This window comes from Pseudomonas sp. NCIMB 10586 (genome assembly GCF_023127895.1).
Classification (GTDB): domain Bacteria; phylum Pseudomonadota; class Gammaproteobacteria; order Pseudomonadales; family Pseudomonadaceae; genus Aquipseudomonas; species Aquipseudomonas synxantha_A.
In genome coordinates, this window is record NZ_SPKQ01000047.1 from 133,148 (window position 1) to 190,818 (window position 57,671).

Annotated in this window: 48 protein-coding genes, 1 pseudogene and 1 riboswitch; of the genes and pseudogenes, 16 read left to right on the forward strand and 33 right to left on the reverse strand. The window is 60.9% G+C overall.

Annotation, left to right across the window (positions count from 1 at the left end; translation table 11 throughout):
- The first annotated feature begins 106 nt into the window (after nt 1-106).
- Complete coding sequence (locus E4P01_RS22805; protein ID WP_032878194.1) at nt 107-1,132, forward strand: iron ABC transporter substrate-binding protein; 1,026 nt, start codon at nt 107-109, stop codon at nt 1,130-1,132.
- Nucleotides 1,132-2,685 (forward strand): iron ABC transporter permease, encoded by a 1,554-nt coding sequence (locus E4P01_RS22810; protein ID WP_216090659.1) that lies wholly within the window; start codon nt 1,132-1,134, stop codon nt 2,683-2,685. Before E4P01_RS22805 ends, E4P01_RS22810 begins: the two co-directional genes overlap by 1 nt.
- Before the next feature lie 112 nt (nt 2,686-2,797).
- Here E4P01_RS22810 and E4P01_RS22815 read toward each other — a convergent pair whose 3' ends face one another.
- The 12 genes from E4P01_RS22815 to E4P01_RS22870 form a co-directional block, all read right to left on the reverse strand.
- Entirely contained in the window at nt 2,798-4,732 is a 1,935-nt protein-coding gene (locus E4P01_RS22815; protein WP_216090658.1) for a methyl-accepting chemotaxis protein, read from the reverse strand.
- A 139-nt stretch (nt 4,733-4,871) separates the two neighbouring features.
- Nucleotides 4,872-6,161: an adenylosuccinate synthase gene (locus E4P01_RS22820; protein WP_005784238.1), complete on the reverse strand. Its 1,290-nt coding sequence runs from the start codon at nt 6,159-6,161 to the stop codon at nt 4,872-4,874.
- 54 nt (nt 6,162-6,215) lie between these two features.
- Nucleotides 6,216-7,403 carry an ATP phosphoribosyltransferase regulatory subunit gene (locus E4P01_RS22825; RefSeq protein ID WP_032878199.1) on the reverse strand — a complete coding sequence of 396 codons (1,188 nt, stop codon included), beginning with the start codon at nt 7,401-7,403 and terminating at the stop codon, nt 6,216-6,218.
- A 293-nt stretch (nt 7,404-7,696) separates the two neighbouring features.
- A complete protein-coding gene (gene hflC / locus E4P01_RS22830) occupies nt 7,697-8,563 on the reverse strand; it encodes a protease modulator HflC (RefSeq protein ID WP_003188064.1) in 867 nt (288 codons plus the stop codon).
- Nucleotides 8,563-9,738, reverse strand: coding sequence for an FtsH protease activity modulator HflK (gene hflK / locus E4P01_RS22835; protein ID WP_005784234.1), 1,176 nt, complete (start codon nt 9,736-9,738; stop codon nt 8,563-8,565). The genes hflC and hflK overlap by 1 nt, the downstream gene beginning before the upstream one ends.
- A gap of 96 nt (nt 9,739-9,834) precedes the next feature.
- The gene (gene hflX, locus E4P01_RS22840; RefSeq protein WP_032878202.1) at nt 9,835-11,136 is read right to left on the reverse strand and encodes a ribosome rescue GTPase HflX; all 1,302 of its coding nucleotides are present in this window, start codon (nt 11,134-11,136) and stop codon (nt 9,835-9,837) included.
- Between the two features lie 12 nt (nt 11,137-11,148).
- Entirely contained in the window at nt 11,149-11,409 is a 261-nt protein-coding gene (gene hfq, locus E4P01_RS22845; protein ID WP_003188059.1) for an RNA chaperone Hfq, read from the reverse strand.
- A 94-nt stretch (nt 11,410-11,503) separates the two neighbouring features.
- Nucleotides 11,504-12,475 (reverse strand): tRNA (adenosine(37)-N6)-dimethylallyltransferase MiaA, encoded by a 972-nt coding sequence (miaA, locus tag E4P01_RS22850; RefSeq protein ID WP_078820143.1) that lies wholly within the window; start codon nt 12,473-12,475, stop codon nt 11,504-11,506.
- Entirely contained in the window at nt 12,475-14,376 is a 1,902-nt protein-coding gene (mutL, locus tag E4P01_RS22855) for a DNA mismatch repair endonuclease MutL (protein WP_164699556.1), read from the reverse strand. The genes miaA and mutL overlap by 1 nt, the downstream gene beginning before the upstream one ends.
- 14 nt (nt 14,377-14,390) lie before the next feature.
- Complete coding sequence (locus E4P01_RS22860) at nt 14,391-15,812, reverse strand: N-acetylmuramoyl-L-alanine amidase (protein WP_032878208.1); 1,422 nt, start codon at nt 15,810-15,812, stop codon at nt 14,391-14,393.
- 17 nt (nt 15,813-15,829) lie between these two features.
- On the reverse strand, nt 15,830-16,300 hold the full coding sequence (gene tsaE / locus E4P01_RS22865; protein WP_032878210.1) for a tRNA (adenosine(37)-N6)-threonylcarbamoyltransferase complex ATPase subunit type 1 TsaE: 471 nt from the start codon (nt 16,298-16,300) through the stop codon (nt 15,830-15,832).
- Nucleotides 16,288-17,148: an NAD(P)H-hydrate dehydratase gene (locus tag E4P01_RS22870; RefSeq protein WP_032878212.1), complete on the reverse strand. Its 861-nt coding sequence runs from the start codon at nt 17,146-17,148 to the stop codon at nt 16,288-16,290. The genes tsaE and E4P01_RS22870 overlap by 13 nt, the downstream gene beginning before the upstream one ends.
- 63 nt (nt 17,149-17,211) lie before the next feature.
- On the opposite strand from E4P01_RS22870, the gene queG reads away from it, so the two are divergent.
- Nucleotides 17,212-18,276, forward strand: coding sequence for a tRNA epoxyqueuosine(34) reductase QueG (gene queG / locus E4P01_RS22875; RefSeq protein WP_005784221.1), 1,065 nt, complete (start codon nt 17,212-17,214; stop codon nt 18,274-18,276).
- On the opposite strand, the gene E4P01_RS22880 is transcribed toward queG, so the two are convergent.
- Together E4P01_RS22880 and orn are read right to left on the reverse strand one after the other, a co-directional pair.
- Entirely contained in the window at nt 18,273-18,890 is a 618-nt protein-coding gene (locus E4P01_RS22880) for a trimeric intracellular cation channel family protein (protein WP_172833454.1), read from the reverse strand. The genes queG and E4P01_RS22880 overlap by 4 nt on opposite strands.
- A 207-nt stretch (nt 18,891-19,097) precedes the next feature.
- Complete coding sequence (gene orn / locus E4P01_RS22885) at nt 19,098-19,640, reverse strand: oligoribonuclease (protein WP_005784217.1); 543 nt, start codon at nt 19,638-19,640, stop codon at nt 19,098-19,100.
- A gap of 108 nt (nt 19,641-19,748) precedes the next feature.
- Between orn and rsgA the strand changes: the two genes are divergently transcribed.
- On the forward strand, nt 19,749-20,780 hold the full coding sequence (rsgA, locus tag E4P01_RS22890) for a small ribosomal subunit biogenesis GTPase RsgA (RefSeq protein ID WP_005784215.1): 1,032 nt from the start codon (nt 19,749-19,751) through the stop codon (nt 20,778-20,780).
- A 240-nt stretch (nt 20,781-21,020) separates the two neighbouring features.
- On the forward strand, nt 21,021-21,230 hold the full coding sequence (locus E4P01_RS22895; RefSeq protein ID WP_078820139.1) for a hypothetical protein: 210 nt from the start codon (nt 21,021-21,023) through the stop codon (nt 21,228-21,230).
- A 61-nt stretch (nt 21,231-21,291) separates the two neighbouring features.
- Here the strand turns inward: E4P01_RS22895 and motB are convergent, their stop codons facing one another.
- Both motB and motA read right to left on the reverse strand, forming a co-directional pair.
- Nucleotides 21,292-22,311, reverse strand: a complete 1,020-nt coding sequence (gene motB, locus E4P01_RS22900) for a flagellar motor protein MotB (protein WP_032878216.1) — start codon at nt 22,309-22,311, stop codon at nt 21,292-21,294.
- 3 nt (nt 22,312-22,314) lie between these two features.
- On the reverse strand, nt 22,315-23,166 hold the full coding sequence (motA, locus tag E4P01_RS22905; protein ID WP_005784209.1) for a flagellar motor stator protein MotA: 852 nt from the start codon (nt 23,164-23,166) through the stop codon (nt 22,315-22,317).
- A 166-nt stretch (nt 23,167-23,332) separates the two neighbouring features.
- On the opposite strand from motA, the gene E4P01_RS22910 reads away from it, so the two are divergent.
- Genes E4P01_RS22910 through asd form a run of 3 tightly spaced genes read left to right on the forward strand, consistent with a single transcriptional unit; the run spans nt 23,333 to nt 26,617 of the window.
- Entirely contained in the window at nt 23,333-24,868 is a 1,536-nt protein-coding gene (locus tag E4P01_RS22910; RefSeq protein ID WP_216090657.1) for an HDOD domain-containing protein, read from the forward strand.
- Between the two features lie 57 nt (nt 24,869-24,925).
- Complete coding sequence (gene rhdA / locus E4P01_RS22915; protein ID WP_032878220.1) at nt 24,926-25,741, forward strand: thiosulfate sulfurtransferase; 816 nt, start codon at nt 24,926-24,928, stop codon at nt 25,739-25,741.
- Between the two features lie 15 nt (nt 25,742-25,756).
- The gene (gene asd, locus E4P01_RS22920) at nt 25,757-26,617 is read left to right on the forward strand and encodes an archaetidylserine decarboxylase (protein WP_216090656.1); all 861 of its coding nucleotides are present in this window, start codon (nt 25,757-25,759) and stop codon (nt 26,615-26,617) included.
- Nucleotides 26,618-26,758: 141 nt separating this feature from the next.
- Here the strand turns inward: asd and serB are convergent, their stop codons facing one another.
- Nucleotides 26,759-27,973, reverse strand: a complete 1,215-nt coding sequence (serB, locus tag E4P01_RS22925) for a phosphoserine phosphatase SerB (RefSeq protein ID WP_216090655.1) — start codon at nt 27,971-27,973, stop codon at nt 26,759-26,761.
- A 133-nt stretch (nt 27,974-28,106) separates the two neighbouring features.
- On the opposite strand from serB, the gene E4P01_RS22930 reads away from it, so the two are divergent.
- Nucleotides 28,107-29,642, forward strand: a complete 1,536-nt coding sequence (locus tag E4P01_RS22930) for a HAMP domain-containing protein (protein ID WP_032878227.1) — start codon at nt 28,107-28,109, stop codon at nt 29,640-29,642.
- Nucleotides 29,643-29,758: 116 nt separating this feature from the next.
- Here E4P01_RS22930 and E4P01_RS22935 read toward each other — a convergent pair whose 3' ends face one another.
- From E4P01_RS22935 to E4P01_RS22970, 8 genes are all read right to left on the reverse strand, one after another.
- On the reverse strand, nt 29,759-30,472 hold the full coding sequence (locus E4P01_RS22935; protein ID WP_005784196.1) for an ABC-type transport auxiliary lipoprotein family protein: 714 nt from the start codon (nt 30,470-30,472) through the stop codon (nt 29,759-29,761).
- Nucleotides 30,473-30,913: 441 nt separating this feature from the next.
- On the reverse strand, nt 30,914-33,178 hold the full coding sequence (gene parC / locus E4P01_RS22940; protein WP_032878231.1) for a DNA topoisomerase IV subunit A: 2,265 nt from the start codon (nt 33,176-33,178) through the stop codon (nt 30,914-30,916).
- A 73-nt stretch (nt 33,179-33,251) separates the two neighbouring features.
- On the reverse strand, nt 33,252-34,247 hold the full coding sequence (locus E4P01_RS22945; protein ID WP_216090654.1) for an esterase-like activity of phytase family protein: 996 nt from the start codon (nt 34,245-34,247) through the stop codon (nt 33,252-33,254).
- Nucleotides 34,247-36,151, reverse strand: coding sequence for a DNA topoisomerase IV subunit B (gene parE, locus E4P01_RS22950; protein ID WP_005784190.1), 1,905 nt, complete (start codon nt 36,149-36,151; stop codon nt 34,247-34,249). The genes E4P01_RS22945 and parE overlap by 1 nt, the downstream gene beginning before the upstream one ends.
- A 46-nt stretch (nt 36,152-36,197) precedes the next feature.
- Nucleotides 36,198-36,806 (reverse strand): YqiA/YcfP family alpha/beta fold hydrolase, encoded by a 609-nt coding sequence (locus E4P01_RS22955; protein WP_078820136.1) that lies wholly within the window; start codon nt 36,804-36,806, stop codon nt 36,198-36,200.
- Between the two features lie 141 nt (nt 36,807-36,947).
- A complete protein-coding gene (gene cpdA / locus E4P01_RS22960; RefSeq protein ID WP_078820182.1) occupies nt 36,948-37,760 on the reverse strand; it encodes a 3',5'-cyclic-AMP phosphodiesterase in 813 nt (270 codons plus the stop codon).
- 95 nt (nt 37,761-37,855) lie between these two features.
- Complete coding sequence (locus E4P01_RS22965; RefSeq protein ID WP_003209507.1) at nt 37,856-38,305, reverse strand: DUF1249 domain-containing protein; 450 nt, start codon at nt 38,303-38,305, stop codon at nt 37,856-37,858.
- On the reverse strand, nt 38,296-38,913 hold the full coding sequence (locus tag E4P01_RS22970; RefSeq protein ID WP_032878236.1) for an NUDIX domain-containing protein: 618 nt from the start codon (nt 38,911-38,913) through the stop codon (nt 38,296-38,298). The genes E4P01_RS22965 and E4P01_RS22970 overlap by 10 nt, the downstream gene beginning before the upstream one ends.
- A gap of 205 nt (nt 38,914-39,118) precedes the next feature.
- Here E4P01_RS22970 and E4P01_RS22975 point away from each other — a divergent pair, with 205 nt between their 5' ends.
- On the forward strand, nt 39,119-39,865 hold the full coding sequence (locus tag E4P01_RS22975; protein ID WP_032878238.1) for an RsiV family protein: 747 nt from the start codon (nt 39,119-39,121) through the stop codon (nt 39,863-39,865).
- On the opposite strand, the pseudogene E4P01_RS22980 reads toward E4P01_RS22975, so the two are convergent.
- Together E4P01_RS22980 and thiC are read right to left on the reverse strand one after the other, a co-directional pair.
- Nucleotides 39,834-40,175, reverse strand: a pseudogene (locus E4P01_RS22980) (putative hydroxymethylpyrimidine transporter CytX); the annotation flags it as partial. The gene E4P01_RS22975 and the pseudogene E4P01_RS22980 overlap by 32 nt on opposite strands.
- Before the next feature lie 226 nt (nt 40,176-40,401).
- On the reverse strand, nt 40,402-42,306 hold the full coding sequence (thiC, locus tag E4P01_RS22985; RefSeq protein ID WP_032878242.1) for a phosphomethylpyrimidine synthase ThiC: 1,905 nt from the start codon (nt 42,304-42,306) through the stop codon (nt 40,402-40,404).
- Between the two features lie 149 nt (nt 42,307-42,455).
- Nucleotides 42,456-42,561, reverse strand: a riboswitch (TPP riboswitch).
- Nucleotides 42,562-42,757: 196 nt separating this feature from the next.
- Here thiC and E4P01_RS22990 point away from each other — a divergent pair.
- Entirely contained in the window at nt 42,758-44,197 is a 1,440-nt protein-coding gene (locus E4P01_RS22990; RefSeq protein WP_005784173.1) for a TolC family outer membrane protein, read from the forward strand.
- 123 nt (nt 44,198-44,320) lie between these two features.
- Here E4P01_RS22990 and waaA read toward each other — a convergent pair whose 3' ends face one another.
- Both waaA and E4P01_RS23000 read right to left on the reverse strand, forming a co-directional pair.
- Nucleotides 44,321-45,598: a lipid IV(A) 3-deoxy-D-manno-octulosonic acid transferase gene (gene waaA / locus E4P01_RS22995; protein ID WP_216090653.1), complete on the reverse strand. Its 1,278-nt coding sequence runs from the start codon at nt 45,596-45,598 to the stop codon at nt 44,321-44,323.
- A gap of 23 nt (nt 45,599-45,621) precedes the next feature.
- Nucleotides 45,622-46,512, reverse strand: a complete 891-nt coding sequence (locus tag E4P01_RS23000) for a LysR family transcriptional regulator (protein WP_216090652.1) — start codon at nt 46,510-46,512, stop codon at nt 45,622-45,624.
- A gap of 103 nt (nt 46,513-46,615) precedes the next feature.
- Here E4P01_RS23000 and E4P01_RS23005 point away from each other — a divergent pair, with 103 nt between their 5' ends.
- Genes E4P01_RS23005 through E4P01_RS23020 form a run of 4 tightly spaced genes read left to right on the forward strand, consistent with a single transcriptional unit; the run spans nt 46,616 to nt 49,992 of the window.
- Nucleotides 46,616-46,951, forward strand: a complete 336-nt coding sequence (locus tag E4P01_RS23005) for a multidrug efflux SMR transporter (protein ID WP_005784167.1) — start codon at nt 46,616-46,618, stop codon at nt 46,949-46,951.
- 55 nt (nt 46,952-47,006) lie between these two features.
- A complete protein-coding gene (locus E4P01_RS23010; RefSeq protein ID WP_078820133.1) occupies nt 47,007-48,182 on the forward strand; it encodes an FAD-dependent oxidoreductase in 1,176 nt (391 codons plus the stop codon).
- Nucleotides 48,179-48,991 (forward strand): aldo/keto reductase, encoded by an 813-nt coding sequence (locus E4P01_RS23015; RefSeq protein WP_032878250.1) that lies wholly within the window; start codon nt 48,179-48,181, stop codon nt 48,989-48,991. Before E4P01_RS23010 ends, E4P01_RS23015 begins: the two co-directional genes overlap by 4 nt.
- 41 nt (nt 48,992-49,032) lie before the next feature.
- A complete protein-coding gene (locus E4P01_RS23020) occupies nt 49,033-49,992 on the forward strand; it encodes a metal ABC transporter ATPase (protein WP_216090651.1) in 960 nt (319 codons plus the stop codon).
- A 189-nt stretch (nt 49,993-50,181) separates the two neighbouring features.
- Here E4P01_RS23020 and hldE read toward each other — a convergent pair whose 3' ends face one another.
- Nucleotides 50,182-51,606, reverse strand: a complete 1,425-nt coding sequence (hldE, locus tag E4P01_RS23025) for a bifunctional D-glycero-beta-D-manno-heptose-7-phosphate kinase/D-glycero-beta-D-manno-heptose 1-phosphate adenylyltransferase HldE (RefSeq protein WP_032878253.1) — start codon at nt 51,604-51,606, stop codon at nt 50,182-50,184.
- A gap of 189 nt (nt 51,607-51,795) precedes the next feature.
- On the reverse strand, nt 51,796-53,601 hold the full coding sequence (gene msbA, locus E4P01_RS23030) for a lipid A export permease/ATP-binding protein MsbA (RefSeq protein WP_216090650.1): 1,806 nt from the start codon (nt 53,599-53,601) through the stop codon (nt 51,796-51,798).
- Between the two features lie 157 nt (nt 53,602-53,758).
- On the opposite strand from msbA, the gene E4P01_RS23035 reads away from it, so the two are divergent.
- Nucleotides 53,759-55,600 carry a bifunctional O-antigen ligase/aminoglycoside phosphotransferase family protein gene (locus E4P01_RS23035; protein WP_148852940.1) on the forward strand — a complete coding sequence of 614 codons (1,842 nt, stop codon included), beginning with the start codon at nt 53,759-53,761 and terminating at the stop codon, nt 55,598-55,600.
- A gap of 19 nt (nt 55,601-55,619) precedes the next feature.
- Here E4P01_RS23035 and E4P01_RS23040 read toward each other — a convergent pair whose 3' ends face one another.
- A complete protein-coding gene (locus E4P01_RS23040) occupies nt 55,620-56,501 on the reverse strand; it encodes a glycosyltransferase (protein WP_078820131.1) in 882 nt (293 codons plus the stop codon).
- Nucleotides 56,498-57,646: a glycosyltransferase family 4 protein gene (locus tag E4P01_RS23045; protein WP_032878257.1), complete on the reverse strand. Its 1,149-nt coding sequence runs from the start codon at nt 57,644-57,646 to the stop codon at nt 56,498-56,500. Before E4P01_RS23045 ends, E4P01_RS23040 begins: the two co-directional genes overlap by 4 nt.
- Nucleotides 57,647-57,671: the final 25 nt, after the last annotated feature.

Genomic DNA, 57,671 nt, shown 5'->3' on the forward strand with positions numbered 1-57,671 from the left:
TGACGCTCGAAAAACTCCCCAGCGATTTCCCCCCCTCGTCCGCACTTGAGAAGTTTTATCGTTTATCCTTGCAATGATTTGTTGCATATAGCGAGGAACACTTCGGATGATGATCCGCGATAACCGTCTCAAAACATCCCTTCTGCGCGGCCTGAGCCTCACCCTGCTCAGCCTGACCCTGCTCTCGCCCGCCGCCTATTCTGCCGACAAGATCGCCCTGACCTTGTACAACGGCCAACACAAGGAAGTCGGCGATGAACTCGCCAAAGCCTTTGAAGCCAAGACCGGCATTCACGTCAACGTGCGCAAAGGCAGCAGCAATCAGTTGGCCAGCCAGGTCGTCGAAGAAGGTGACCGCTCCCCCGCCGACGTGATCTATACCGAAGAATCGCCGCCGCTGAACAAACTCGGCGAGCAAGGCTTGCTGGCGAAGATCGATGCCAGCACCCTCGACGTGCTGCCCAAGGATTACGTCGGTCGTAATGGTGATTGGATGGGCGTGACTGCACGCACCCGCGTCGTGGCGTTCAATCCAAAACTGATTGCTGAAAAGGACCTGCCCAAATCCGTCCTGGATTTCGCCGGCCCCGAGTGGCAAGGCAAGGTTGGCTTCGTGCCCACCAGCGGTGCCTTCCAGGAACAAGCCGTGGCGATCATCAAACTGCACGGTCGCGAAGCCGCCGAAGAGTGGCTGACCGGCCTGCGCGCCTTCGGCAAGGTGTACAGCAACAATATGGTCGCCCTCAAGGCCGTTGAAAATGGCGAAGTGGCCACCGTGCTGGTGAACAACTATTACTGGTTTGCCCTGAAAAAGGAAAAAACCAACCTGGACTCCCAACTGCACTACTTCACCGATGGCGATGCTGGCGGCCTGATCACCGTATCCTCCGCTGCCGCACTGAAATCCAGCAAACACCCCAAAGAAGCTCAGCAACTGCTGGCATTCATGGCCAGTGAAGAAGGCCAGCGCGTGATCACCAACACCTCGGCCGAGTACCCGCTGCGCAAGGGCATGCAATCCAACCGTGGCCTCAAGCCCTTCAGCGAGCTGCAGCCGCCGAAAGTCACCCCAGCCGACCTTGGCAACGCCGAGGAAGCGCTGGAGCTGGAACGTGATGTTGGCTTGAACTGATGACCGCCTCGCTAACGGCCGGGGCATTCAGCCCACGGCGCAAACGGCCGTCGATCTGGCTGTTGCTGCCGGTACTGCTGCTAGTGGGCCTGAGCCTGCTGCCGCTGGCGTATGTCGGGCTCAAGGCCTGGCAAGCGGGCTGGGCAGAGGCGGTGCATCTGCTGTGGCGGCCTTATGTGTTTGGCCTGCTGCGCAACACCCTCGCGCTGATGGTCGGCGTGACCGTGACCTGTGGTGTGATCGGCCTGTCCCTGGCTTGGCTACTGGAACGCAGCAACCTGCCGGGACGAAGGATCTGGGGCGTAATCCTGTGCCTGCCGTTTGCGGTACCTGCGTTTGTCAGCAGCTTTACCTGGGTGTCCCTGAGCGCGAGCTTCGAAGGGCTCGGTGGCGCGATTCTGGTGATGAGTCTGTCCAAGTACCCGCTGGTATTTCTACCGGTGGCAGCAACCTTGCGCAACCTTGACCCGTCCCTGGAAGAGTCCGCGCGCACCCTGGGACTGAATCGCTGGGGCGTGTTCTTTCGCGTCACCTTACCGCTGCTATGGCCGTCGCTATTGGCCGGGGCACTCCTGATAGCCCTGCACATGCTGGTGGAGTTCGGGGCCTTGTCGATCATCGGCCTGCAAACCTTTACCACCGCGATCTACCAGCAATTCGAACTGGAATTCAGCAACGACAATGCCGCGATGCTCTCGGCGGTGTTGCTGGTGATGTGCCTGACCTTGCTGTGGCTGGAGTTGCGCGTGCGTGGCAAAGGCCGACACGTGCGCATTGGCCAGGGCGCGGCGCGACATGCCGAGCAGGTCCGGCTGGGCAAGTGGGCACCATTGGGGCAGGTGTATTGCCTGGCGCTGGCGATCATTGGCAGCGGCATTCCACTGGGGATGCTCGGTTATTGGTTGGCCGTCGGATCTTCCGCCGCGTTTCCACTGGCTGAAATTGGCGAGGCGTTGCTCTCCTCACTTGCCTTGTCGCTGGGAGGCGCGGCGTTGTGCCTGGTACTGGCGGTGCCCGTAGGTTTGCTGGTGGTGCGCTACAAAGGCCAGTTGGCACTGTGGGCCGAACGCCTGCCTTACCTGCTACACGCCCTGCCCGGCCTGGTGATTGCACTGACACTGGTGTATTTCGCGCTGCATTACGTGCCCGCGCTGTACCAGACCTCGGCGTTGTTGCTGATCGCTTATGCGTTGCTGTTTTTGCCATTGGCCCAGGCGCCGATTCGTACGGCCTTGAACAAAGCGGCACCACAACTGGAGGAGGCGGCGCGCACGTTGGGCGCTTCGTCGTTCAGTGCGTTTTGCCGAGTGACGTTGCCGATTATCTTCCCGGCGTTAGGGGCGGCATTTGCGCTGGTGTTTCTGGATGCGATGAAGGAATTGACGGCGACTTTGCTTCTGAGCCCGACCGGGTTGAATACCTTGGCGACGGCCGTGTGGGCGCATACTTCGAATGTGGAGTTTGCGGCGGCGGCACCGTATGCAGCGTTGTTGATATTGGTGTCGGGGTTGCCGGTGTATCTACTTACGACTCGGATGTATCTGAGTCGCTGAGACCGCTATCGGGGGCAAGTCGAATCGTCGCACCGCCCCTCCCACATTTGAATGTGTTCGCAAATCAAGTGTGGGAGGGGGCTTGCTCCCGATGAGGCCGGTATGGACACCACTAAGCCCGGAACTGCCCCAGGCTCGCCTTCAACTGCGCCGCCAACCCATCCAGCACCTTGCCACTGGCCGTCGTCTCCACCACAGCCTGCGCCGCACGCTCGGCCTGGGCATGGATCACTTCCACCCGCCCACGCACCGCATGGGCGCCCTGAGCCTGGTGCTCAGCCGCACGCGTCGCCAGACCAATCGCGGCGTGCACCTGCTCCACCGACGCTTGTACTGTCTGCTGCAAACGCACACTGTCGCGCAACACCAGCAAGCCCTCATTGGCCTGGCGGCCAGCCTTGCCGATTGTTTCCACCGCCTCACGCGCGCCCTGTTGCAACGCCACGATATGCGCCTGGATGTCGCCTGTGGAGCTTTGGGTCTTGCTGGCCAGCGCACGCACTTCGTCCGCCACCACCGCAAAGCCACGTCCAGTCTCGCCCGCCCGCGCCGCTTCGATAGCCGCATTCAGGGCAAGCAAATTGGTTTGCTCGGCGATACCGTGGATCACGGTGAGCACGACTTCGATCTGCTCGCTTTGCTGCGCCAGCCGCTCAATTACCTGGGAGCCAGCCTGCACCTGCCCCGCCAACGCCTCGATCAAGCTGCCGACCTCAGCCGAGGTGCGCGAGTTCTCATCCGTGGCCTGGCGAATATCCACCACCTGCTGCAAGGCCGCTTGCATGGCGTGACTTTCGGCCTGGGCCTCGTCAGCCATTTGCGAAAGTGCGCGCAAGCTCTCTGCAACCTCGTCGCGCTGCAAACCCGCTGCCGCGTCGGCGCCCGCATTACGCAATGTCATGGCGCCGATTTCCACACCGGTACGCTGGGCCACATCGCCCGCCTCACGCACGATGGGCTGCAACTTATCCACAAAGCGATTGACCGCCGAAGCCATATCACCGATTTCGTCCTTGCTGTTGATCTGCACACGCTTGGTGAGGTCGCCCTCGCCTGCCGCCAGGTCGTCCATGGCGGCAATAAGCAGCTTGAGACGATTGACCACGCGCCGGCCCAACACAACAGCGAGCAACAGCAATACGCCAAGCCCCACCAATGCCAGGCCCATGCCGATACGCCAACGCAGGGCGCCCGCCGCTTCTTGCACGGCGCTGGAGGTGTTTGCAGTCATTTGGGTGGCAGTTGCCTGTGCCGACTGCAGCCTGGCGCCCATGGCGCTGGCACTATCAGCCGCCGCCCCCTGGAGGCTATCGCCCACCAGTTGATCACCGCTGGCGATCAGCGCGGCAAAGCGCTTATCCAATGCTTGCAGGTCGGCCTCAACCGCGACGGTCGACACGCCCATGCGCACCTTGCCGATTTCCACACCATTTGGGCTGATGGAGGCTTCGACGTAGTACACCGACGGGTCTGTCTTGGCCGCGTTCAGCACTTTATCGAGGGCACGCTCACCCGCGCCCTTTGCCAGCAACGCCTGGTTGATCGGGTTATCACGGTTCAGATAACGCGTCAGGTGCTCACCCGCGGCGTCGTCATACACGACGAACAACACGTTGGGATTGCGTTGGGCACGCCGGGCAAATTCCGAGAGTGTTGGCACATCGCTGTCCCACATGGCGCGGGGCGCGACCGAGGCCAGCAACTGCGCCATGTCATTGGCGGAGTCCTTCAGGTCTTTTTCCAGGGTCGCACGCAGTTGCTTCTGCTCTTCCTGCAGACGCGTGGAAAGCCCGGCTGTCAGGCGCTGGCGCGTGCTGGAGGACAAGCTGTCGAGGCTGGACATGACCTCCTTGCCGGCCTGGGCCAATTCGCCAGACAGTTTCTGACTATCGATGCCCAGACGATTACCCAAATCAGCTTCCAGCGCGGTCACGGTGCTCCGCGTCAGCGCGACGGCAACCAGCACTTGCACCAAAAGGGCGATACCAAGGGTAACGAACACCGGCCGCAACAGACGGCTTTGTAACAACGAGAGAACGGCAGACACTGGAAACCCCTCCACCACGGGTGCCACTAATTTGATAGCACCTCGAAAGGGGGAAACACAGCAAGGGTCGTGCCGTTTGCCAGGCAGAAACGACAAAGGGCTCCCGAAGGAGCCCTTTGCTTTTTACATCAACACTTTATTAAGCGAACGGGTGACGCAGAACGATGGTCTCGTTGCGGTCCGGGCCGGTCGAAATAATGTCGATCGGTGCACCGATCAGCTCTTCCACACGCTTGATGTAAGCGCGGGCGTTGGCTGGCAGTTCTTCCAGGGTCTTGGCGCCCACGGTCGATTCGGTCCAACCTGGCACTTCTTCGTACACAGGCTGCAGGCCCACGTAGCTGTCAGCGTCGGTCGGGGCAACGTCGTTGCCTTGCGCGTCTTTGTAGCCGACGCAGATGTTGATGGCTTCCAGGCCGTCGAGTACGTCCAGCTTGGTCAGGCAAATGCCCGAAATGCTGTTCACATCGATAGCGCGACGCAGGATAACGGCGTCGAACCAACCGCAACGACGAGCACGGCCAGTGGTGGCGCCGAATTCGTGACCTTGCTTGGCCAGGTGCGCGCCAACGTCGTCGAACAGCTCAGTCGGGAACGGACCCGAGCCTACACGGGTGGTGTAAGCCTTGGTGATGCCCAGGATGTAGTCCAGGAACATCGGACCAACGCCTGAACCTGTGGCAACGCCGCCAGCAGTGGTGTTGGAGCTGGTCACGTACGGGTAGGTGCCGTGGTCGATGTCCAGCAACGAGCCCTGGGCGCCTTCGAACATGATGTCTTTGCCGGCGCGACGCAGGTCGTGCAGCTCGGCGGTCACGTCCAGCATCAGCGGCTTGAGCAGCTCTGCGTATTCCTTGCACTCGGCCAGGGTCTTGTCGAACTCGATGGCAGGCTCTTTGTAGTAACCCACCAGCATGAAGTTGTGGTAATCCACCAGTTCACGCAGCTTGTCTTCAAAGCGCGGCATGTTGAGCAGGTCGCCCACACGCAGGCCACGACGCGCAACCTTGTCTTCATAGGCCGGACCGATGCCGCGACCGGTAGTGCCGATCTTCAGCTCGCCACGGGCCTTTTCACGGGCCTGGTCCAGTGCAACGTGGAAGGACAGGATCAGCGGGCAGGACGGGCTGATGCGCAGGCGCTCGCGCACCGGTACGCCTTTCTCTTCCAGCTTGGTGATCTCGCGCAGCAAGGCGTCAGGTGCAACTACCACGCCGTTGCCGATCAGGCACTGCACGCCTTCGCGCAGTACGCCCGACGGAATCAGGTGCAAGACGGTTTTTTCGCCATCGATGACCAGGGTGTGGCCAGCGTTGTGGCCACCCTGGTAGCGCACTACGGCGGCAGCATGTTCGGTCAGCAGATCAACGATCTTGCCTTTGCCCTCATCACCCCATTGGGTGCCCAGGACTACGACATTCTTACCCATAACACTTGTCCTCATTCGCGCAAACTTGGTGCCGGCGATGGCCGGCAGGAAAACTCAAGAAGCCAGTGGCGATACTTGCCAAAGCCCGTTCTGCTGAATCAATTGCCGGTCGCAGTCCGCTTCACGGGCGGCGGCCAATGGCTGCCCAGGCAAGGCCTGGACCACACGCTGACCCTCACTGCGTAACTGGCAAACCTGCTGCCAGAGCGCCGCGTCCGTACTGTCGGGCATCCAGATGCCACCAGACGGCAGCTCGACCTCAGCACGCCCCAGGGTCACCAGGGTTTTCAAATCGGTGGAAAAACCAGTGGCCGGACGCGCGCGACCGAAGTCGGCGCCGATATCGTCGTAACGACCACCTTGGGCGATGGCCTGGCCAACACCCGGGACAAATACCGCGAACACCACACCGGTGTGGTAGTGGTAGCCGCGCAACTCGCCCAGATCAAAATACAGCGGCAGCTGCGGGAACCGCGCCGACAAGCGTTCGGCAATCGCCAGCACGTCATCCAGTGCCGCCAATACCGGCGCCGGCGCATTGGCCAGGCGCTCACGCGCAGCCACCAGCACTTCACGACCACCGCACAGGTCCACCAGCGCACGCAGCATACCGGCCAGTTCAGCCGGCACACCCTCGGTCAGAGCGATCACTTCGTCGATCGCCTTGCGCTGCAGGGCATCGAACAACTGTTGCTCCACCTCACCGGACAAGCCGGCCGCACGGGCCAGGCCACGATAGATACCGACGTGGCCCAGGTCCATGTGGACATCCGGCACGTCAGCCAGTTGCAGCATGGCCAGCATCAGGCTGATCACTTCAACGTCGCTGCTCGGGCTGGCATCGCCGTACAACTCGGCACCCAACTGGATCGGGCTGCGCGAAGACGACAAGGCTCGCGGTTGGGCATGCAACACGCTGCCGGCGTAGCACAGGCGGCTCGGACCTTCGCGGCGCAGGGTGTGCGCGTCGATGCGCGCCACTTGCGGCGTGATGTCGGCACGGAACCCCATTTGCCGGCCCGATTGCGGGTCGATCACCTTGAAGGTGCGCAGATCCAGGTCCTGGCCCGCGCCGGTCAGCAGGGATTCCAGGTACTCGATATGGGGAGTCACGACAAACTCGTAACCCCAGCTCTGGAACAGATCCAACACCTGGCGACGCGCTACTTCAATGCGCGCAGCTTCTGGTGGCAGTACTTCTTCGATGCCATCTGGCAGCAGCCAGCGGTCTACCGTTGCCATTACGCCATTCCCCTTTGATCCGGGCGGCCAGCCCTCGGCCGAGCCTTGAGTGAAGCAGAAAATACCCGCCTCCTGCATAAACCACGCGCAAGAGCGACGTGACGAACGGCCTGCAAACGGCCTCGTCGGGCACTTTCCTCGAAAAACCTGTCACGCCTGCCGAATCAAACATGCAGACGCAAAAAAGCCGGGAATTTCCCGGCTGCCGCATCATACACCCGTTTTCTGAAAGGATCACCCCGCCAGGCATTTTAGCCGCCCGACGGAGTGCCCCCTACAGAATCACAGGCCTGTTACTTGGACTTTTCCAGGTAGCGGAAGAAGTCGCTGCTTGGGTCCAGCACCAGTACGTCGGTTTTGTTCGCGAAGCTTTCACGGTAGGCACGCAGGCTACGGTAGAACGCGTAGAACTCCTGGTCCTGGCCGTAAGCCTTGGCGTAGATCGCCGCCGCTTGAGCATCACCATCACCGCGGGCCTCTTCAGACTCACGATAGGCCTCTGCCAGCAGGACTCGGCGCTGACGGTCAGCATCGGCGCGGATACCTTCAGCCAGCTCGTTACCCTTGGCACGGTGCTCACGAGCTTCACGCTCACGCTCGGTGCTCATACGTTCGAACACGCTGCGGTTCACTTCCTTGGGCAGGTCAATGGCCTTGACCCGGACATCGACGACTTCGATACCCAGCTCTTTTTCCGCCATGGTGTTCAGCGAACGGGTGATATCCGCCATCAGCGCATCACGTTCACCAGAAACCACCTCATGCAGGGTGCGCTTACCAAACTGGTCACGCAGGCCCGATTCCAGACGACGGGACAAACGCTCGTCGGCAATCTGCTTGAGGCCGGAGGTCGCGGTGTAGAAGCGCTCGGCATCCTTGACGCGCCACTTGGCGTAGGCGTCAACCATCACGGCTTTCTTTTCCAGGGTCAGGAAGCGCTGTGTCGGTGCATCCAGGGTCATCAGGCGGGCGTCGAACTTGCGCACCTGGTTGACGTAGGGGACTTTCACATGCAGGCCTGGCTGGACATCCGCCTGGACCACGCGACCGAATTGCAGCAGCACCGCACGCTCGGTCTGAGCCACGATGTAGAAGCAGTTCCAGGCAGCGATGACCACGACGACGCCCACAATCAGGGCGGTCAGCGATTTATTGCTCATCAACGACTCTCCCTGGTACGTGTTTGCTGTTGCAGCAAGTCAGCGGCCGCACGGGCGCTCGCTTCGTTGGCAGCGGCATTCGAACCGGTGGACGGTGCGCTGGTGCCGCTACGACCACTTTCGATCATCTTGTCCAGCGGCAGGTACAGCAGGTTGTTCTGCCCACCCTTGTTGCCGGTCACGAGAACCTTGCTGGTGTTGCTGAAAACTTCCTGCATGGTGTCCAGGTACAGACGCTCACGCGTGACTTCCGGCGCCTTGCGGTACTCGGCAACCAGCTTGGTAAAGCGATCTGCCTCACCCTTGGCGCGCGAGACCACTTCGTCGCGATAACCGTTGGCATCTTCAAGGATGCGCTGGGCCTGACCACGGGCTTCCGGCACAACGCCGTTGGCATAGGTTTCAGCCTGGTTGCGCGAACGCTGCTCGTCTTCACGGGCGCGGATCACATCGTCAAACGCTTCCTGCACTTCACGCGGTGCCGCGGCGCTCTGTACGTTCACCTGAGTGACAGTGATACCGGTGCGGTAGGTATCGAGGAACCGTTGCAGGCGCTCCTTGATTTCACTGGCCATCAATTCACGACCTTCGGTCAGCACCTGGTCCATGGCGGTGGAACCCACCACATGGCGCAGGGCACTTTCGGTTGCGTGTTGCAGGCTGATCTCCGGCTGATCAACGTTCAGCACGAAATCCTGCAGGTTGCTGATCTTGTACTGCACGGTCAGCGGCACTTCGACGATGTTCTCGTCTTCGGTCAGCATCTGGCCCTGCTTGGTGTACGCACGCTCACGCGTGACGTTTTCCATGTACTTCTTGTCGATCGGCGGGAAATAGATGTTCAGGCCCGGCCCGACAGTCTCGTAGTACTTGCCGAAGCGCAGCACCACGGCTTGCTCCTGCTCGTCCACCACGTAGACCGCGCTGTACAGCCATACGGCCGCGAGCACGACAAGACCCAGGCCCAGCAGGCCGTAGCCGCCGCCCTTGCTGGTGCGACCGCCGTCGTCACCGCCACGTTTTTTTCCACCACCGAACAACCCATTCAGGCTTTCCTGCAGCTTTCGGAAGGCCTCGTCGAGATCCGGTGGCCCCTTGCGGTCGCCATTATTGCGGCGCTTACCACCCCAAGGATCCTGATTATTCGAGTTGCCACCCGGCTCATTCCAAGCCATAGCGCTCTCCATCTGATAAAGCAAAGACGCACCCACGGCGCGCCGACCAATGCTACAGAATGCCTGCTACTGCGGCACAACCGCTTTCTCAGGCTTTTATTGCAAAGTGTGTTGTTCGATGAACTCCGCCGGCACAACACCCTCGCGACTGACCAGTCGATTGAGCTCCGAGCGTGGCAATCGAACGGCCAGCAAGCTGACACCTTCTTCGTCGTGTTCTTCTTTCTGTACCGCACCCAGTTCGAAAAACTGTGCCCGCAGTCGAGCAAAACGCTGCGGCAAGCGCAAGGTGCCGACAAACAAATCGCTGCCCAGCAGTTCGGCAATTGCTTGCTCAAGCAGGTCCAAACCACTGCCATCACGCGCCGACAGCCAGACCCGCTGGGGCTTGCCGTTTTCGTCACGCTGGATTTGTGGCTCAACACCTTCAAGCAAATCGAGTTTGTTATAGACCTCGAGGATCGGCAAGTCCTGGGCACCAATCTCGCCCAGCACCACCATGACCTGTTCAATCTGCAACATGCGATCCGGTTCGGCCGCATCGATCACGTGCAGCAGCAGGTCGGAATTGCTCGACTCTTCGAGCGTAGACCGAAATGCCTCGACCAGCTTGTGCGGCAAGTGACGAATGAAACCCACGGTATCGGCCAGGACAATCGGCCCCAGGTCGTCTATGTCCAGACGGCGCAAGGTCGGGTCGAGGGTGGCGAACAGTTGGTCGGCCGCGTACACGTCCGATTTCGTCACGTTGTTGAACAGCGTGGACTTGCCGGCGTTGGTATAGCCCACCAGGGACACGGTAGGGATATCCGCACGGGAACGGCCACGGCGCGATTGTTCGCGCTGGCTGCGGACTTTTTCCAGGCGGCCCTTGATCTGGCGCAGGCGAACCCGCAGCAGACGCCGGTCGGTTTCCAGCTGGGTTTCACCCGGACCGCGCATACCGATGCCGCCACCTTGACGCTCAAGGTGAGTCCAGCCGCGAACCAGGCGGGTGCTCATGTGATCAAGCTGAGCCAGTTCGACCTGGAGCTTGCCTTCATGGGTACGGGCGCGCTGGGCGAAAATATCGAGAATCAGGCCGGTACGGTCGATCACGCGACACTCGAAAACACGTTCGAGGTTACGTTCCTGACTGGGCGTGAGGGTGTGATTGAAGATCACCAGATCGGCTTCTTCAGCGTGAACCAGGTCGCGCAGTTCCTCGACCTTGCCGCTGCCGATCAGGTATTTGGCGGTTGGCCGATGACGCGGCACGTTAAAAAACGCAACGGTCTCGGCGCCGGCCGAATTTGCCAACTCCTGAAACTCCTGCGGATCTTCGCGCGCCTCAGGGTCCTGTCCATCCAAGTGAACGAGGATTACTCGCTCACCACCACCGTGGCGCTCAAAGAACAAAGGAGACTCCTATCAGGCGTTACCTGGCTCAGCGTCACCCTGTTCATCACCTGCTGCGCTAGGCAGACGGATTGGACGAACTGGAACGACTGTCGAGATAGCGTGTTTGTAGACCATCTGGCTGACGGTGTTTTTCAGCAGGATCACGAACTGGTCGAACGACTCGATCGTGCCTTGCAACTTGATACCGTTGACCAGATAGATGGAAACCCCAACTTTCTCTTTACGTAAAGTATTCAAGTAAGGGTCTTGTAGCGAATGCCCTTTTGACATGTGCCGCACTCCTTTAAGGATCAATAATAAAAAATCGGAAAATAGATAGCTTATGGCCGTCACACCCCCAAGGATAGACGGCAATTGCAAGGACTCAGCTCAATATGGAGACCGTTCCCAAGTATTTCAAGGCGCGTGACAGATTGTCGCTGTCCAGGCTGTCCAACCAGTGCAAATCGCTCCAGCTGCGCAGCCAGGTGAACTGGCGCTTCGCCAATTGGCGCGTGGCGATGATGCCGCGCTCCTGCATTTCGGCTGACGTCAGCTTGCCATCCAGATGATCCCAGACTTGGCGATAGCCTACAGCACGTATCGAAGGCAGCCCGGCATGCAGGTCACCTCTTGAACGCAGTGCTACGACCTCGTCCACAAACCCCTGTTCCAACATAATTGTGAATCTTTGTGCAATTCGTTCATGCAGCACCTGGCGATTTGCCGGAGCGATGGCCAGATTCGCCACAGTATAGGGCAATTGTGACTGTCCAGATGCGCCTGCATCAGCACTTTGCGCACTTTGTTTGCGCCGGTGTTCAGTCATGGTCTGGCCGCTGACACGCCAAACTTCCAGGGCACGGGTAAGGCGCTGGGGATCATTGGGGTGGATGCGCGCTGCGGACACGGGGTCCACCGCTGCCAACTGGTCGTGCAGGGCTTGCCAGCCAAGGCGTACAGCCTCTTCTTCGAGTTCGGCGCGCACCTGGGCATCGGCAGGCGGCATATCGGCCAGCCCCTCCTGCAATGCCTTGTAGTAGAGCATGGTGCCACCCACCAGCAGCGGGATATTACCGCGCGCGGTGATCTCGGCCATGGCCGCCAGGGCATCGGTGCGAAAATCCGCAGCCGAATAGCTCTGCGCCGGGTCGATGATGTCGATCAATTTATGCGGATATTGGGCCAATAGCGCTTTGGACGGCTTGGCCGTGCCGATATCCATGTCCCGGTAAACCAGGGCAGAGTCGACACTGATCAACTCGCAGGGCAACACCTTGGTCAGCTCGATGGCCAGGTCCGTCTTGCCGGCGGCCGTGGGGCCCATCAGGAAGATCGCGGGGGGCAAGGCGCTCATCAACGGCCGCGCAAGAACAGTTTGTCCAGATCGTCCAGGCCCATTTGGGTCCAGGTCGGTCGGCCATGGTTGCACTGGCCGCTGCGCTCGGTGTTTTCCATGTCACGCAGCAGGCCGTTCATTTCCGGCAGGGCCAGGCGGCGATTGGCGCGGATGGCGCCGTGGCAGGCCATGGTGCCGAGCAATTCGTTGATATGCGCCTGGATACGGTCGCTGGTGCCGTATTCCATCAGGTCTGCCAGCACGTCGGCCACCAGGCGGTTGGCTTCGGCCTGTTTGAGCAGCGCGGGAATCTGACGGATCGCCAGGGTTTCCGGGCCCAGGCGTTGTAGCTCAAAACCCAGCTTCTGGAACACGCTGTGGTGTTCTTCGGCGCAATCGGCCTCTCGCTGGCTCACGGCCAGGGACTCCGGCACCAGCAGCGGCTGACCGCTGAGGCCTTCGCTGGCCATGGCGATCTTCAGGCGTTCGTACATGATCCGCTCATGGGCGGCATGCATGTCCACCAGCACCAGGCCATGGGCGTTTTCCGCAAGGATGTAGATGCCCTTGAGCTGCGCCAGGGCATAGCCCAGCGGCGGGATATCACCGCCGCCTTCCGGCAACGAGGGAGCAGCACCCGGCTCGGCACCCGGCAGCGGCGCGAAAAACTCCCGGTAAGCCGCCTGGGCCTCAGCCACCGGCACCGTCGACTGCGGACGCGGTGTGTATTGGTACTGGTAACCCGCACCGGCACCCGAGTTTGGCGCCGTGTAGGCTGGCTGCGACGGCGTCGATTGCAGCAGGTTGGCCGCCAGGCTCATTTCACCTTGCGGACCGAACTCACCGGCCTCAGGACCGCTCGGGCGCACCACCGCCGTGACAATCGGCGCTGACAGTTGATCATCCGGGCGCACATCGCCCAAGGCGCGGTGCAGCGTGCCATACAGGAAGTCATGCACCATGCGCCCGTCCCGGAAGCGTACTTCGTGCTTGGTCGGGTGCACGTTGACGTCGACCACCGACGGGTCGACCTCGAAGAACAGCACAAACGTGGGGTGCCGGCCGTTGAACAGCACGTCGCGATAAGCCTGGCGCACCGCGTGGGCTACCAGCTTGTCGCGAACCGCACGGCCATTCACAAAGAAGTACTGCAAGTCGGCCTGGCTACGGGAGAACGTCGGCAACCCCACCCAACCCCACAACCTCAGGCCATTGCGCTCGATTTCAATCGGCAGCGCCTGCTCCAGGAAACCGCTGCCGCACACGGCTGCCACACGTCGTGCGCGGGCGGCGTCGTCGTTGGCTTCGTGCAGACTGAGGATGGTCTTGCCGTTGTGGCGCAGGTGAAACGCCACATCGAAACGGGCCAGGGCCAGGCGCTTGATGACTTCTTGCAGGTGATCGAATTCGGTTTTCTCGGCCTTGAGGAATTTGCGCCGCGCCGGGGTGTTGAAGAACAGGTCGCGCACCTCCACCGAAGTGCCCACCGGGTGTGCAGCCGGCTGGACCCGAGGCGCCATGTCGCGGCCTTCGGTTTCCACTTGCCAGGCTTGCTCGGCGTCGCGGGTGCGGGAGGTCAGGGTCAGGCGCGCCACGGAACTGATGGAGGCCAGGGCTTCACCGCGAAAACCCAGGCTCATGACCCGCTCAAGGTCTTCCAGATCACGGATCTTGCTGGTGGCGTGACGGGCCAGAGCCAGCGGCAGATCATCGGAGGAGATGCCGCTGCCGTCATCACGTACCCGCAGCAACTTGACGCCGCCCTGCTCCACGTCGACATCGATGCGCCTGGCACCAGAGTCGATGCTGTTTTCCAGCAGCTCCTTGATCACCGACGCAGGGCGCTCGACCACCTCACCCGCAGCAATCTGGTTAGCCAGGCGCGGGCTGAGCAATTCGATGCGCGAGCCGCTGTTCAACAAGGATTCGCTCATTACTGTGCCGCCAATTCAGTGCCGGGAATGGTCAACACCTGGCCGATCTTCAACTCATCGGTTTTCAGGTTATTGGCGCTGCGCAAGGCCGCAGGCGTGACCTGGAAACGTACCGCCAGCATGGCAACGGTGTCGCCGGGCTGCACACGATGGTCACGCGGGCCCTGGGCGATTTTGCCGGAATCGCGTAGCCAGGCGATATAAGTGCCCGGTGGTGGGTTCTGCTGGAAGAACTGGCGCACGCCCGCACTGATGGAGCGCGCCAGCGCTTGCTGGTGGCTGGCGCTGGCCAGCTTGGAGGCCTCGTTGGCGTTGGAGATAAACCCGGTTTCCACCAGGATCGACGGGATGTCCGGCGACTTCAACACCATGAACCCGGCTTGTTCCACCCGCTGTTTATGCAGCGACGTCACACGACCGATATTGCTCAGGACTTTCTGGCCAACGTTAAGGCTGGAGGTCAGCGAGGCGGTCATCGACAGGTCGAGCAGCACACCGGCGAGCATCTTGTCCTTGTCATCGAGGGACACGTTGCCGGCCCCGCCGATCAAGTCGGAGCGGTTTTCACTGTCGGCCAGCCAGCGGGCGGTCTCGGACGTGGCACCGCGATCCGACAGGGCAAATACCGAGGCACCAAATGCAGCAGTTGAAGGCGCGGCGTCGGCGTGAATGGACACGAACAGGTCAGCGCCCTTCTTGCGCGCAATTTCGGTACGGCCACGCAACGGAATGAAGTAGTCACCGGTGCGGGTCAGCTCGGCGCGGTAGCCTTTCATGCCGTTGACCTGGCGTTGCAGCTCGCGAGCGATGGCCAGTACCACGTCTTTCTCATGCTGGCCGCGTGAGCCGGAAGCCCCCGGATCTTCACCACCGTGGCCGGCGTCGATCACCACGATAATGTCGCGCTTGCCTGCCGGCGCGGGCGGCGGCGGTGGCAATTTGACCTGGGGTTGCGACGGGTTGACCGGCACCGCAGGCACGGTAGCCACGCTTGGCGTCGGCGCAGGCGGTGGTGCCGCGTCGGCGGGGTTGTCGAACAGGTCGACCACCAGTCGGTTACCGTATTGGGCGTTGGGCGCCAGGGAGAAGCTCTTTGGCGTCACGGCCTTTTTCAGGTCGATGACCACGCGCAAGTCGGTCGGCGTACGCTGGGCCGAGCGCATGGCGGTAATCGGGGTATTGGCGGTAGACACCTTCAGCGGCGCGGCCAGGCTCGCACCGTTGATGTCGATCACCAGGCGATCAGGCGCCGTCAGGGTAAAGACGCTGTGCTGGACCGGGCCAGACAGGTCGAACACCAGTCGCGTGTTATCCGGCGCTCGCCACAGGCGAACGCTCTTTACCTGTGAAGCAGCCAGAGCATTGACAGTCATTGCCGCAAGCAACACCCCCACGACAGCAACCAACGCGCGAAAGCGCATACCTAACCCCACCAATTTTATTTGAATTCCAATGCCAGAGCGGTGCACCACGCTTCAGCGCGCACGCTCTGGGGCAACAACTTCAGCTGACGTCCGTGCTCATGCGGCGTAATGGTAATGGTCATGTCTGGCTTTGGCAAAAAGCCTGTGCCTTTATCTGGCCATTCGATCAGGCACAGCGCATCTTCATCGAAGTAATCACGGATGCCCATGTACTCCAGTTCCTCTGGATCTACCAGGCGATAAAGATCGAAGTGGAAAGCACGCACGTCGCCGATCTCGTAGGGCTCGACCAACGTAAAGGTCGGGCTTTTTACCGCGCCGGTATGGCCCAGGCCGCGAATAATCCCCCGGGACAATGTGGTTTTGCCTGCGCCGAGATCGCCTTCGAGAAAGATCAACCCTGCCCCTTGCGTGACCTGCGAAAGACGCTGCCCCAACGCGACCATGGCCTCTTCATCTGCCAGGAAAAGAATTACTTCAGGCACGGCGACTGCTCCTCCAGCAATTGACGAATGGCAGGGATCAGGTCGCTGGCAGCCAGCCCCCGACCAAAACTGCCCTGGCGGTCGCCAGCGGTAGCGTGCAACCACACGGCCAGGCAGCTTGCCTCGTACGCGGGCATACCCTGAGCCAATAGCGCGCCGACCAGACCAGCCAAGACATCCCCAAGCCCCGCCGTCGCCATCGCCGGGTGGCCTTGATCACAACGGGCAAGCCGTCCATCCGGGCTGGCAATCAAACTGCCAGCACCCTTGAGGATAGCCACTGCATTGAATTTTTGGCTCAACGCGCGCGCCACATTAAGGCGATCGGCCTGAACCTCGGCTGTCGATAGCCCCAACAAACGCGCAGCTTCGCCCGGATGAGGCGTAATCACACAGTTGGCCGGCAGCTCGACGCTGCCAGTGGCCAGTTGATTGAGCGCGTCGGCGTCCCACACCTGCGGCTGGCGGGCATTGGCCGCGACCGACAACAGGCTTTTGCCCCAAGCGGCATCGCCCAGGCCTGGGCCAATGACGATCACCGAGATTTTTTCCAGCAGGCCCATCAACTGGTTGGCCGAGCTCACGCCGACAGCCATGACTTCCGGCAGCCGGGCCAGAGCGGCTGGCACATGTTCCGGTCGAGTTGCCAGCGAGACCATGCCGGCGCCACCGCGCAGGGCACTTTCGGTGCTCAGCAGCGCCGCACCGCCAAAGCCACGGTCACCACCGATGACCAGCAGGTGGCCGAACTGGCCCTTATGGGCGTCCGGAGAACGCGCAGCCAGTTGCGGCAAATGGCCGGGCAACAACAGCTGAACGTCGGTAATTGGGTGTTTTGTCTGAGGCATGCGTCTTCAAGCTCCGATGTCTGGCAGAATTATACGCATCTAACCTGTGGTTTCCCGTGTCTCATGCCTGCTATTACCTCCGATTTGCCCGCCCTCGCCCAATCGATCAAAGACTGGGGCCGCGAGCTGGGCTTTCAACAAGTCGGCATCAGTGGCCTGGACCTGGCTGAGCATGAACAGCACCTGCAACGCTGGCTCGACGCGGGCTACCACGGCGAGATGGACTACATGGGCGCCCACGGCAGCAAACGCTCCCATCCCGATGAACTGGTACCCGGCACCTTGCGCGTGGTGTCACTGCGCATGGACTACCTGCCCGGCGACACCCAGATGGCGCAACTGCTGGGCCAGCCGGAAAAAGCCTATATCTCGCGCTACGCCCTGGGCCGCGACTACCACAAGCTGATCCGCAAGCGCGTGCAGCAGCTGGCCGACCGCATCCAGGCGCAGATCGGGCCGTTCGGCTTTCGCGCCTTTGTCGACAGCGCGCCGGTCCTGGAAAAAGCCATCGCCGAACAAGCCGGACTGGGCTGGATCGGTAAAAACACCCTTGTGCTCAACCGCAAGGCCGGCAGTTATTTCTTCTTGAGCGAACTGTTTGTCGATTTACCGTTGCCGGTGGACCCACCCCACACTACCGAGCACTGCGGCCGTTGCACGGCGTGCCTGGACATCTGCCCCACCAACGCCTTCGTCGGCCCTTACGTGCTGGATGCCCGGCGCTGCATTTCCTACCTGACCATAGAGCTAAAGAGCGCCATTCCCGAGGACCTGCGCCCACTGATCGGCAACCGCGTCTTTGGCTGCGATGACTGTCAGATCGTTTGTCCATGGAATCGTTTCGCTCGACCCACTGCCGAAAGCGATTTCAAGCCCAGGCACAACCTGGATAACGCCGAGTTAGCCGAACTATTTATGTGGGACGAGGATAAATTCCTCAGCAGCACCGAGGGCTCCCCCCTGCGCCGCGCCGGTTACGAGCGCTGGTTACGCAATCTGGCGGTGGGCCTGGGCAATGCGCCGTCAAGCATTCCGGTATTGGAAGCCTTGAAGGCGCGGCGGGACTACCCCTCAGAGCTGGTTCGCGAGCATGTGGAATGGGCGCTGAACCAGCACGCGGCCCGCTAGTGTACGTCGTCGTTGTAGACGAACTTGGGCATTTCCCAGTGAAAACGGATCGCCAGCAGGCGCAATAGAAAGCCGCTGAACAGCGTCAACAGAATCGCCTGTTCGCTCGGCAGTTCCAGATACAGGCACAGCAAGTAGAACCAGGCGGCCAGGAACGACACGCTGGCGTACAACTCGCGGCGGAAGATCAGCGGAATGTCGTTACAGAAGATATCCCGCAGGATGCCGCCGAATACGCCGGTGATGACCCCGCTGACGGACGCCACCAACATGCCGTGACCCATTTCCAGGGCGGTCATGCAGCCGATCAGGGTGAATGCCACCAACCCCAAGGCGTCCAGCGCCAAAAACAGTGAGCGCAGGCGGCGCATCAGCGGCGCGATAAAGATCGTCACCAGCGCCGCGACGGAGGTCAGCACCAGGTACTCCGGGTGCTTGACCCAGGTCAGCGGGTAGTGGCCGAGCAGCACATCGCGCACCGAACCACCGCCCAGGGCCGTCACGCAGGCGATGAGCACCACGCCAAACCAGTCCATGCCGCGCCGACCGGCGGACAAGGCGCCGGTCATGGCTTCGGCGGTGATGGCGATGAGGTAGAGCATCAACAGCATGATGGCGATCCTTGCAGGGAGGCCGGCAGTCTAATCATTTGCTGATGGCACCAAAAGGGGGCAAACGCTCTCCAACACTTGGATTTGCAAACCCATTCAAGTGTTGGAGGGGGCTTGCTCCCGATGAGGGAGTGTCAGTCAATGCATCTGGGGCTGACACAACGCCATCGGGAGCAAGCCCCCTCCCACATGTTCAGCAGTCGCCCGTTTTCAAGCCTTGATGAAATGCTTGCGGTAATGCTGCAACTCGGCGATCGACTCACGAATATCATCCAACGCCAGGTGCGTGCTGCCTTTATGGAAGCTGTCTTTGACTTCCGGCGCCCAACGCGCAGCCAGCTCTTTAAGCGTCGATACGTCCAGGTTGCGATAGTGGAAGTAGCTCTCCAGCGCCTTCATATGCGTATAAAGGAAGCGACGGTCCTGGCAGATGCTGTTGCCGCAGATCGGCGACTTGCCCTTGGGCACCCATTTTTCCAGGAATGCGATGGTTTCGGCTTCGGCTTCGGCCATGCTGATGCGGCTGTCGCGCACACGCTGGGTCAGCCCGGAGTTACCGTGGGTGCGGGTGTTCCACTCATCCATGGTGGCGAGCACGGCGTCGCTGTGGTGGATGGCGATCACCGGACCTTCGGCCAAGGTGTTGAGGTTGCTGTCGGTAACAATCGTCGCCATCTCGATGATGACGTCGCTGTCGGGGTTCAGACCGGTCATTTCCAGATCGATCCAAATCAGGTTCTGTGGGTTTTGCATGGCTTGATTCTCTTGGCACCTTGGCGTAGCTGCGCAGTTTAGCAGGCGGGGCCGTGCTAGACTCGCGACCGTTTTACCCAACTTTTGCATTATCGACACGGAACACCAATGGCCAAACGCCAGCTCAACCGTCGCCAAAACTGGCGCATCGAAAAGATTCAAGGTGAACGCGCAGCGCGTGCCGCCAAACGTGAATCCTCCGCCGTGGAAGCGCTCGAGGGCGGCGACCTGGGCCCCGAACAAACGGGCCTGGTGATCGCGCACTTTGGTGTGCAAGTCGAAGTCGAGGCGCTGGAAGGCGAACTCGCAGGCTCGGTGTCCCGTTGCCACCTGCGCGCCAACCTGCCTGCGCTGGTGACCGGCGACAAAGTCGTGTGGCGCGCCGGCAACCAGGGCATCGGCGTGATCGTCGCCCAGTTGCCGCGTAGCACCGAACTGCGTCGCCCCGACAGCCGTGGCCAGCTCAAGCCGGTGGCAGCCAACGTCGACATGATTGTGATCGTGTTCGCACCGTTGCCCGAGCCCCATGCCAACCTGATCGACCGCTACCTGGTCGCGGCCGAACACGCCGGCATCCGCCCGCTGTTGCTGTTGAACAAATTCGACCTGATCGACGAGCAAAACGCCCCGGCGCTCAATGCGTTGCTGGCGGTCTATCGCACCCTGGGCTACCCGGTGCTGGAAGTGTCGGCCCATCACGGCAACGGCATGGAACAGCTGCAACAGCAGCTGGACGGGCGCATCAGCGTGTTTGTCGGCCAGTCTGGCGTGGGCAAGTCATCGCTGGTCAACAGCCTGTTGCCGGAAGTCGATACCCGCGTGGGGCCACTGTCGGAACTGTCCGGCCAGGGCACTCACACCACCACTACCGCGCGGTTGTTCCACTTCCCCGGCGGCGGCGAGCTGATCGACTCCCCGGGCATCCGTGAATTCGGCTTGGGCCACGTCAGCCGCAGCGATGTGGAGGCGGGCTTTATCGAGTTCAACGACCTGATCGGCACCTGCCGCTTCCGCGACTGCAAACACGACCGCGAGCCGGGCTGTGCATTGCTCAAGGCCCTGGAAGATGGCCGCGTGCAACAGCAGCGGATGAACAGCTATCGGTCGATTATTGCGAGCTTGCCTGAGAGCAGTTATTGACGGTCAATTTCTTGATACACATAAACCACGGCGCTGAACGCCCTAGCCCATTGATTTAACAGGAGCGGGAATCAAGAATCCGGATCAACTGGGTGGCTCATACACACAAGCCAGCTTGTATTCAGATTTCCTGATGCCCATAATTGCTCCGTCACCAGCGAAAGCTGGCAGGAGTCTGGATCCTTTTCGGGGTTGATCCAGCGGCGCAGAAGGGGCGAAGCAAGCTCCGCTGCGTGTCGAATGAAGCCGCCTTCGGGCGGCTTTGCTTTTTGTGGGGAATTAACATTGGCTCTCTACTATCACCCCAAACAAGGCGACGTGCTGCTGTGTGACTTCACACGAGGTTTTGTTGCACCGGAAATGCTGAAAATCCGCAAGGTTGTCCCACGCCTGTGCGCCGACGACATGCGAGGCGTAGTTAATGGTGTCAAAGCCTACCTGCCACTCTGACCGCCAATGAAAACGCCCCGAATGATTCGGGGCGTTTTGGTTTCTGCTGTAGAGAGATAAGTTACGAGGCCGGCGCAGGCACCGTAGGATCCTTCATCCCACCGTCATCAAACAGGTTCAGCTTCTGCCGCAACTCATGGGCCGGCAGTGGTTCCTGCTCAGGCGGCAGTGCGTTGGGGTCGGCCGGCACTTCGCCAGGGGCACCATCGCCCTGAGTCGGTACCGGTGGCGGTGGCTGGTCGCCTTCAATCGCACGCTGGGCCTTTTTGGTCAGCACCACGATATCGATACGGCGGTTGACCGGGTTGAACGGGTCTTTGGGATCAAATAACTGCGATGAGGCAAAGCCCACCACCCGTGCCACTTGTGGGTCCGGATAGCTGCCGGCCACCAGCGCACGGCGGGCGGCGTTGGCGCGGTTGGCCGAGAGTTCCCAGTTGCCGAAGTCGCCCTGGCCCGCGTAGGGCTTGGCGTCGGTATGGCCGCTGATGCTGATCTTGTTCGGTACCGCCTTGATGGTGTCGGCCATGGCCAGCAGGATGTCTTCAAAGTACGGCTTCAAGCGCGCACTGCCGGAATCGAACATCGGCCGGTTGGCGGCGTCCGTGATCTGGATGCGCAGCCCTTCGGGCGTGATCTCGAACGAAATCTGGTCCTTGAACTTCAGCAGTTGCGGGTTTTCCTCAACCTTGGTCTGCAACTCCTGCAGCAACAGTTCCAGGCGTTCCTGCTCGACCTGCTCGGCCATGGTTTCGACGGTATCGCGCTCAATCGGGATTTTTTCCTGGGGCGACTCAGTTTGCACTTCCGGGTTGATGGTGCGCTCTGGCGCCAGTTGCGGTGAACCGCCCAGATCGATGACAAATGGCGTACCGCTTTCCGAAAAGCCAATCGGGTCTTTGAAGTAACCGGCGATGGCGATCTTCTGTTCCGGTGTGGCGGTGGACATCAGCCACAGCACCAGGAAGAACGCCATCATCGCCGTGGCAAAGTCGGCAAACGCGATTTTCCAGGCACCACCATGGTGCCCCGCAGCGAAGCGCTTGACGCGCTTGATGATGATCGGCTGGTTGTTTTCCATGGCTTAGCGACCGCGAACCGCTTGTTCCAGCTCGGAGAAACTTGGGCGATGCTTGGGGTACAGCACCTTGCGCCCGAACTCCACGGCCAGCGATGGCGGCATCCCCGATGCCGAAGCCACCAGGCACGCCTTGATCGCTTCGTAGAGGTTGACCTCTTCCTTGGCATCGTGGGCCAGGGAAGTAGCGAGCGGGCCGAAGAAGCCATAGGCCGCGAGAATACCGAAGAAGGTACCCACCAGCGCCGCACCCACGTGCATGCCGATGGCCGCTTGATCGCCCTCGCCCAAGGACGCCATGGTCACCACGATACCCAGCACCGCCGCGACAATACCGAAACCGGGCATGCCATCGGCGATGCCGGTCACGGCATGGGAAGGATGCTCCAGCTCTTCCTTGAGGCTGAACAACTCCATGTCGAACAGGCCTTCCAGCTCGTGGGGAGCCATGTTGCCGGAGGACATGATGCGCAGGTAGTCACAGATATAAGCGGTCATGCGCTCATCTTTGAGCACGGCCGGGTACTTGGCGAAAATCGGGCTGGCGGCGGCGTCTTCGATGTCGCCTTCGATCGCCATCATGCCTTCGCGGCGGCTCTTGTTGAGGATCTCGTAGATCAGCCCCAGCACTTCCAGATAGAAGGTGTGGGAAAAACGCGAACTGAACATGCCCAGCGATTTCTTGATCACGTGCATGGTCATGTAGCCGGGGTTGGCCTGCAAGAATGCGCCAAACGCGGCGCCGCCGATGATCAGCACTTCGAAAGGTTGGATCAATGCGGCGATTTTACCGTGGGAGAGGACGTACCCTCCGAGCACACTTGCGATGACGACAATGATGCCGATAATTTTAGCCATAGGAGATGGGTACTTGCGCCGTCGGGTTCATGGACATAGTGGGTGCAGCAGAAAACTCTTGTTCTACTTATCGGCAAAACTGCGCCAGACTATAGCCCGTTAAGGCGAAAAGCCAATTCGGCCCGTTCCGGGTGTGTTGAACACAAGTGATGATCGCGCCCCAATCATGGCAATCGAAACGACAGTCCCAACGAACCGCCCCACCACCCTCGCCGCTTGGATCAAGCGCCTGGACGACGTGCTGCTGCCCGTTCCCCAGGCCAACCATGAGCGCGTGTGCAAAGCCATCCGCGACAGTCGCAGTTCATTGCGAGATATTGCCGAGCTGATGCAAAACAGCCCGGCGCTGGTGCTGAGCGTGATGCGCGAGGCCAACAGCCAAGCCCATGGGAGCCTGGCCGAGCCCGCCGAAAACCTCGAAGTAGCGCTTAACCGTCTCGGCCTCAAACGTGCCGAGGAGTTGCTGGCACGCCTACCTTCGGTGCCGGCTGGAGAAATCCCAGCCGCATTGCGCCAACTGCTGCTGGTCAGCCAGCACGCGTCCCAGCAAGCCAACGGCTTGTTCGGCAGTCGCCTGGCGCGGCTATGGCAGGACATCCACTGGGGCAGCCTGCTGTTTCTGTCGCCACTGTGGCCGATGGCCGTCGCCTACCCCAAGCTTTTGGAGGAATGGGAGCTGCGGGTGATTCACAAGGGCCAGTCGGCGCGCCAGGTCGAGCAGGAACTGTTCGGTGTGCGCTTGCTGGACCTGTGCCTGGGCCTGACCGAAGCCTGGCACCTGCCGATCTGGGTTTCGCAGGGCTACAAGCTGCTGCTGGCCGAGCAACGCCTGCTGGTCAAGGCGCTGCACATTGCCCGCGAAGACGACGCCTTGCGCCACCAGCAATTGCTCGACGCCGACCCCAACCTGCGCCGCTGGCTGAACCAGCCAGCCAATACCGTGTTGCTGGCCAACGGCCTGGCGATGTCCGCCCAGGAATCCTGGACCTGCCCGCACACCGAACGCTGGCAATACCTCACCGCGCTATACCTGCAAGTGCCCTTGAGTGATGTGCAACAACAGGCGCACCAGCAGGCAGTCACGAGCGCCCGCACCACCTTGATGCCCGACCTCTGGCACCCGGCGCTGTCGCTGATCTGGCCGTGGCATGTGCAAAAAGTCCATCGCGGCTTGTTGCCCGCGCCGCCGCCCACGGCTGAAGCCCTGGCCGTATGGCGCACTCATTGCACCGAGTTGCTGGTCGAGCCGAGCCGCTTTGCCAACGCCATGCACCTGACCACCTGCGCCAAGCACGCCTTGGTTGCCAGTGGCATGCAGCGGGTGTTGTTGTTCATGGCCGATCGCGCCCTGAGCACCCTGCGCGTGCATCAGGCCGACGGTTTGCCCAGGGACGCCGCGCACCTGAGCCTGGATGTGGTCAACAGCACATTGCTGCAACGCCTTCTGGAAAAGTCCGCTCAGGTGCGTCTGACCCCCGACAACCATGCGCAGTTTTCCGCCCTGCTGCCGCCTATCCTGCGTCGCCTGTTTACGGGCGAGCACTTGCTGCTGCGTTCGCTGAGCTGCAATGGCCGCGTGGTGATGCTGGTAGTGGCGGACCAAGGCGGCGGACCATTCTCGGAAACCACCGTGCAGGCGTTCGGCAAAACCACCCAATGCATCGAAAAAGCCCTGCACAGCTTTACCAACCGCAGCGCCTGATGCTTGCGCTACAATCAGCGGCCTTTATCACCAACATTTGTGCCCAGGAGACCTCACATGCCTGACTTCTCTGGCTTGCCGCTGGTGATCGAATCCAGTGACCTGCTCGCTCAACTGGATGCCGAGCACTTGATTCTGGTGGACCTCACCAGTGCCGCCCGCTACGCCGAAGGGCATATCCCCGGCGCGCATTTTGTTGACCCCAAGCGCACCCAACTGGGCCAGCCACCGGCACCCGGCTTGCTGCCGAGCAAGGCCGACCTGGAAAAACTGTTCGGCGAACTGGGCCACACCCCGGACGCGACCTACGTGGTCTATGACGACGAAGGCGGCGGCTGGGCCGGACGCTTTATCTGGATGCTCGACGTGATCGGTCACCAGAAATATCACTACCTCGACGGCGGCCTGCTGGCATGGCTGGAGGAAAAGTACCCACTCTCCATCGAAGTGCCCGCGCCGGCAGGCGGCCCCGTCAGCCTCACGTTGCACGATGGCCCCACGGCTACCCGTGAGTACCTGCAAAGCCGTCTCGGCGCGGCCGACCTGGGCGTCTGGGATGCCCGCGGCCCGCTGGAATATTCCGGCGAAAAAGTGCTCGCCGCCAAGGGGGGCCATATTCCCGGCGCGGTGAATTTCGAATGGACCGCCGGCATGGACAAGGCGCGCAACCTGCGCATCCGTCGCGACATGCCACAGGTCCTCGAAGAGCTCGGGCTGACCCGCGATAAAGAAATCATTACCCACTGCCAGACTCACCACCGCTCTGGCTTCACCTACCTGGTGGCCAAGGCGCTCGGTTATCCACGAGTCAAAGGCTATGCCGGTTCCTGGGGCGAATGGGGCAACCATCCCGACACCCCCGTTGAGATTTAAGGTTTAAGGACAGTTATGAAAAAGCAGTTGTTTATCCTCAGCCAGTACTTGCTGCCACACCACTTGCTCTCGCGCCTGGCCGGCTGCATTGCCGAGTGCCGCGTGCGCTGGTTCAAGAACGCCTTCACCGCCTGGTTCGCCAAGCGCTATCAAGTGGACATGTCCCAGGCCCTGGTTGAAGACCTGAGCGCCTATGAGCATTTCAACGCGTTCTTCACCCGCGCCTTGAAAGACGGCGCCCGCCCGCTCGACCAGACTCCCGGTGCCGTGCTGAGCCCGGCCGATGGCGCCGTCAGCCAGCTAGGCCCTATCGAACATGGCCGTGTGTTCCAGGCCAAGGGCCACAGCTTCAGCGTGCTGGAATTGCTCGGTGGCGACGCGGCGCTGGCTGCACCGTTCATGGGCGGCGATTTTGCGACTATTTACCTGTCACCCAAAGACTACCACCGGGTGCACATGCCACTGGCCGGCACCTTGCGTGAGATGGTCTATGTGCCAGGTCGGATTTTCTCGGTCAACCAAACCACCGCCGAAAACGTGCCGGAGCTGTTTGCGCGCAACGAGCGGGTTGTATGCCTGTTTGACACCGAGCGCGGCCCGATGGCCGTGGTGTTGGTGGGTGCGATGATCGTCGCGTCGATTGAGACGGTGTGGGCCGGGTTGGTAACGCCGCCCAAGCGCGAGCTGAGAACCTTCCGCTACGACGAAGCCGCACGTGCGCCGATTCATTTGGAAAAAGGTGCGGAGCTGGGCCGTTTCAAGCTGGGGTCGACCGCCATCGTGCTGTTCGGGCCGGATCAGGTGAAGTGGGCTGAAGAACTGGCAGCGGGTACGCCAGTGCAGATGGGCCAGGGTATCGCATTGCCGAAAGCCTGATATTGCTGGTGGCATCCTATGTGGGAGCCGGGCTTGCCCGCGATAGCGGAGTGTCAGTCAACACATCATTGACTGAACTGCCGCTATCGCGGGCAAGCCCGGCTCCCACATTTTTGACTGTATTTCTACAGTGAGATCGGCTTATAACTGACCGTCGCGGTCGCGCAAGCCCAGCAGATACAACACGCCATCGAGCCCCAGCGTTGAAATCGCCTGTTTGGCCGACTGCTTGACCAACGGCTTGGCGCGAAACGCCACACCCAATCCTGCAATCGCCAGCATCGGCAAGTCATTGGCGCCGTCGCCGACCGCAATGGTCTGCTCCAGGCGCAAGCCTTCCTTGTGCGCCAATTCCTTGAGCAGGTCGGCCTTGCGCTGCGCATCGACAATCGGCTCGACCGCCACGCCGGTCACCTTGCCATCCACTACTCCCAGCTCGTTGGCAAATACATAGTCAATGCCCAACTTCGCCTGCAACTGCTTGGCGAAGTAGGTGAAGCCGCCGGACAGAATGGCGGTCTTGTAGCCCAGGCGCTTGAGTTCGGCGAACAGGGTTTCGGCGCCTTCCGTCAGGCGCAGCGATGCGCCGATGGAGTCCAGCACGCTCACGTCCAGGCCCTTGAGCAACGCCAGGCGCTCCTTGAAACTGGCACGGAAATCCAGCTCACCGGCCATCGCCCGCTCGGTAATCTCGCTGACTTGCTCGCCGACTCCCGCTGCCTTGGCCAGTTCGTCGATGACTTCGGCTTCGATCAGGGTGGAGTCCATGTCGAACACCGCCAAACGACGGTTGCGACGGAACAGCGAATCTTCCTGGAAGGCGATATCGACATTCAACTCCTGGGCCACGCTCAGGAATTCGGCCCGCAGCGCTTGCGCGTCAGCCGGTTCACCGCGTACAGAAAACTCGATGCAGCCCTTGCCTTTGTCGGCCGGTGTGTCCAAGGGCATACGACCCGACAGACGGTCGATATGGTCGATATTCAACCCGTAGTGGGCCGTGATCGAGCTGACACGCTGCAATTGTTCAGCCGTTACCTTGCGAGTAAGCAACGTCACGATATGGCGTTTTTTGCCCTGGCCTTCCACCCAGTGCTGGTAATCAGCTTCGGACACGGGGGTGAAACGCACCTGTTGATCCAGCTTATAGGCCGTAAACAGGATGTCCTTGAGTACCGACGAAGCCTGTTCGGTGCTGGGGATCTCCACCAGAATGCCGAACGACAGGGTGTCGTGGATCACCGCCTGACCGATGTCGAGGATGTTCACACCACCCTGGGCCAGGACGCCGGTAATGGCCGCGGTGAGACCCGGTCGGTCTTCACCCGTGATGTTGATCAGGACAATTTCGCGCAAAGCGCACCCCCAGGCTGGAAAAAAACCGCATTCTACCCACTTTCAGTGACCATCGGGCACAGCCAGTGCTTTGCCGGTCATGGGCCTGTCGCTATACTGCGCGTCAACTTCACGGACCAAGAGCCGAGCGCAAGTGAACCGGCCCACGCCAGTAAAAACCGATAACTTCTTCCTGCTGATCTTCCGGGCACTGCGCCACCGCCGTGTACCGATCGCATTACGCATCGCCAGCCATAACGTGATCCTGGTCGCCTTGGCCCTGGTAATCTACGCCTGCGTGATGGGTTTGCAGTTCAAGCAGGCCATGCATGAGCAAGCCGACGCCCTGGGTGCGAGCCTGACGACCCAGACGGCCACCTCGGCGACTGAGTTGCTGGTGTCCAACGACATCCTCAGCCTCAACGTGCTGCTCAACAACCTGACCAAGAACCCGCTGGTAGCTCACGCCGCCATTTATAGCGTGGACAACCGGATCATGGCCGAAGCCGGGCAGCGCCCGAAGAACGGCTTGCTGGGTGAAGCCGAGGGCCTCTACCAGAGCAATATCACCTTTCAGGATGTGAAAGCCGGCCAACTGCGTATCAGCCTCGACATGCAGCAGTTCCAGCAGCCGATGACCATCAGCCTGCAAAGCATGGGTATCTTGAGCGCGATCCTGCTGGCCCTGGCCCTGGCCTTGAGCCTGCGCCTGGGGAGGCATATCTCCACACCGCTGATGCAACTGCGTATCTGGCTGCGGGATATCGACGAACACACCCCGGCCACTGATCGCCAGGATGAAATCGGCGACCTCGCGCGCCAGCTCCATACCAGCTTCGCTCCGGAGCCGAAAGCGCCTGAAGTCGAACCGGAACCCGAATACGACGATACCGACGACTACAGCGATGAGCCTGAGTTTGAAGTACGTGACCTGCGCGACCCAGGCTTTGACGAAAGCGCTCCGGTGGCCGGCCTCAAGCCTGCACCGCGCCATGTGGTCAAGGCCGAGGAAGACGAACTCGACGAGGAAGACCCCTTCGCCGACCTGCGCGATACCTCGGCCGTGGCCCCGGCCGCTGCGACAAAACCCGTTGCGGTGGTCAGGAACACCGAGCCGCAGCACAGTGCAGTACTCGCCGTGCAACTGGGCTCCCAGGAGCAGCTGCGCCGCCTGCCTCGTGCCCGGCTGACCGAACTGCTCGAACGCTACCGCGATTGTCTCGACCAGGCCGCCTCGTTGTACCAGAGCGAGCTGCACACGTTGAACGATGGCAGCACCCTGATGCTGTTCCACAGCGAAGACAGCGGCGAAGACTACCTGACCAATGCAATTTGCTGCGGCGAATTGCTGCGCGCGCTGGGCCATGCCCTGCAGATCGAAGTGGCCGACAGCGGCATTACCCTGCAATTGCAGCTTGGCTTGACCGTGGGTGATGACCTGTTCGGCATGAGCCAGATCGACCTGCTGCTCACTGAAATCGCCCAGGATGCCCTGGCCCTGTCCCAACACAGCCGCAACCTGCTGCTGGTGGAACGCAAGATCAGTGAAGACACGCTGATCCGCCAACGCGCACGTATCCGTCCGATTGCCAGCCCTGAAGGGGCCAGTTGCGTAGAGCGGTTGATGGAGCCGTACCCGTCGATGCTCGAGCGCCAGCTGGCGCGGATGCATGAGACCCGCAAGCCCTGAAATACCTACTGTGGAGTGGGTCCCGCTCCCACAGTTGATCTTCAACATGACTCAAATCCTGCACAAACAAAAAGGCCCGCTTATTCAGCGGGCCTTTTGTTTGGCTGCGATTCAGATCAGAACCTGAACACTTCCAGATCGGTACGAATCGGCGTAGCCATCGGCATCTTCGGCTTTTCCGGGGCTGCCGGTTTGGCCTGGGCTGGGGCCTGTTTACGCGGCTGCACCTCGGCAATCGGCGGCTGGTTCGCCAATGGCTTGAGCGCCACCGACAACTGCTGCGCCAAGTGCTGCAACAGCACACCCTGGGCCTGGACCTGAGAAGCGGTGGTGCCGGTATGTTCTTCCTGCAGGTGCACGATGCGGTTATCCCGTACTTGCCCGCGACGGTCGATCAGGCGCCACTGTGCATCCAGAATCGCCGGTTGCGATTTGCCGGAGTCGAGCCGCGTAATCGTCAGCAGCACCTGCACATCCGGAGTGAATCCCGATGGCCCTGGTGCCAGGACCACACGCTGGCTATCCAACTGCCCTGCAACCTGACGCAACATCAGTTGATTGATATCGGACGACAAGCTGCCCGCCCAACGACCATCAGTGGAACCTTGCAGGCTGCCGTCGTTCTGACGTTGCAGCAGGGTTTCGCGTTGCAGGTAATCGGCAACGACTACCGGACCGAGCAATACCGCCATGCCAGCCGTTTGGGCTGGCTGAGCCGGGCTACCGCTGTCCAACTGGTACAGCGACACCGGTTGGTGCGTGCTGCAACCCGCCAGCCCCAAAAGGCCAGCGAGCATCAAAAATAGAGGAAGGCGTGGAGCAGTCATCATCCCATCCAAGTGGCTGCCACAAGGCGAACCACAATGTAATACTAAAAATAACCTGAACACGCTCGGCCACGCCGGCGCTGGAAAGGCCATATCATCCGTGAATATGCGCCATGACTCCAGCGCGAAAGCATCGATCTACAGGTTAAATCGTAGATCGAGTGCTCTAGGGGGCGTTCTCAATTAGTTTCCCCGCCGCGTTGTCGCCTTAAAGCGGGCCAGGCAAGGCGCAGGCCGCTGGGAATGGTTGTTCCCTTTCCAAGGCCTGCAACGCAGGCTGGCCCGCTTTAAGGCACAACCCGAAGGGCCGGGCCTGCTGTTGTGCAGGGCTGCGTTGCTCGAAGCTTATTTGGAATGACCAAACCACGCTTCTCGCGCCTTGCCCTGCACAACAGCAGACCCGGCGCGACGGGGAAACTAATTGAGAACGCCCCCTAGTACGCCTTAAACCGGCGTTTCTACCAACAAGGCATCCACTCGCTGGAAACCTCTAGGCAGTTTGTTACCGCGTCGACCACGCTCGCCCTTGTAGTGTTCAAGGTCGTCTGGGCGCAATGACAACGTGCGCTTGCCGGCCTGGAGCACCAGGGTAGAGCCTTCCGGGACCACGGCGATGTCTGTCACGTACTCTTCGCGACTGGCCACCCGGTCACCGGGGATCCCGATAATCTTGTTGCCCTTGCCTTTGCCCAACTGCGGCAGATCGCTGATCTTGAACACCAGCAAACGCCCTTCGGTGGTCACCGAAGCCAACCAGTTGCTTTCACGATCATCCACCGGCCTTGGCAGGATCACCTTGGCGTTGTTTGGCAGGCTCAACAGCGCCTTGCCCGCCTTGTTCTTGGCTTGCAGGTCTTCGCCCTTGACCACGAAACCGTAACCGGCGTCGGAGGCGATGACGTACAGCGAATCATCGTCCGGCAGCAGCACGCACTCGAAATTCGCCCCCGGTGGCGGCGTGAGGCGTCCGGTCAACGGCTCGCCCTGCCCCCGTGCGGACGGCAGGGTGTGGGCCGGCACCGAATAACTGCGCCCGGTCGAGTCGATAAACACCGCAAACTGATTGGAGCGCCCGGCGGCGGCGGTCTTGAAGCCATCACCGGCTTTGTACGAAAGGCCGGTGGCGTCAATATCATGCCCTTTGGCTGAACGAACCCAACCCTTTTCCGACAAAACGACGGTAATTTTCTCGTTAGGCAACAACTCGGTTTCTGTCAGAGCCTTGGCTTCAGCACGCTCGACGATCGGCGAACGACGGTCGTCGCCATAGGTTTCGGCGTCTTTGATCAGCTCACTGCGTACCAGCTTCTTGAGCTTGGCTTCGCTGCCCAGCAGCGCTTGCAGCTTGGCTTGTTCCTTGAGCAACGCGTCTTGCTCGTCACGCAGCTTCATTTCTTCCAGGCGTGCCAATTGGCGCAAGCGCGTATCGAGGATGTAGTCAGCCTGGATTTCGCTCAGTTCGAAACGCGCAATCAACTCGGCTTTCGGGTGCTCGGCGGTACGGATGATATGGATCACTTCATCCAGGTTGAGGTAGGCAATCAGCAAGCCGTCCAACAGATGCAGGCGGCGCTCGACCTTGTCGAGGCGAAACTGCAGGCGGCGGCGCACGGTCTGTACGCGAAATTCCAGCCACTCCACCAGCAGGTTGCGCAGGTTTTTCAACTGCGGCTTGCCATCCAGGCCGATGATATTGACGTTGACCCGGTAGCTCGACTCCAAGTCAGTGCTGGCAAACAGATGCTGCATCAGCACTTCATGATCGACCCGGCTGTTGGTCGGGATGATCACGATACGGCACGGGTTCTCGTGGTCGGACTCGTCACGCAGGTCGGCAACCTGTGGCAGTTTCGACGGTTTGGCCTGCATCAACGCGGCAATCTGCTCCAGCACCTTGGCACCGGACACCTGGTGCGGCAGCGCGGTGACAATAATGTCGCCGTCTTCGATATGGTAAACGGCGCGCATACGCACCGAGCCCTTGCCGGTTTCGTACATCTTCAGCAGGTCGGCGCGCGGCGTGATGATTTCCGCTTCGGTCGGGTAATCCGGGCCCTGGATATGTTCACACAACTGCTCGACCGTGGCCTTGGGCTCGTCCAGCAGGCGCACGCAGGCAGTGGCAACTTCGCGCAGGTTATGCGGCGGCACATCAGTGGCCATACCAACGGCGATACCGGTGGTGCCATTGAGCAGGATATTCGGCAAACGTGCTGGCAATACCAGGGGTTCGTCGAGGGTGCCGTCAAAGTTCGGCCCCCAGTTCGCCGTGCCCTGGCCCAGCTCGCTGAGCAGCACTTCGGAATAACGCGACAGCCGCGCTTCGGTGTAACGCATGGCGGCGAAGGACTTGGGATCATCCGGCGCACCCCAGTTGCCCTGCCCGTCCACCAGCGTATAGCGATAGCTGAATGGCTGGGCCATCAGCACCATGGCTTCATAACACGCCGAATCGCCGTGGGGGTGGAACTTACCGAGTACGTCACCGACAGTACGCGCCGACTTCTTGTGCTTGGAATCAGCGTCCAGGCCCAGCTCACTCATGGCGTAGATAATGCGCCGTTGCACGGGCTTGAGGCCGTCGCCGATATGCGGCAGGGCACGGTCCATGATCACGTACATGGAGTAGTTGAGGTAGGCATTTTCGGTGAAGTCAGCCAGCGACCGGCGTTCTACGCCATCTAAGCTGTCTGCGAGGATGTCACTCATGCGGGCCTCATCATTGTTGGGTAACGCGCAGCGGAACTGCCGCTGCGCCGGGTCAATTGAAAAAACGGCTGGCTCATGGCTGGGCGCTCCAGCCACCGGCGGGGGCGGCGAAACGATAGACCACGGGGCGTTTTTCACCATCGGCGCGGGGGCCGAAATTGTTGTCTATACCGATCCATGCACCGTCGGCGTCCAACAGCAGGGCTTCGGCCAGGCCGTAAGGCTGTGGATAACGCCGCTGCGGCGTCAGGGTCTCTTCAGCAAACGACCAACACAGCTCAACCTTGGCCGTGACTGTGTCGCGTCGGCAAATCTGGAACGCATTGCGCTCCAGGGTAAACAGCTTGCCATTGAACAGCGCCAGGTCGGCAAAGTCATTGGACACTGCCTTGGCGTTGGTAAACTGCGCCGGTTGCACTTCCTGCCCGGCCTCGCTCAACAACACGCACCGGCCATCGCAATCCCATACGCTTTGCCCGCGCTTGATCGAGATCAGGCCGCGACGCTCACGCTCGGCGGCCAGCCAGATCTGGTTGCCTTCGGGGTTCACCGCCAGGCCCTCGAACAAGGCATTGAAGTGCAGCAACATGCCACTGGCCCGCGCCTCACGCACCATGCCCGGGGCGATTTTCAACCACTCGGGCGCGCCCGTCGCAGGTACCTGCAGCACTGCAGCATGGGCTTCGCTGACAATGTAGCGGTTACCTGCGGCATCACAGCTGATGCCCTCGAAATCCAGGTCACCACCGCGAATGAACGACGCGGCCTTGGTGCGTGAACGCAGCCCCCAGGGCAAACCCGACTCGGGCACGGGCGGCACGTCAATCTTCAGAGCTTCGGCGTTCCAGGTCGGTGCGCGGGTATCCAGGCGGTAGATCTGATCATCATCGCGGTCGGAAACCGTCCACAGTTCTGCGCCACACAACGCCAGGCCCGACAGGTTACCGCCGCGCATGCCGTCCACCGGGTGCTCGGATACCAGCTGCAACTCTGCCACGCCGGCGGCAACCACGTGGGGAGTTGCCAGTGCGCTCAACATCAGCATCGCCAGGGCGAAGCCTGTACGCATCAGCCCAGAACCTCGGCCAGGTTGCCCTTGGATTCCAGCCAGGCTTTGCGATCCGGCGCACGCTTCTTCGCCAGCAGCATGTCCATCATTTCCGAGGTGCCGGCGAAGTCTTCCAGGGTCAGTTGCACCAGGCGCCGGGTATTGGGGTCCATGGTGGTTTCGCGCAACTGCGGTGGGTTCATTTCACCCAGGCCCTTGAATCGCGTGACCTGTGGCTTGCCGCGTTTTTTCTCGGCCACCAGGCGATCGAGGATGCCATCGCGCTCGGCTTCGTCCAGGGCGTAGAAAATCTCCTTGCCTAAATCGATGCGGTACAGCGGCGGCATGGCGACGTAGACGTGACCGGCATCCACCAATGGGCGGAAATGCTGCACGAACAACGCGCACAACAACGTAGCAATGTGCAGGCCGTCGGAGTCGGCGTCGGCGAGGATGCAGATCTTGCCGTAGCGCAGCTGGCTCATGTCCGCCGCGCCAGGGTCGACACCGATAGCGACAGCGATATTGTGCACTTCCTGGCTGGCGAGCACTTCACTGCCGTCGACTTCCCAGGTGTTGAGGATCTTGCCGCGCAACGGCAGGATCGCCTGGAACTCTTTGTCCCGCGCTTGTTTGGCGGAACCGCCGGCAGAGTCACCTTCCACCAGGAACAGCTCGGAACGCATCGGGTCCTGCCCGGCGCAGTCGGCCAGTTTGCCGGGCAATGCCGGGCCCTGGGTGATGCGCTTGCGCTCGACTTTCTTGCTGGCCTTCAGGCGACGACCGGCGTTGTTGATCGCCAGCTCCGCCAGGGCCAGGCCCAGTTCCGGGTGCTCGTTGAGCCAGAGGCTGAAGGCATCCTTGACCACACCGGAGACAAATGCCGCCGCCTCACGGGACGACAGGCGCTCTTTGGTCTGGCCGGAGAATTGCGGCTCCTGCATCTTCATCGACAGCACGAACGCGATGCGCTCCCACACGTCTTCCGGCGCCAGCTTCACGCCGCGCGGCAACAGGCTGCGGTATTCGCAGAATTCGCGCATGGCGTCCAGCAAGCCTTGGCGCAAACCATTGACGTGGGTGCCGCCCTGGGCGGTGGGGATCAGGTTGACGTAGCTTTCCTGCACACTGTCGCCACCTTCGGGCAACCACAGCAGGGCCCAGTCGACGGCTTCCTTATTACCCGCCAGGCTGCCGCAGAACGGCTCGTTGGGCAGGCGTTCGAAGTCGCTGACAGAGTCTTCGAGATACGAGCGCAGGCCATCTTCGTAATGCCATTCGACCTTCTCGCCGGTGCCTTTGTCTTCAAAGCTGACCAGCAGGCCGGGGCACAATACGGCCTTGGCCTTGAGCACATGCTTGAGGCGGCTGATGGAGAATTTCGGCGAATCGAAGTATTTCGGGTCCGGGGCGAAGTACACGCTGGTGCCGGTGTTGCGCTTGCCAACGGTGCCAACCACTTCCAGGTCGGTGGCTTTATAGCCATCGGCGAAGGTCATCTGGTACTCGTTGCCGTCGCGCTTGACCTTGACCCGCACTTGCGTCGACAGGGCGTTGACCACCGAAATACCCACGCCGTGCAAACCACCGGAGAACTGGTAGTTCTTGTTGGAGAACTTGCCGCCGGCGTGCAGCTTGGTGAGGATCAGCTCGACGCCCGACACGCCCTCTTCCGGGTGAATGTCCACCGGCATGCCGCGACCATCGTCGGACACTTCAAGGGAGTGATCGGCATGGAGGATGACTTGTACCGACTTCGCGTGCCCGGCCAAGGCTTCGTCGACGCTGTTGTCGATGACTTCCTGGGCAAGGTGGTTCGGCCGGCTGGTGTCGGTGTACATGCCGGGGCGTTTGCGCACCGGGTCGAGGCCCGAGAGGACTTCGATGGCGTCGGCGTTATAAGAGCTAGCGCTGGGAGTGGCCATGGGGTCTCGTCGTGAGTCGTTCGATTAAAAAGTGACCTGCGATTTTTTACAGTGACGAAAAATCGAAGGATTGATACTGATCTGCGCCAATGCCGGCAAAACTCAACAAGGCCGGCAGTTGCTCGGCGAACCCTTGGTAACCATGGTCGCCACCGGCCTGGATGCGCAAGGCACAGGCTCGGTAATACGCTTGGGCGAGGCGATAATCCAGGGTTTCGTCCCCGGTCTGCAACCACACCTGATACCGCCCTGCATCCTGCGGCGCCGGTACTTCCAGCTCGGCCAGCGCTGCGACGTGATCATGGGTCAACTCCCAGGTCTCATCGGTGTAGAGGTTCTTCTGGGTGCCCAGGTAACCGTCGAACATCCGATGGGGGCTGACCGCCGGGTTGACCAGCAGCGCCTTCAGGCCATGGCGTTCGGCAAGATGGGTTGCATAGTAGCCGCCGAGTGAGCTGCCGACCAGCAGCGGCCGCCCCAGTTGGTCAATGGCCTGCTCCAATTGCAGAATCGCCTGACGCGGGTGGTGATGCAGGGCCGGCACACGCAAACGGTCGGACAGGCCAAGCTTGCCCATTACGGTGATCAACTGGCTGGCCTTGTTGGAGGCTGGCGCACTGTTGAAGCCGTGGATATACAGGATCGAAGCGGACATGCCGGGCTCTCCGTGCTTGGGCCAAAGAGGCGCAGTTTACAGGGATCGGAGTGAGGTGTGAGCACCCGATCTTCCAGACACCGCAGAACCCATGTGGGAGGGGGCTTGCTCCCTCCCACATTTGATCAGTGTTTGCAGGTCTTAATAGCCGTTGCTGCCGTAGTCGACGGTAAACGCGAAGTCCCGAAGCCGCTCTACCCCCGTCTCCAACCGCCCGTCGGCATACAGGCGCAGCCAGCGATACCCCGGCGCTTGCTCGCTGACCTGGAAATCCTCGCTGCCCGGCTCGAACTGGATGCAGGTAGACGGTGAGGCCAGCAACCGCACGCCGTTGCGCTCGCGGTCGATTTCCTGATGCACATGCCCCCAGAGCAGCGCCTTGACCTGCGGGAAGCGGTCAAGCACGGCAAACAGCGCCTCGGGATTGCGCAGGCCGATCGGCTCCATCCACGCACAGCCGATGGACACTGGATGATGGTGCAAGCACACAAGATGATGGCGGCTGGGCGCCTCGCTCAGGGCCTGGGCAAGCAATTGCAGTTGCGAATCCTGCAGGTAACCGGGCACCGAACCCGGTACTGCGGAGTCCAGCAGGGTTATGCGCCAGTTGCCCACGTCCACCACGGGCTCGAGCAAATCGCTTTGCACAGCGGCCTCGGCCATGACCTGCGGCTCGTCATGATTACCCGGGATCCAGCGCGCCGGCGCACCGATGGGCGCGGTCATGTTCCGAAATAGCTGGTACGACGCCAGTGTGCCGTCCTGGGACAAGTCGCCCGTCGCCAGCACCAGGTCAATACGCGGCTGTTGCTCGTGCACCAAGTCGATCACGCTTTGCAAGCTTGCACGGGTGTTCATGCCCAGCAGCGTACCGCCCGCTTCGGCAAACAGATGGCTGTCGGACAATTGCACCAACAACGCAGCATCAGGGTTCATGGTGGGTACGCGAGGCAAGGCGCTCTCCCTGGCAATCACAGGCATGGATAATTTGACGATTATGCTAGGGCAGGACTCAAAGAGGAAACCTGAGAAACAGGCTCAATTCACATCTAGCGCACAACTTCGAACTCATGGCCCAGGGCCAGGCAGTGGCTCAGCCATTCACCGAGGAACACATTGAGCTGTGCTTTCTCATCGGGTTGGTGCATGAACACATTCGGGTAAGGATAGATGCTGCGAAAGCGTCGCGCATGTTCGGCGCTGATCACTTCGGCCATACGCGCGTCGTGGTACACCTGCACTTCAAGTTGCGGCACCGGCAGCCAGGGCAGGCTGTGTTCCTGGCGTACGCGCAGGGTGGTGGTGTACGGGCAATTGACGATGACTTCCAGGGTCAGCACACCAAGCATCTGGTCGCCATGGGTCACGGCGATACGCCGCGCCTCGGGAGTGTGACGCATGTCGGGAAGCAGGCGCATCAGCCGCGCATAATTGGCCTCGCAGGCGGCTTGCAGCCCGATCAGGTCAACTCGATAACGTTCCCGTGCCTTTACTGCCATAGCCCCCTCACTTCCGCGCGGTTAAGCGCAAGCCATTGCAGGGCGATGATGCTGGCTGCATTGGAAATTTTGCCGTCGCGCACCGCTTGCAGGGCGTCTTCGAATGCCCAGACGGTGACGCGGATATCTTCTGCCTCTTCTTCCAATCCATGGATGCCACCAGCACCCGTGCCGTCGCAACGGCCCAGGTACAGGTGGACAAATTCGGTACTGCCGCCGGGCGACGGGAAGTACTTGGTGATCGGCCACAGCGCGGAGAACGTCAACCCAGCTTCCTCCTCGGCCTCGCGGTGTGCAACCTCCTCCGGTTGCTCATCCTTGTCAATCAGGCCGGCGACCATCTCTACCAACCACGGGTTGCCGGCGCGGCCCATGGCGCCCACGCGGAACTGTTCGATCAGCACCACCTCGTCACGTTGCGGGTCGTAGGGCAGCACGCACACAGCGTCATGGCGAACGAAGACTTCGCGGCTGATCACGCGGCTCATGCCACCGTCGAATTTCTCGTGGCGCAGTTGCACGTGATCGAGCTTGTAGAAGCCCTGGTAGCTATTGTCGCGCTGAACGATCTCGATCTTGTTCGGCGTGGACTTCGCGGTGTCCGTCATGTGTTTCCTCTCTTTGACAAGGAGTGTGCTTGTGCAATTGGCGCCATCCTAACGCGCCGTTGCCCGTTGATGCAGCCCCTTTCCGGTTGCCGGGACCGGCGGCGGACGTCAAACTCTCCCCCATCAGTCTAGTGGCGAACTGACTGCCTTGTTGGCAGTCCAAGCGCTACTCTTTTCGCTTTCCATCGATTTACGAAGGACACACATGTCGCTTTTCAAAATCGCCTCCATGGCCTGTATTGCCTTGACCCTGGGTGCTTGCCAGAGCCTGTTCCAACCCGGCCAGCTCAAGCCGCTGGACGTCACGACCGACAAGTCGGAACAGATCAAGCCTGGCTGTGATAGCCCGGACTGCCCACTGGTGAACATCGATACCGTGCACTTCCCCGCCGACCCGCAACTCGACAGCCTGGTGGAACAGCGCCTGCTGCAGATGACCCGCACTACGCCTGGCGCCAGTGTGCCTGCCACGCTCAATGCCTATCGAGACAAGTTCCTGCGCGAATCCGCGGACCGCCACAGCATGTATCTGCAAGCCAAGGTACGCGAGCAACATGACGCACTGGTGATCGTTGAAGTGTCCAGCTACCTCGACACCGGCGTCGCTCATGGTGAGCCGGGCCGTGGTTTCATCAACTATTCGCGCCTGCTGCACAAGGAGTTGAGCCTGGCTGACATGTTGCTGCCGGGCCAGGAGCAGGCATTCTGGAACACCGCGAAAGTTGCGCATAACAGTTGGTTGATCAACACCAAGATGGACCGCGATCCGGAGTTCCTGAAGAACTGGCCGTTCCAGAAAACCCCGAACGTGGCCTTGACCAGTGGTGGCGTAGTACTCAAGTACAACGTTGCCACCATCGCCCCTTACGCACAGGGGCTGATCGAAATTACCATCCCCTATACGCGCCTCACGGGTGTGATCAAGCCTGAACTGATGCCTGCACGCCACTAACCCGGCCCAGAATCAACTGCAACAGCCCTGCCAGCAGCAATGCCGGCAGGGTCGCACCGACCACGCCGAACAGCGGCGCAAACACTGAGCCGATCAGCAGCAGGAAGTTCTGGTATTGCGCCAAGGGTGCAAAACAGGCAATCAAGGTACAGACCAGGCCAATGGCCAACGCCAGGTGCTCGACTTTCATACGCGACAGCATCCCACTGGACACCGCCGCCGAGTGAATATCGGCAAAGGCGTTTTCCGACTCATCGAGCAGAATCAACAGCAGCGGAATGCCGAGCCCGGCGCCCGCCAGTGCCAGCAGCCAAATCCCCCATTTGCGCAGGATTTGCCGTACAAACGTCAGCGGGCCACTGACCGCCCAAGGGTGTGATCTCTAAGGGGCACTTGTTGTTTGGGAGATCGCTATCGCGGGCAAGCCCGCTCCCACAGGGGACCGGCTGTGGACACAAAAATTGTCTACAACTCGATCAACTGTGGGAGCCGGGCTTGCCCGCGATGACGGCCGTGCAGGCACCGCCGACTCGGGATCAGACCTTCTTGTAGAGCTGACTGCCTTCGCGCTTGAACCGCTCCGCCTGCTCGGCCAACCCCTTGGCCACGTCCACATCCACCGCTTCAATACGCTGGTTGGCCGCATACTCACGCACTTCGTGAGTCACCTTCATCGAACAGAATTTCGGCCCGCACATGGAGCAGAAATGCGCCACCTTGGCCGACTCCTTCGGCAGCGTTTCGTCGTGAAACGCCCGTGCGGTGTCTGGGTCCAGGCCGAGATTGAACTGGTCTTCCCAACGGAATTCGAAGCGTGCCTTGCTCAAGGCGTTATCGCGAATCTGCGCACCCGGATGGCCCTTGGCAAGGTCTGCGGCGTGTGCGGCGATCTTGTAGGTGATGATCCCGGTCTTCACATCATCCTTGTTCGGCAAACCCAGGTGTTCCTTGGGCGTGACGTAGCAGAGCATGGCGCATCCGAACCAGCCGATCATCGCCGCGCCGATACCTGAAGTGATGTGATCGTAGCCCGGCGCGATGTCGGTGGTCAGCGGGCCGAGGGTGTAGAACGGCGCCTCGTCGCAGCACTCCAGTTGCTTGTCCATGTTCTCCTTGATCAACTGCATCGGCACATGGCCGGGGCCTTCGATCATGGTTTGCACGTCGTGCTTCCAGGCGATCTTGGTCAACTCGCCCAGGGTTTCCAGCTCGCCGAATTGCGCAGCGTCGTTGGCATCGGCCACCGAACCCGGGCGCAGGCCGTCCCCCAGGGAGAAGCTGACGTCATAGGCCTTCATGATTTCGCAGATTTCTTCGAAATGCGTGTAGGCGAAGTTTTCCTTGTGGTGGGCCAGGCACCACTTGGCCATGATCGCGCCGCCACGGCTGACAATGCCGGTCACGCGGTTGGCAGTCAGCGGTACGTAACGCAGCAACACGCCGGCGTGGATGGTGAAATAGTCCACACCCTGCTCGGCTTGCTCGATCAGGGTGTCGCGGAACAACTCCCAGGTCAGGTCCTCGGCCACGCCGTCGACTTTTTCCAGGGCCTGGTAGATCGGCACGGTGCCAATTGGTACGGGCGAGTTACGGATGATCCATTCGCGGGTTTCGTGAATATGTTTGCCGGTGGACAAGTCCATGATGTTGTCCGAACCCCAGCGGATACCCCAGGTCATTTTCGCCACTTCTTCTTCAATGGACGAACCCAAGGCGCTGTTGCCGATATTGCCGTTGATCTTCACCAGGAAGTTACGGCCGATGATCATCGGTTCCAGCTCGGTGTGGTTGATGTTGGCCGGGATAATTGCGCGGCCGCGGGCGATTTCTTCGCGCACGAATTCAGGCGTGATGATTTTCGGAATGCTGGCACCAAAGCTGTGCCCGGCATGTTGTTGCTTGAGCAGGCCGGCTGCACGTGCTTCTTCGAGTTTCATGTTTTCGCGGATGGCCACGTATTCCATCTCGGGCGTAATGATGCCTTTTCGTGCGTAGTGCATCTGGCTGACGTTGGCCCCGGCCTTCGCCCGACGCGGGTTTTGCAGGTGGGCAAAGCGCAGGTAGGCCAGGTCCGGGTTATCCAGGCGTTCCTGGCCGTATTTGGAACTCAGGCAGGACAACCGCTCGGTATCGCCACGCTCTTCGATCCACGGCGAGCGCACATCAGCCAGGCCTTTGCGCACATCGATGATGACGTTGGGGTCGGTATAGGGGCCGGAGGTGTCGTAAACCACCACAGGGGCGTTGATTTCGCCGCCAAACTCGGTGGGGGTCACATCCAGGCTGATTTCCCGCATCGGTACGCGGATATCGGGGCGCGAGCCCTGCACGTAGATTTTCTGCGAGCGGGTAAACGGCTGCACGGAGCCGGAGTCGACCTTGGCCGATTCACTCAGGTGCACAGTATTTTTTGGTTTTGTACTTTTTATCTCAGTGCTCATCACGGGCTCTCCAACTGATCCAGGCGGTGGATTTTTGTCGGAGCGAACCTGTGACGGATGGACGCACTGGAATCAGTGCTGTGCTTGGCGCACGAGGGCTGTTCGATTGTCGAACAACATCCCGGACGAAGCACAAGAGGACTCGCCGGGTGACGAGAAATCTTGTTCCCTACGCAGGCGCTAACCTGATCAGGTTCAACGGGATCCGGTATTTACCGATCTCAGCCTTCCAACAAGGCACCCCGACAAGAACGCGGCCAGTCTAGACCATGGCGTGGGCAAATTGCCAATAGCGGTGCATTCAGCGTGATGAATGGCGTGATCGTGGGATTGTTGTGCGCAGGTCCGGCAACTACACTCGGGCACTGCTTCAAGGCTTGACGCCAGGAATGGCCAGCCTTAGCCTTGAGCGCTAAATTATTGCCGTAATATTTAAATTAGGGATCGCCTCATGCTGCGCAAACTTTCACTGGCTCTTGCCGTGTCTTGTGCGACCAACGGACTGGTCTGGGCAGCTGAAGCGCCCTTGTCCACCAACACCGATCTGGTCAGCGTCTATCAGGAAGCGGCGAGCAACAACGCCGACCTGGCCGCTGCCCGCGCTCAATATGGCGCGCAAAAAGAGGTGGTGCCCCAGGCGCGCGCAGGCTTGCTGCCGAACCTGTCGGCCGGCGCCGACAGTAACAATGTGCGCACCCAGATCGACCAGCCCGCCGCCACGGCCAACCGTGACGCCCACTCCTGGCGCGCTACCCTGAGCCAGCCGCTGTTCCGCGCCGATCGCTGGTTCCAGTTGCAAGCTGCCGAAGCCGTCAACGAGCAAGCCTCGCTGCAACTGTCGGCCAGTGAGCAGAACCTGATTTTGCAAAGTGCCGAGAGCTACTTCGCCGTGCTCCGTGCCCAGGACAACCTGGCATCGACCAAGGCCGAAGAAAATGCCTTCAAGCGTCAGCTCGACCAGTCCAATGAGCGCTTCGATGTGGGCCTGTCGGACAAGACCGACGTGCTGCAATCCCAGGCCAGCTACGACACCGCCCGGGCCAACCGCATCGTGGCCCAGCGCCAGGTAGATGACGCTTTCGAAGCGCTGATTACCCTGACCAACCGCCAATACAACTCGATCCAGGGCATCGTCCATACGCTGCCGGTGCTGCCGCCGGCGCCGAACGACGCCAAGGCCTGGGTCGAAACCGCCGGGCGTCAGAACCTCAACCTGCTGGCCAGCAATTACGCCGTGACCGCTGCCGAAGAAACCCTCAGGCAGCGCAAGGCCGGCCACCTGCCGACACTCGATGCGGTCGCGCAATACGAAAAAGGCGACAACGACGCCCTGGGGTTCAGCAACCCGAATCAGTTGCCTATCCCGTACGGTGGCGATGTGTCGCAACGCACCATCGGCCTGCGTTTGAACATCCCGATCTACAGCGGCGGCCTCACCAGTTCGCAAGTGCGCGAATCCTATTCACGCCTCGACCAGTCCGAGCAACAGCGCGAGGGCCTGCGCCGCCAGGTGGTGGAAAACACCCGCAACCTGCACCGTGCAGTGAACACCGACGTGGAGCAGGTGCAGGCACGCCGCCAGTCGATCATTTCCAACCAGAGCGCGGTAGAAGCCACGGAAATCGGTTATCAGGTGGGCACGCGCAACATCGTCGATGTGCTGGACTCACAGCGCCAGTTGTATGCGTCAGTGCGTAACTACAACAACAGCCGCTACGACTACATCCTCGACAACCTGCGCTTGAAACAGGCCGCGGGCACCCTGAACCCAGGGGACCTGCAAGACCTGGCGCGCTACCTCAAGGCCGACTACAACCCGGACAAGGACTTCCTGCCGCCGGACCTGGCCAAGGCCGCTGCCGAACAGCTCAAGGCCCGCCCGGGCTATTAAGCTCACCGCATAACCAATGTGGGAGGGGGCTTGCTCCCGATAGCGCTGTGTCAGTCGCCCAATAGGTTGGCTGACCCACTGCCATCGGGAGCAAGCCCCCTCCCACATTTGATGGGCGCTGGGTCAGTGAGCGATCAATCTTTCCAAACCGTCCAAAAGGCGTTTTAACGCACCCTGGTTGGCCTGCATCACTTTCAACCCCGCCTGCGCCATCCTGCGCGCATCCTGCGGCAGTTCGAACAATTGGCGCACCGCTTCGGCCAAACCGTCTGCATCATCCACCTCTCGCAACGCCCCGGCGTCGCGCATCATCGTGCTGATTTCGAGGAAGTTGAACAGGTGCGGCCCCATGATCACAGGCTTACCCAAAGCCGCCGGCTCCAGCGGGTTGTGCCCGCCGGTCGGCACCAGGCTGCCGCCCACAAAGGCACTGTCGGCCAGGGCGTAGAGAAACAGCAGCTCACCCATGGTATCGCCGAGCAGCACCGAGGTTTGCTCGGTGACCGGCTCACCGCTGGAGCGACGCACCGTGGCAAACCCTTGTTGCACACTCAGCTCGAACATCGGGTCGAAGCGCTCCTGGTGACGCGGCACCAGAATCAGCAACGCGTTGGGATAGCTCGCCAGCAATTGGCGATGGGCAGCCAACACCACTTCGTCTTCACCCTCATGGGTACTGGCGGCGATCCACACTGGCCGGTCGCTGGCGCCCCACTGTTCACGCAGCTCAGCGGCGCGGGCCGTCAATTGGGGGTCGATGGTCAGGTCGAATTTGATCGAGCCAGTCACCTCCACCGTTTCAGGCCGTGCGCCCAGACTGCGAAAGCGCTCCGCCTCGGTTTGCGTCTGCACGGCGAACAGGCTCATTTGCGCCAGCATCGGCGCCGTCAGCTTGGCAAACCGGGCGTAGCCCTTTGCCGAACGCGCCGACAAACGTGCATTGGCCAGCGCGACCGGGATACCGCGTTGAGCGCAGGCATGGATATGGTTGGGCCATAGCTCGGTTTCCATGATCACCGCCAGCTTGGGCTGCACACGGTCGAGAAAACGCTTGGCGGCGCAAGGCAAGTCGTAGGGCAAGTAGCAATGCTGGATGCGCGGCTCATTGGCGAACAACGCCTGGATACGCTCGGAACCGGTAGGCGTCATGCAGGTGACAGTGATCGGCAGTTGCGGATACCGCGCCAGCAAAGCGCGAATCATCGGCGCGGCGGCAATGCTTTCGCCCACCGAAACGGCGTGCACCCAGATGCCGCCGGGGCGCATCACCGGCAAGCCATAGGAAAACCGTTCGCCCACACGCTTGGCATAGGCCGGTGCCTTGCGCGCGCGCAGCCATAAACGTAAGGCCACCAACGGCAGCGCCAGGTAAAACAGACAGCTGTAGAGAGTTCTATTCATGGCGGCGGAGTTTATCGGCTTTTTCAGTCGATCGCCTGCAAGCACTCGGCAAATCGTTTGGCCAGGAAGCGAGCGGCGGGCCCCAGATGCTCATCGCGCCTCCATACCAGTTCCACGACCAGCGCCGGCGGTGTCCATTCGCTGGCTAACTCGACCATCTGTTGTTGGTAGGTCGGGTATTGCACGATGTGCCGAGGCAGCCAGGCCCAGCCCAGGCCGCTCATCAGCCATTCGGCCAATACGTAGAAGCTGTCGGCGCGCCACACCAGAGGGCTGGCCGCTTCGCTGCCGGGATAGACGCTGGTCTGGGTCGACATCAGCAACTGCCGATGCTGGGCCAAATGCTGGCAAGTCACGTAAGTTTCCTTGGCCAGCGCATGATTCACCCCGCATACCGTGACCATTTCCACACTGCCCACTACCCGCCGCTCAAGGGCCTCCGGGATTTGGTCGTGATAGAACAACAACCCAAGGTCCGCCTGGCGCTCCACCAGCTTGCGCGCCACATCGCCCTGGGCGGCGCTGGACAGCTGCACTTCCAGGAGCGGGTATTGCACCGCCAGCGCCTCCAGGCTGTCGAGCACCGGCTGAAACAACATCGCCTCATCCTGGGCCAGCCGCAGGCAGGCTTCCTCGCCGCGGGTGAGGGACAGCGCCCGGCCGTTAAGCCGCTCGCATTGGCGCAGCACTTCACGTGCTTCTTCCAGCAACACGCTGCCGGCTTCGGTCAGGCGTGGCTGGCGGCCGCTACTACGTTCAAACAGGTTGACGCCCAGGTCCGCCTCCAGCAGGGCGATGCCATTGCTGACCGCCGATTGCGCCTTGCGTTGCCCGCGCGCTACGGCAGAGAACGAACGCTGCTCGGCAACGCTGACAAACAGGCGCATCTGTTCCAGATCCCACTGCACGCTCATGGTTGAACCTATCTTGAATTCGGATAGGTAATGACTTTACCGCATCTGTTGAACCTCTAGAATGCCGACCTTATCAAACCAGCTTCACCTTGAGGATTGCCCCATGAACGCCGCCTACTGCTACCTGGCCATTGCCATTTGCTCGGAAGTGATCGCCACCGTCTCCATGAAAGCGGTCAAAGGCTTGAGCACACCGATCCCGCTGCTGCTGATGATCGCGGGTTATGGCGTAGCGTTCTGGATGCTCACCCTGGTGGTGCGCACCGTACCCGTGGGCGTGGCTTACGCGGTCTGGGCAGGGCTGGGGATTGTGATGGTCAGTGTCGCGGCGCTGTTCATCTACGGGCAGAAGCTGGATGTGCCGGCGATGCTGGGCATGGGCTTGATCGTGCTGGGCGTGGTGGTGATTCAGCTGTTCTCGAAAACCGCCGGGCACTGACCGTCACTCAACAGCCTGTATACTGCGCCTCTTGTCTTGAACACTGAGGTCGCCGATGCCATCCGTTATTTCCACCGACGTTCTGATTGTCGGCGCCGGGGTTGCCGGGCTCTGGCTCAATGCGCGCCTGCGCCGCCAGGGGTTTTCCACGGTACTGGTAGAAAGCGCCAGCCTGGGCGGCGGGCAAAGCGTGAAGTCCCAGGGGATCATTCACGGCGGTGCGAAATACGCCCTGCATGGCGCCCTCACCGGCGCCTCCGAAGCCATTGCCGACATGCCGCGGCGCTGGCGTGAAGCCCTTGCGGGTGACGGTGAGCTGGATCTGTCTGGTGTGCGCGTGTTGTCCCAAGCGCATTATTTGTGGTCCCCGGGCACCCTCGCCGGCAACCTCACCAGCTTTTTTGCCAGCAAGGCCGTGCGCGGCCGCGTTGATCAGGTCAAGGGCGAAGAGCTGCCTGCTGCCCTGCAAGACCGCCGCTTCAAGGGCAAGGTCTATCGTCTGGCGGAGTTGGTGGTGGACGTACCGAGCCTGATCGAACGCCTGGCGCAACTGGCGGGTGACGGCTTGCTCGCAGGCCAGCAAATCGAGCCGTTGCTGGACGGTAATACGCTGGTGGGCTTGAAGGTCGATGGCCGCGAGATCCGTGCCCAGCGCATCGTGCTGAGCGCCGGCGCCGGCACCGCTGACCTGCTCGCGGCCCTGGGCCTGAGCCAGCCGGCCATGCAAAAGCGCCCGTTGCATATGATCATCGCCAAAGGCCCGGGCCTGAAGCCGCTGTATGCCCATTGCCTGGGCGGCGGTACCAAGCCACGCATCACCGTAACCACCCACCCGGCCGCCGATGGCAACTGGGTGTGGTACCTGGGCGGGGATATCGCCGAGGCCGATGGCGTGGCGCGTACGCCTGACGAACAAATTGCCACCGCCCAGAAAGAGCTGGCGCACCTGCTGCCCTGGATCGACATGAGCCAGACCCGGTGGGCGACCCTGCGGGTGGAGCGCGCCGAGCCGCTGCAATCGGGGCTGAGCCGGCCCGACAACGCCTTTCTGGCCGAAGACGGCCGCCTGCTGGTCGGTTGGCCGACCAAACTGGCCCTGGCACCGGACTTCGCCGACCGCGTCCTCCACGCTCTGGAGCGAGACGGCATTCGCCCCGGCGCCAGCACCCCACTGCCCGAACTGCCAAAACCGGCTATCGGCCAACCCGCCTGGGAGCAACTGTTGCCATGAGCCTGCCAACCCTGCACGACCTGCATCGCCCGTTGGGCAGCACCGGCCTGCTGGTGTCGCCATTGGGACTGGGCACCGTCAAGCTGGGCCGCGACCAGGGGGTCAAATACCCCAGCGGCTTTCAGATTCCCGGCGACGACGAGGCGCGAATGCTGCTGCGCCAGGCTCGCGAGCTGGGCATCAACCTGATCGACACCGCCCCCGCCTACGGCATGAGTGAGGAACGCCTGGGCCCGTTGCTGCGTGGCCAGCGCAACGAGTGGGTGATTGTCAGCAAGGTCGGCGAAGAGTTTGCCGATGGCGTGTCCCGTCACGACTTCAGCGCGGCCCATACGCGAATGTCGATCGAACGCAGCCTGAAACGCCTTGAAACGGATTTTATCGATTTGGTGCTGGTGCACTCCGACGGTAACGACTTGCACATCCTCAACGACTGCGAGGTTTACCAGACCCTGGCCCAACTGAAGAAGGACGGCAAGATCGGCGGTTTCGGCTTCTCCGGCAAAACCGTCGAAGGCGGCATAAAGGCCCTGGAACAGGGCGATTGCGCGATGGTCACCTACAACCTCAATGAACAGGCCGAGAAAGCCGTGATCGATTACGCGACCACCCATGGCAAGGGCATCCTGGTAAAAAAAGCCCTGGCCAGCGGTCACGTGTGCCTGGAGCCGGGAATGGATCCAATTCATGCCAGTTTCCAGCTGTTGTTTGCGCAAACGGGCGTCGCCAGTGCTATTGTCGGGACCATTAATCCGCTGCACCTGGCCCATAACGTGGCAACCGCTGCCCGAGTCATCCGTCAACTCTGATGCCGCCCACGCGGCCGACCCCGTCGCACAAAGGAGCCGACATGCCGCGTACGCTCATAAGAAAGAACCCCAGTAACTTCAAGACACTGCCGCTGCACGTAGAGGCCACCCCCGAAGGCCTGAGCTACCAGAGCGTCGGCATGCCGCTCAACTTTGCCCAGACCCTGCAACGGCGCAAGCCGGTGGAGGTGCCGGATGCCGAACGCTTCGCCCTGGAACTGGCGAACCTCGGCGTCTCGGTGCGCCTGACACTGCACTGGCAAAACAAGGATTACTGGGTGCTGGTGCGCCAGCGTCGTCAGGACCGCGGCGATGTGGTGCTCAAGCTGATCTCCGGCTACGTACCGGCCCATGAACTGAACCTGCCGCTGCACACCGCGATCCAGGAAATTGCCGAAGAGTGCCTGCTGGAGACGCCTGAAGGCTGGCTCGGCGGGCGCTTCAATGACACCTGGCTACCGGCGCCCTACTCCGCCGCCCTGCATTACCGCGAAGCCCTACCGTTTCGCCTGAGCCCCCTGTCCGGCGCCGCACGCCCGGTACGCTGCGCCACCACGCAACTGATCGAGCGCCCACGGGCCTATGTGCACCTGCCGACGGCATCGCTGCAATTGATTTATGACCTGCGCCTGGAAGTGCCAAAGGAAGCCAAGTCCCTGAGCTTGTTCCATGTGGATGAACGCCTGGAAGGTGACCAACTGGTGGCGCGCCTGGATCGTCAGCGCCCGGATCTGTACCTGATGCCATTGAAAGACGGCGAGCCGTTGGCCGAACTGTATACCGTCAAGAAAGATCAGCTGTACCCGGCCAGCACACGCGGTTTGTACCTGGCGGAAAGCTTTGCCCAGCAAGAGGGCTGGCTGGTGCGCGATGAGCGGATTCGCTGGAAGGATTGGCTGCGCCAGCAAGGCCTGGCAGAGCCGGAAAAGGACTCGAAACTCAAGCGCCTGACCGGCAAGGCGCGGCAGATGCTGCGCAAGATCGTGCCAAAGAAGGGCTAGGGGGCGTTCTCAATTAGTTTCCCCCTTCGGGTTGTGCCTTAAAGCGGGCCAGCCTGCGTTGCAGGCCTTGGAAAGGGAACAACCATTCCCAGCGGCCTGCGCCTTGCCTGGCCCGCTTTAAGGCGACAACGCGGCGGGGAAACCAATTGAGAACGCCCCCTAGGGGCGAGCAGGCTCGCCCCACGGGCATTACTCGTTGTTGCGGATCTTTTCGACGATAGCGGTGGTGGAGCTGTTTTCAACCAGCCCCAGCACTTTGACCGTGCCGCCATAGGCGCTGACGATATCCGCACCGACCACCTGGTCGACGGTGTAGTCACCGCCCTTGACCAGCACGTCCGGCTTGACCTGGGCCAGCAGGTTTTCCGGGGTGCCCTCGGAGAAGCTGATCACCCAGTCCACCGCACCCAGGCCCGCCAATACCGCCATGCGCCGATCGACACTGTTGATCGGACGGCCCGGGCCTTTCAAGCGACTGACCGATGCATCATCGTTGACCGCAACGATCAAGCGATCGCCTTGGGCACTCGCCTGCTCCAGATACGTCACATGCCCGGCGTGCAGGATGTCAAAGCAACCGTTGGTGAACACAATGCTTTCGTTATGGGCACGTGCATCGTCAATCGCCAGCAGCAACTGCTCCAGGCCCAGCACACCGCGCTCCGAGCCTTCGGAGCGCTGGATCGCACGGCGCAACTCCGGTGCGCTGATGGCCGCGGTACCCAGCTTGCCCACCACAATGCCCGCCGCCAGGTTGGCCAGGGCCACGGCGTGGGGCAGTTCCTCACCGGCCGCGATAGACGCCGCCAGGGTGGAAATCACGGTGTCACCGGCACCGGTAACGTCGAACACTTCACGGGCCCGCGCCGGCAGGTGCATGGCCGGATGGTCAGGTCGCAGCAGGGTCATACCGTGCTCGCCACGGGTCACCAGCAAGGCGCCCAGATCAAGCTCGGCCATCAGCGCCGCGCCCTTGCTCACCAGTTCGTGCTCATCGGCACAACCGCCGACGATGGTTTCGAACTCACTGAGGTTAGGCGTGAGCAGGCTGGCGCCTCGATACACCGAGAAATCCTTGCCCTTGGGATCGGCGAGTACCGGAATGTTGCGAGCCTTGGCGGCCTGGATCAGCACCTGGTGATTCTGCAAGGCGCCTTTGCCGTAGTCGGACAATACCAGCACCTTGATACCTTCGAGCAGCGCCTCGACCTGGTCGCCGAGGGCCAGGGCGTCGGTGGCGAAGGGCTCTTCAAAATCGATACGCAGCAATTGCTGGTGACGGCTCATGACCCGCAGCTTGACGATCGTCGGCTGATGGGCGATGCGCTGGAACAGTGCCCGCACGCCGGCCCCCTGCAGGCTGTTGGCCAGGCTTTCGGCAGCTTCGTCGTCGCCGGTCACACCCACCAGGGAAGCCGGGGCACCGAGGGCGGCAATATTGAGCGCGACGTTGGCAGCGCCACCCGGGCGGTCTTCGATTTGCTCGACCTTGACGACCGGTACCGGAGCCTCAGGGGAAATCCGTGAGGTACCACCATGCCAGTAACGGTCGAGCATGACATCGCCGACCACCAAGACAGCGGCTTGATTGAATCGCGGCATGGACAACTTCATGGAGCAACCCACATACAAAATGAACAGGGGCGCGATATTAGCACAGGGTTTGCGGTCGCTTGCGCGCACTGCAGGCCAAATGTGGAAGGGGGCTTGCGCCCGATGGCGGTGTATCAGCTTGCACAAATGCCGGCTGATCCACCGCTATCGGAGGCAAGCCCCCTACATTAGCTCTGTGTCGCTGCTGGATCAGGTGATGTCAGCCGCTACTGGCGCATCCAGCCCCATGGCATGCAGGCGAGCGTAATAGCCGTTCTGCGCCAGCAACTCGCCGTGGGTACCGCGCTCGACAATCCGCCCGTCATCCATCACCAGAATCAGGTCGGCTTTCTCGATAGTCGACAATCGGTGCGCGATCACCAAGGTCGTACGGCCTTGCATGACTTTGTCCAGTGCCGCCTGGATATGCCGCTCGGACTCGGTATCAAGGGCCGAAGTAGCCTCGTCGAGAATCAGCAGCGGCGCGTTCTTGAGCAAGGCGCGCGCAATCGCCAGGCGCTGACGCTGGCCGCCGGACAACAGCACGCCGTTCTCACCGACCTGGGTATCGAAGCCTTTGGGCAACTGGTCGATGAAGTCCTTGGCATTGGCATCCGCCGCCGCCGCTTCAACGTCGGCACGAGGTGCACCGGCCAGGTCGCCGTAGGCGATGTTGTTGGTTACGGTGTCGCTGAACAGGGTCACGTGCTGGGTGACCTGAGCAATATGCTTGCGCAGGTTGAGCAGCTTGTAGTCTTCGATCTCTACGCCATCGAGCAGGATCTCTCCGCTTTCATGGTGGTAGAAACGCGGGATCAGGCTGGCCAGGGTCGACTTGCCGCTGCCTGAACGACCCACCAGAGCGATCATATGCCCAGGCTCGGCGGTGAAGCTGATGTCCTTGAGCACATGGCGTTCGGTGCCTGGGTAGGTGAAGTTCAGATTGCGCACTTCCAGGCGGCCATTGACCTTGTCGCGCTCGATGGTGCCGTGGTCGACCTCAACGTCTTCGTCCAATTGTTCAAAGATGCTCTCGGCGCCCGCAACACCCTTCTGGATGGTCGAACTGACCTCCGAGAGCTGACGGATCGGCTTGGGCAACAAGCCAGCCAGGGTGATGTAGGCCACCATGTCACCCGCCGAGGCATCGCCACGCAGATACAGGACCAGGAACATCAGCACGGCCATGGCGGAGTAGATCACCAACTGCAGCGCCGGGGTGTAGATCGCCCCGGTGCGAGTCATGCGCAGTTGCTTGTTGGTGTTGCTCTGGCTGGCCTTGAAAAAGCGCTTCTCTTCGTAGACTTCGCCACCAAAGCTGCGCACTACGCGGTAGCCCTGGATGGTTTCCGAGGCCACGTGGGTCACGTCGCCCATGGCCACCTGGATCTTCTTGCTCTGCTTGCGGAATTTCTTGCTGGCGGTGCTGACCATTACCGCAATCAACGGCAGGATCGCGATCATGACCAGCGTCAGGCGCCAGTTCATGTACAGCAGGGAGGCGAACAGGAAGATCACCGTCATGCCTTCGCGAATTACCACCTTGATGGCATCGGTTGCCGCACCCGTGACCATGGTCACGTTGAAGGTGATGCGGGAAATCAGGTGCCCGGAGTTGTGGTTATCGAAGTAACGGTTGGGCAGCGTCAACAAGTTGTTGAACAACTGCACCCGCAGGTCATGGACCAGCCCCAGGGAGACCTTGGCCAACAGATAGTTGCCCAGGAACGAACCCAGGCCCTGCCAGGCCGCGATCAGGATGATCAGCAGCGGCACCGCCTGCAGCAGTTGCAGATCGCGCAGGAAGGGTACGGTGGGGAACAACACGGCTTCCGGATTGGAAAGGCCGTCTACAAAGTACTTGAGGATGTAACCCAGCATCGGTTGGGTCGACGCGAAAATCAGAAATCCAAGGATACTCAACGCGAACAAGCCCATGTAGGGCTTAACGTAACTGAGCAGGCGGAAGTATATTTTCAAGCTCGAAGGGCTTGCGCTCGGACTGGAGTCGGTCATATCACGCGGCGTTTTGAAAAAGGAGGCTGACTTTAGCACAGCTTCTCTGTTGTACTTGCACCCGGTATACCCGCGGCCCGGTTGGATCCGACCGGCGACATTACTTAGCCACTAGCTTAAGATGGTCGGCTTTCTCTTTCTGGAATGGCTTTACTGTATGCACTCCAAGCGCCTTATTTATGGCTCAAATCGCGTTTTCGACTTCCTGGTCCTATGGATTTTGCCTGTTGGCTTGTTGCTGCTCCTGAGTGCGCTGTTCTTTGTCGGCAATCGCAATGTGCTGCACAGAATCGTCTATATCCTGTTCAGCGTACCGACCTTGTTCCTGTTGTGCATGCGCCCCCGGGAACTCAAGGACCTGTTACGAGAACCTCTGGTCATCGCGTTTGTAGCATTCTCCGCCTGGGCCCTGACCAGCCTGCTCTGGAGTCCCGAACCCAGCTCCGATACCGACCTGTTCAAGCGGCCGTTGAACACCTTCATGCTGTTTGGTGGCTGCGGGCTGTTGCTGCATTACCGCAATGAACTGTTCAAGCCGATGTTCTTCAGCGCCGCTGTCATTGCGCTGGTAGTCAGCCTGGGCAACCTGGTGGCGTTCGCCAAGGGTTATTCGCCCGGTATGCGCATGATCGGCGGCCTTGGCGCGCTTGATAACCCGCTGCTGAGTTCGCACCTTTTTGGTTTTTTCACCGTGTACTGGCTGTACGTCTGCATGACCACCCAGCGCATGAAGGTGTTGTGGTTCAGCGTACCGGCCCTGGCGATCATGACCGCCGCGGTTTTAGCAACCGGTTCACGCACTGCATTAGTAGCGTTGACGTTGGCCGTCCTATGGTTGAGCTTTGTCAGCCGTAACCGCCGCGCAGCGATGCTTTTCGCCGGCTTGGTCCTGGGTGCAGCCGGACTCTTGTTGTTTTTCCCCGAAATGATCACTGGACGCGGCAGCTCGTTCCGCCTCGAACTGTGGACCATGACATTGCAGCTCATCGCCGAACACCCCTGGATTGGGCATAGCTACGATTCCGAGCTATACCTGACCGTGTCCGATGGCTACCAACTGCGCGAACCCCACAGCTTTGCCCTCGGCGTGCTTTATTACGTCGGCATCATCGGCTTTATCCCTTGGGCCTTCATGCTCGGTTGGGCTCTATACAAAGGCCTGAAGGAACGCGCCCAGCCGTTGTTCATCCTGGCTTCGTCACTGCTGGCTTACGGCATCGGCGCGGGCCTGACCGAAGGCGGCGGCATATTGTCGCGCCCCAAAGAACACTGGTTCCTGCTGTGGATTCCGTTGGCAATTATCACAGGTCTGAGCCTCGCCCAGCGCCACCGCAGCCTGCTGCGCATGCCGGTACAGAACATCAAGGCCCCGGCTTTCGAGCAGCTGTGCAGCAACGCCCATGTCATTGAAGCCGATGGCTTGGGGCCAAAAGTCCTGCGCCTGGCAGACGGCAGCTTCCTCAAGCTGTTCCGCCCACGCCGCTGGTACACTTCCGGCAGCTTCAACCCTTATTCCGAGCGCTTTGCCAGCAACAGCGAGCAACTACGTACCCTGGGCATTCCAACGCCACAGATCCTCGGACTCTATCGCCTGAGCGATGCCAGCAGCGCGGTTGCCTACACCCCCCTGCCCGGCCTGACTTTGCGCCAGGCGTTGCAAAGCCTGGACAGCAGCCTGCGCGAATCACTGGTGGAGCGTTTTGGCCGGTTCATGGCGCAGTTGCACGAGCGAGGGGTGTACTTTCGCTCGTTGCACCTGGGCAATGTGTTGTTGATGGACGATGGCGAGTTCGGCCTGATCGACATCGCTGACCTGCGCATCTACCCCTCTTCACTGCGTTATGCGCTGCGCCAACGTAACCTGCGTCACATGCAGCGCTACCCACAAGACCGCAACTGGCTGTTCGAAACGCATTTCGAACAACTGGTCAAAGGGTATGCCTCGGTGGCAAGCCCGGCCGCCACTGCGAAAATCCGCGAGCAGGTACAGGGCCTGTAGTAGGAGGGATGGCGCCGTTTCAGCTCCTGAGCGGCGCCAGATACAACCTCACCAACCCACGCAAGGTCTTGCGCCCCCAGAACTTCAACGGGATCTGCTTGAGAATCTCGCGCGCCAACGGGCGGTCGCGGTCGGCGGTCTTGAGGAACATTGAGTTCAGGAAGTTGTAGCGCACCTGATCATAGGCCGGGTGATCGCTGAACAATGCGTAAGTCTTGAGAATGTTCTGGATCATGTAACGGTGGTTCTTGTACGTGTTGGTAGCGTGCTGGCGATATTTGGCCATCACCACACCCAAAGCGTCGATGGTATAGCCCGCCGCCGTGATCTTCAGCTGGATCAGCAAGTCCTCCAGGGGAATCTGCGGGTCGAACCCGCCGACCTCCTCCAGTACGTCGCGACGAATCAGCATGGTCGGCGCCGGCGGAAAGGGCTTGCGGTCCAGGAATATATCGTCGAAGTCGAGGCTGCGAAACGGCACGTCGCGACGTTGCTTCTTCTCCGGGTGCAGGTTGCCGTCACCGTCGATCAGCTCGATATTGCCGGCGCACATGCCCACCTTCGGCTTGCCCTCCATGTACGCAACCTGAGTGGCGAGACGGTCCGGCAACATGATGTCATCCGAACCGAACGGCGCGATCAGGCTACCCTTGGCACGAGCGATCGCACCGTTCAAGGTGGCGCTGAGGCCTTGGTTCTGCTGCACCTGGAAATCAAAGCCGTGCTCGGCCTGCAAGCGCTGGATGCGTTCGACGCTGTCATCCTTGGAACCGTCATCCACCACCAACAGTTCGATATTGGGGTAGGTCTGCCCCAGCACGCTGAGGATGCTCTGTTCGATGTACTGGCCATGGTTATAGGAGGCGATGATCACCGAGACCAGGGGCTGTTGCTGATTCATGCTCTACCTACTTCACGCAAACCGGTTTCAATCAGGGTCAGGTACTTGTGCTTGAACTCGTCAAGGGTGTGGTTGGCCTCCAGATAGCGGAACACCTCTTCACCCTTTTCGCGCAGCTGTTCATCGCTCAGTGCCAGATAAGTATCCAGGGCTGCAGCCAGCTGCTCGACGTTGCCCGGGTCATGGGACAGCCCACCCGCGCCCTGCACCAGGGGCAGCATTGCCGGTCCGTTGGAGGCAATCACCGGCAGATGGCCGCTCATGCCTTCCAGCAGAGCCAGGCCCAGGCCCTCGAACAGCGACGGCATGGTCCAGATGTCGAAGCCGCGCACATACTTCATGCCGTCTTCGCGAAAGCCCAGCAAGTGCGCACGACCGTTCAGGCCCAAGCGTTCGATATCGGCACGCAAATCGGCTTCGGCGCGCCCGGAACCAATGATGCCCACCTGCGCCTCAGGGTATTTATCCTTGAGCGTGGCGAAGGCCTGCAGCAGATGAGTATGGCCCTTGATCGGCACCAGGCGGCCCAGAGCGCCGATCATCCGTGCTTCCATTGGCAGGCCCAGGGCCTTGCGTGCGTCCTCACGGGACAGTTGCAAGGCTTCTGCCTGGGGAATGTCGATGGCGTTGGTGACGTAGCTGGTGTTTTCACGGGTGAACCCACAGTTGAGGTCCACCAGGTAGTCCTTCACCGCTTCCGACACGCCGACAAAACGCCAGGCCGGGCTGACCCAGCGCTGGGTCTGACGCCGACGGTAACCACGGGCATATTCGCCAAAACCGTGGGAGATACCGATGCACAGAGGGATTTTCAACCAGCGATTGAGCGACAGCATCATGTTCACCGATTTGAAGCGGTTACAAATGACCACATCGAACTTCTGCTCGCGGCAATATTTGTAGATCTGCCACATGGCGCCAAAACGAATGCCCTTGAGAGACTTCTCCGGCAGCTCGAAATAGTGGGAATGCTCAGCCACGCTCAGGGGCTGGCCGGGCAGCGGACGACCGCTTAGAAATCCGGAGGTCACCTCGAAACGTTCAGGCGGCAGGGATTTGACGATTTGCTCACCCAGGTCGGCGAAGTCATGGGTCTTGACGTTGTAGTCCGGCTGTAACTGCAAAACCTTGAAACGCGGCTTCATAACTCTCCATGCAGCGATCTGGCTA

Excerpts from the sequence above, each read along its gene's own strand:
- E4P01_RS22860 (WP_032878208.1), bottom strand. The coding sequence starts at position 15,812 with ATGCGCTTTCGCGCGTTGGTTGCTGTCGTGGGGGTGTTGCTTGCGGCA.
- orn (WP_005784217.1), bottom strand. The coding sequence starts at position 19,640 with ATGCAAAACCCACAGAACCTGATTTGGATCGATCTGGAAATGACCGGT.
- E4P01_RS22910 (WP_216090657.1), top strand. The coding sequence starts at position 23,333 with ATGGCAATCGAAACGACAGTCCCAACGAACCGCCCCACCACCCTCGCC.
- E4P01_RS22820 (WP_005784238.1), bottom strand. The coding sequence starts at position 6,161 with ATGGGTAAGAATGTCGTAGTCCTGGGCACCCAATGGGGTGATGAGGGC.
- E4P01_RS23010 (WP_078820133.1), top strand. The coding sequence starts at position 47,007 with ATGCCATCCGTTATTTCCACCGACGTTCTGATTGTCGGCGCCGGGGTT.
- queG (WP_005784221.1), top strand. The coding sequence starts at position 17,212 with ATGCCTGCTATTACCTCCGATTTGCCCGCCCTCGCCCAATCGATCAAA.
- hflK (WP_005784234.1), bottom strand. The coding sequence starts at position 9,738 with ATGGCTTGGAATGAGCCGGGTGGCAACTCGAATAATCAGGATCCTTGG.
- hfq (WP_003188059.1), bottom strand. The coding sequence starts at position 11,409 with ATGTCAAAAGGGCATTCGCTACAAGACCCTTACTTGAATACTTTACGT.
- E4P01_RS22895 (WP_078820139.1), top strand. The coding sequence starts at position 21,021 with ATGAAGCCGCCTTCGGGCGGCTTTGCTTTTTGTGGGGAATTAACATTG.
- miaA (WP_078820143.1), bottom strand. The coding sequence starts at position 12,475 with ATGAGCGCCTTGCCCCCCGCGATCTTCCTGATGGGCCCCACGGCCGCC.
- parE (WP_005784190.1), bottom strand. The coding sequence starts at position 36,151 with ATGGCCACTCCCAGCGCTAGCTCTTATAACGCCGACGCCATCGAAGTC.
- E4P01_RS23035 (WP_148852940.1), top strand. The coding sequence starts at position 53,759 with ATGCACTCCAAGCGCCTTATTTATGGCTCAAATCGCGTTTTCGACTTC.
- motB (WP_032878216.1), bottom strand. The coding sequence starts at position 22,311 with ATGGAAAACAACCAGCCGATCATCATCAAGCGCGTCAAGCGCTTCGCT.
- thiC (WP_032878242.1), bottom strand. The coding sequence starts at position 42,306 with ATGAGCACTGAGATAAAAAGTACAAAACCAAAAAATACTGTGCACCTG.
- E4P01_RS23000 (WP_216090652.1), bottom strand. The coding sequence starts at position 46,512 with ATGAGCGTGCAGTGGGATCTGGAACAGATGCGCCTGTTTGTCAGCGTT.
- E4P01_RS22965 (WP_003209507.1), bottom strand. The coding sequence starts at position 38,305 with ATGGCAGTAAAGGCACGGGAACGTTATCGAGTTGACCTGATCGGGCTG.
- E4P01_RS23045 (WP_032878257.1), bottom strand. The coding sequence starts at position 57,646 with ATGAAGCCGCGTTTCAAGGTTTTGCAGTTACAGCCGGACTACAACGTC.
- E4P01_RS22970 (WP_032878236.1), bottom strand. The coding sequence starts at position 38,913 with ATGACGGACACCGCGAAGTCCACGCCGAACAAGATCGAGATCGTTCAG.
- rhdA (WP_032878220.1), top strand. The coding sequence starts at position 24,926 with ATGCCTGACTTCTCTGGCTTGCCGCTGGTGATCGAATCCAGTGACCTG.
- rsgA (WP_005784215.1), top strand. The coding sequence starts at position 19,749 with ATGGCCAAACGCCAGCTCAACCGTCGCCAAAACTGGCGCATCGAAAAG.
- E4P01_RS22990 (WP_005784173.1), top strand. The coding sequence starts at position 42,758 with ATGCTGCGCAAACTTTCACTGGCTCTTGCCGTGTCTTGTGCGACCAAC.
- E4P01_RS22825 (WP_032878199.1), bottom strand. The coding sequence starts at position 7,403 with ATGGCAACGGTAGACCGCTGGCTGCTGCCAGATGGCATCGAAGAAGTA.
- E4P01_RS22975 (WP_032878238.1), top strand. The coding sequence starts at position 39,119 with ATGTCGCTTTTCAAAATCGCCTCCATGGCCTGTATTGCCTTGACCCTG.
- E4P01_RS22935 (WP_005784196.1), bottom strand. The coding sequence starts at position 30,472 with ATGATGACTGCTCCACGCCTTCCTCTATTTTTGATGCTCGCTGGCCTT.
- E4P01_RS23040 (WP_078820131.1), bottom strand. The coding sequence starts at position 56,501 with ATGAATCAGCAACAGCCCCTGGTCTCGGTGATCATCGCCTCCTATAAC.
- E4P01_RS22805 (WP_032878194.1), top strand. The coding sequence starts at position 107 with ATGATGATCCGCGATAACCGTCTCAAAACATCCCTTCTGCGCGGCCTG.
- hldE (WP_032878253.1), bottom strand. The coding sequence starts at position 51,606 with ATGAAGTTGTCCATGCCGCGATTCAATCAAGCCGCTGTCTTGGTGGTC.
- asd (WP_216090656.1), top strand. The coding sequence starts at position 25,757 with ATGAAAAAGCAGTTGTTTATCCTCAGCCAGTACTTGCTGCCACACCAC.
- E4P01_RS22870 (WP_032878212.1), bottom strand. The coding sequence starts at position 17,148 with ATGCCTCAGACAAAACACCCAATTACCGACGTTCAGCTGTTGTTGCCC.
- hflC (WP_003188064.1), bottom strand. The coding sequence starts at position 8,563 with ATGAGCAATAAATCGCTGACCGCCCTGATTGTGGGCGTCGTCGTGGTC.
- E4P01_RS23020 (WP_216090651.1), top strand. The coding sequence starts at position 49,033 with ATGCCGCGTACGCTCATAAGAAAGAACCCCAGTAACTTCAAGACACTG.
- E4P01_RS22955 (WP_078820136.1), bottom strand. The coding sequence starts at position 36,806 with ATGTCCGCTTCGATCCTGTATATCCACGGCTTCAACAGTGCGCCAGCC.
- msbA (WP_216090650.1), bottom strand. The coding sequence starts at position 53,601 with ATGACCGACTCCAGTCCGAGCGCAAGCCCTTCGAGCTTGAAAATATAC.
- waaA (WP_216090653.1), bottom strand. The coding sequence starts at position 45,598 with ATGAATAGAACTCTCTACAGCTGTCTGTTTTACCTGGCGCTGCCGTTG.
- E4P01_RS23015 (WP_032878250.1), top strand. The coding sequence starts at position 48,179 with ATGAGCCTGCCAACCCTGCACGACCTGCATCGCCCGTTGGGCAGCACC.
- E4P01_RS22945 (WP_216090654.1), bottom strand. The coding sequence starts at position 34,247 with ATGCGTACAGGCTTCGCCCTGGCGATGCTGATGTTGAGCGCACTGGCA.
- parC (WP_032878231.1), bottom strand. The coding sequence starts at position 33,178 with ATGAGTGACATCCTCGCAGACAGCTTAGATGGCGTAGAACGCCGGTCG.
- motA (WP_005784209.1), bottom strand. The coding sequence starts at position 23,166 with ATGGCTAAAATTATCGGCATCATTGTCGTCATCGCAAGTGTGCTCGGA.
- E4P01_RS22810 (WP_216090659.1), top strand. The coding sequence starts at position 1,132 with ATGACCGCCTCGCTAACGGCCGGGGCATTCAGCCCACGGCGCAAACGG.
- E4P01_RS23005 (WP_005784167.1), top strand. The coding sequence starts at position 46,616 with ATGAACGCCGCCTACTGCTACCTGGCCATTGCCATTTGCTCGGAAGTG.